General features: G+C 40.0%; 52 protein-coding genes and 3 tRNA genes (2 of these 55 running past the window's edge). 25 read left to right on the top strand and 30 right to left on the bottom strand.

Going from position 1 to position 57,671, the window contains the following annotated elements; translation table 11 throughout:
• Positions 1-72: the 3' end of a dephospho-CoA kinase gene (gene coaE, locus G7B18_RS03125; protein WP_164110838.1), read on the top strand. Its footprint begins 528 nt before the window's first position; the window shows 72 of its 600 coding nt (coding positions 529-600); its start codon lies beyond the left edge, outside the window; its stop codon occupies positions 70-72.
• The gene (locus tag G7B18_RS03120) at positions 60-1,013 is read left to right on the top strand and encodes an MBL fold metallo-hydrolase (RefSeq protein WP_164110836.1); all 954 of its coding nucleotides are present in this window, start codon (positions 60-62) and stop codon (positions 1,011-1,013) included. Before coaE ends, G7B18_RS03120 begins: the two co-directional genes overlap by 13 nt.
• 57 nt (positions 1,014-1,070) lie before the next feature.
• Here the strand turns inward: G7B18_RS03120 and G7B18_RS03115 are convergent.
• Together G7B18_RS03115 and G7B18_RS03110 are read right to left on the bottom strand one after the other, a co-directional pair.
• Positions 1,071-1,143 (bottom strand) — tRNA-Phe (locus G7B18_RS03115).
• Positions 1,144-1,187: 44 nt separating this feature from the next.
• A tRNA-Phe gene (locus G7B18_RS03110) sits at positions 1,188-1,260 on the bottom strand.
• Between the two features lie 185 nt (positions 1,261-1,445).
• Here G7B18_RS03110 and mnmA point away from each other — a divergent pair.
• On the top strand, positions 1,446-2,537 hold the full coding sequence (mnmA, locus tag G7B18_RS03105) for a tRNA 2-thiouridine(34) synthase MnmA (protein WP_164110834.1): 1,092 nt from the start codon (positions 1,446-1,448) through the stop codon (positions 2,535-2,537).
• A 12-nt stretch (positions 2,538-2,549) separates the two neighbouring features.
• On the opposite strand, the gene rimK is transcribed toward mnmA, so the two are convergent.
• The 4 genes from rimK to rnhA form a co-directional block, all read right to left on the bottom strand.
• Positions 2,550-3,485: a 30S ribosomal protein S6--L-glutamate ligase gene (rimK, locus tag G7B18_RS03100; protein WP_164110832.1), complete on the bottom strand. Its 936-nt coding sequence runs from the start codon at positions 3,483-3,485 to the stop codon at positions 2,550-2,552.
• Positions 3,486-3,534: 49 nt separating this feature from the next.
• Positions 3,535-3,966 (bottom strand): ATP-dependent zinc protease, encoded by a 432-nt coding sequence (locus G7B18_RS03095; RefSeq protein ID WP_164110830.1) that lies wholly within the window; start codon positions 3,964-3,966, stop codon positions 3,535-3,537.
• Between the two features lie 5 nt (positions 3,967-3,971).
• The gene (locus G7B18_RS03090; RefSeq protein WP_164110828.1) at positions 3,972-5,150 is read right to left on the bottom strand and encodes an AIR synthase related protein; all 1,179 of its coding nucleotides are present in this window, start codon (positions 5,148-5,150) and stop codon (positions 3,972-3,974) included.
• A gap of 92 nt (positions 5,151-5,242) precedes the next feature.
• Complete coding sequence (gene rnhA / locus G7B18_RS03085) at positions 5,243-5,734, bottom strand: ribonuclease HI (protein ID WP_164110827.1); 492 nt, start codon at positions 5,732-5,734, stop codon at positions 5,243-5,245.
• 92 nt (positions 5,735-5,826) lie between these two features.
• On the opposite strand from rnhA, the gene G7B18_RS03080 reads away from it, so the two are divergent.
• On the top strand, positions 5,827-7,653 hold the full coding sequence (locus tag G7B18_RS03080; RefSeq protein ID WP_164122053.1) for an alpha-L-fucosidase: 1,827 nt from the start codon (positions 5,827-5,829) through the stop codon (positions 7,651-7,653).
• 184 nt (positions 7,654-7,837) lie between these two features.
• Here G7B18_RS03080 and G7B18_RS03075 read toward each other — a convergent pair whose 3' ends face one another.
• The 3 genes from G7B18_RS03075 to G7B18_RS03065 form a co-directional block, all read right to left on the bottom strand.
• Complete coding sequence (locus G7B18_RS03075) at positions 7,838-8,476, bottom strand: hypothetical protein (RefSeq protein ID WP_164110823.1); 639 nt, start codon at positions 8,474-8,476, stop codon at positions 7,838-7,840.
• 64 nt (positions 8,477-8,540) lie between these two features.
• Complete coding sequence (gene lpxB, locus G7B18_RS03070; protein WP_164110821.1) at positions 8,541-9,662, bottom strand: lipid-A-disaccharide synthase; 1,122 nt, start codon at positions 9,660-9,662, stop codon at positions 8,541-8,543.
• A 230-nt stretch (positions 9,663-9,892) separates the two neighbouring features.
• A complete protein-coding gene (locus tag G7B18_RS03065; RefSeq protein ID WP_164110819.1) occupies positions 9,893-11,122 on the bottom strand; it encodes a porin in 1,230 nt (409 codons plus the stop codon).
• 180 nt (positions 11,123-11,302) lie between these two features.
• On the opposite strand from G7B18_RS03065, the gene dinB reads away from it, so the two are divergent.
• The gene (gene dinB, locus G7B18_RS03060) at positions 11,303-12,373 is read left to right on the top strand and encodes a DNA polymerase IV (protein ID WP_164110817.1); all 1,071 of its coding nucleotides are present in this window, start codon (positions 11,303-11,305) and stop codon (positions 12,371-12,373) included.
• A 204-nt stretch (positions 12,374-12,577) separates the two neighbouring features.
• On the opposite strand, the gene feoB is transcribed toward dinB, so the two are convergent.
• Both feoB and G7B18_RS03050 read right to left on the bottom strand, forming a co-directional pair.
• Positions 12,578-14,674, bottom strand: coding sequence for a ferrous iron transport protein B (gene feoB / locus G7B18_RS03055; RefSeq protein ID WP_164122052.1), 2,097 nt, complete (start codon positions 14,672-14,674; stop codon positions 12,578-12,580).
• Positions 14,674-14,913: a ferrous iron transport protein A gene (locus tag G7B18_RS03050; RefSeq protein ID WP_164110813.1), complete on the bottom strand. Its 240-nt coding sequence runs from the start codon at positions 14,911-14,913 to the stop codon at positions 14,674-14,676. Before G7B18_RS03050 ends, feoB begins: the two co-directional genes overlap by 1 nt.
• A gap of 119 nt (positions 14,914-15,032) precedes the next feature.
• Here G7B18_RS03050 and G7B18_RS03045 point away from each other — a divergent pair, with 119 nt between their 5' ends.
• Positions 15,033-15,488, top strand: coding sequence for a MarR family winged helix-turn-helix transcriptional regulator (locus G7B18_RS03045; RefSeq protein ID WP_164110811.1), 456 nt, complete (start codon positions 15,033-15,035; stop codon positions 15,486-15,488).
• A gap of 7 nt (positions 15,489-15,495) precedes the next feature.
• Here the strand turns inward: G7B18_RS03045 and G7B18_RS03040 are convergent, their stop codons facing one another.
• Together G7B18_RS03040 and G7B18_RS03035 are read right to left on the bottom strand one after the other, a co-directional pair.
• Complete coding sequence (locus G7B18_RS03040; RefSeq protein WP_164110809.1) at positions 15,496-16,398, bottom strand: ZIP family metal transporter; 903 nt, start codon at positions 16,396-16,398, stop codon at positions 15,496-15,498.
• Positions 16,395-16,991, bottom strand: a complete 597-nt coding sequence (locus G7B18_RS03035; RefSeq protein WP_164110808.1) for a phosphatase PAP2 family protein — start codon at positions 16,989-16,991, stop codon at positions 16,395-16,397. Before G7B18_RS03035 ends, G7B18_RS03040 begins: the two co-directional genes overlap by 4 nt.
• Positions 16,992-17,179: 188 nt before the next feature.
• Between G7B18_RS03035 and glmM the strand changes: the two genes are divergently transcribed.
• Positions 17,180-18,565: a phosphoglucosamine mutase gene (gene glmM, locus G7B18_RS03030; protein WP_164110805.1), complete on the top strand. Its 1,386-nt coding sequence runs from the start codon at positions 17,180-17,182 to the stop codon at positions 18,563-18,565.
• Between the two features lie 44 nt (positions 18,566-18,609).
• On the opposite strand, the gene G7B18_RS03025 is transcribed toward glmM, so the two are convergent.
• The 7 genes from G7B18_RS03025 to G7B18_RS02995 all read right to left on the bottom strand — a co-directional run bounded on the left by G7B18_RS03025 (position 18,610) and on the right by G7B18_RS02995 (position 23,883).
• Positions 18,610-18,795 (bottom strand): YqaE/Pmp3 family membrane protein, encoded by a 186-nt coding sequence (locus tag G7B18_RS03025; RefSeq protein ID WP_164110804.1) that lies wholly within the window; start codon positions 18,793-18,795, stop codon positions 18,610-18,612.
• An 18-nt stretch (positions 18,796-18,813) separates the two neighbouring features.
• Positions 18,814-19,107, bottom strand: a complete 294-nt coding sequence (locus G7B18_RS03020; protein WP_164110801.1) for a DUF4342 domain-containing protein — start codon at positions 19,105-19,107, stop codon at positions 18,814-18,816.
• A 148-nt stretch (positions 19,108-19,255) separates the two neighbouring features.
• A complete protein-coding gene (locus G7B18_RS03015; RefSeq protein ID WP_164110799.1) occupies positions 19,256-19,984 on the bottom strand; it encodes a ThiF family adenylyltransferase in 729 nt (242 codons plus the stop codon).
• Positions 19,981-20,652, bottom strand: a complete 672-nt coding sequence (locus G7B18_RS03010) for a TatD family hydrolase (protein ID WP_164110797.1) — start codon at positions 20,650-20,652, stop codon at positions 19,981-19,983. The genes G7B18_RS03015 and G7B18_RS03010 overlap by 4 nt, the downstream gene beginning before the upstream one ends.
• Positions 20,652-21,923: an AI-2E family transporter gene (locus tag G7B18_RS03005; RefSeq protein ID WP_164110796.1), complete on the bottom strand. Its 1,272-nt coding sequence runs from the start codon at positions 21,921-21,923 to the stop codon at positions 20,652-20,654. The genes G7B18_RS03010 and G7B18_RS03005 overlap by 1 nt, the downstream gene beginning before the upstream one ends.
• A gap of 26 nt (positions 21,924-21,949) precedes the next feature.
• Positions 21,950-23,116, bottom strand: a complete 1,167-nt coding sequence (locus G7B18_RS03000) for an MFS transporter (RefSeq protein WP_164110794.1) — start codon at positions 23,114-23,116, stop codon at positions 21,950-21,952.
• A gap of 8 nt (positions 23,117-23,124) precedes the next feature.
• A complete protein-coding gene (locus G7B18_RS02995; RefSeq protein ID WP_164110792.1) occupies positions 23,125-23,883 on the bottom strand; it encodes a TrmH family RNA methyltransferase in 759 nt (252 codons plus the stop codon).
• A 7-nt stretch (positions 23,884-23,890) separates the two neighbouring features.
• Here G7B18_RS02995 and G7B18_RS02990 point away from each other — a divergent pair, with 7 nt between their 5' ends.
• Positions 23,891-26,236, top strand: a complete 2,346-nt coding sequence (locus G7B18_RS02990) for a BamA/TamA family outer membrane protein (RefSeq protein WP_164122051.1) — start codon at positions 23,891-23,893, stop codon at positions 26,234-26,236.
• Here G7B18_RS02990 and G7B18_RS02985 read toward each other — a convergent pair.
• Positions 26,233-26,769 (bottom strand): hypothetical protein, encoded by a 537-nt coding sequence (locus tag G7B18_RS02985; protein ID WP_164110789.1) that lies wholly within the window; start codon positions 26,767-26,769, stop codon positions 26,233-26,235. The two genes, G7B18_RS02990 and G7B18_RS02985, sit on opposite strands and share 4 nt — an antisense overlap.
• A gap of 133 nt (positions 26,770-26,902) precedes the next feature.
• Here G7B18_RS02985 and G7B18_RS02980 point away from each other — a divergent pair, with 133 nt between their 5' ends.
• The 4 genes from G7B18_RS02980 (at position 26,903) to G7B18_RS02965 (ending at position 30,280) form a co-directional block, all read left to right on the top strand.
• The gene (locus tag G7B18_RS02980) at positions 26,903-27,160 is read left to right on the top strand and encodes a hypothetical protein (RefSeq protein WP_164110787.1); all 258 of its coding nucleotides are present in this window, start codon (positions 26,903-26,905) and stop codon (positions 27,158-27,160) included.
• Between the two features lie 235 nt (positions 27,161-27,395).
• On the top strand, positions 27,396-29,087 hold the full coding sequence (asnB, locus tag G7B18_RS02975) for an asparagine synthase B (RefSeq protein WP_164110785.1): 1,692 nt from the start codon (positions 27,396-27,398) through the stop codon (positions 29,085-29,087).
• A 141-nt stretch (positions 29,088-29,228) separates the two neighbouring features.
• Positions 29,229-29,302 (top strand) — tRNA-Asn (locus tag G7B18_RS02970).
• A 57-nt stretch (positions 29,303-29,359) separates the two neighbouring features.
• Complete coding sequence (locus tag G7B18_RS02965; protein ID WP_164110783.1) at positions 29,360-30,280, top strand: PfkB family carbohydrate kinase; 921 nt, start codon at positions 29,360-29,362, stop codon at positions 30,278-30,280.
• Between the two features lie 13 nt (positions 30,281-30,293).
• On the opposite strand, the gene G7B18_RS02960 is transcribed toward G7B18_RS02965, so the two are convergent.
• The 3 genes from G7B18_RS02960 to murB all read right to left on the bottom strand — a co-directional run bounded on the left by G7B18_RS02960 (position 30,294) and on the right by murB (position 32,359).
• The gene (locus G7B18_RS02960) at positions 30,294-30,551 is read right to left on the bottom strand and encodes a cytochrome b5 domain-containing protein (protein ID WP_164110781.1); all 258 of its coding nucleotides are present in this window, start codon (positions 30,549-30,551) and stop codon (positions 30,294-30,296) included.
• 19 nt (positions 30,552-30,570) lie between these two features.
• Complete coding sequence (locus G7B18_RS02955; RefSeq protein ID WP_164122050.1) at positions 30,571-31,080, bottom strand: RNA polymerase sigma factor; 510 nt, start codon at positions 31,078-31,080, stop codon at positions 30,571-30,573.
• 268 nt (positions 31,081-31,348) lie between these two features.
• Positions 31,349-32,359 (bottom strand): UDP-N-acetylmuramate dehydrogenase, encoded by a 1,011-nt coding sequence (murB, locus tag G7B18_RS02950; protein ID WP_164110777.1) that lies wholly within the window; start codon positions 32,357-32,359, stop codon positions 31,349-31,351.
• A gap of 118 nt (positions 32,360-32,477) precedes the next feature.
• On the opposite strand from murB, the gene G7B18_RS02945 reads away from it, so the two are divergent.
• Complete coding sequence (locus G7B18_RS02945; RefSeq protein ID WP_164110775.1) at positions 32,478-33,086, top strand: TetR/AcrR family transcriptional regulator; 609 nt, start codon at positions 32,478-32,480, stop codon at positions 33,084-33,086.
• Here the strand turns inward: G7B18_RS02945 and G7B18_RS02940 are convergent.
• The 5 genes from G7B18_RS02940 to G7B18_RS02920 form a co-directional block, all read right to left on the bottom strand.
• Positions 33,076-34,050 carry a YpdA family putative bacillithiol disulfide reductase gene (locus G7B18_RS02940; protein ID WP_164110773.1) on the bottom strand — a complete coding sequence of 325 codons (975 nt, stop codon included), beginning with the start codon at positions 34,048-34,050 and terminating at the stop codon, positions 33,076-33,078. The genes G7B18_RS02945 and G7B18_RS02940 overlap by 11 nt on opposite strands.
• On the bottom strand, positions 34,034-36,223 hold the full coding sequence (locus G7B18_RS02935) for an FUSC family protein (protein WP_164110771.1): 2,190 nt from the start codon (positions 36,221-36,223) through the stop codon (positions 34,034-34,036). Before G7B18_RS02935 ends, G7B18_RS02940 begins: the two co-directional genes overlap by 17 nt.
• A gap of 8 nt (positions 36,224-36,231) precedes the next feature.
• Complete coding sequence (locus G7B18_RS02930; RefSeq protein ID WP_205600314.1) at positions 36,232-36,873, bottom strand: helix-turn-helix domain-containing protein; 642 nt, start codon at positions 36,871-36,873, stop codon at positions 36,232-36,234.
• 49 nt (positions 36,874-36,922) lie between these two features.
• On the bottom strand, positions 36,923-37,513 hold the full coding sequence (locus G7B18_RS02925; RefSeq protein WP_164110769.1) for a YceI family protein: 591 nt from the start codon (positions 37,511-37,513) through the stop codon (positions 36,923-36,925).
• A 93-nt stretch (positions 37,514-37,606) separates the two neighbouring features.
• On the bottom strand, positions 37,607-38,719 hold the full coding sequence (locus tag G7B18_RS02920) for an MBL fold metallo-hydrolase (RefSeq protein ID WP_240452756.1): 1,113 nt from the start codon (positions 38,717-38,719) through the stop codon (positions 37,607-37,609).
• A gap of 73 nt (positions 38,720-38,792) precedes the next feature.
• On the opposite strand from G7B18_RS02920, the gene G7B18_RS02915 reads away from it, so the two are divergent.
• The 11 genes from G7B18_RS02915 to G7B18_RS02865 all read left to right on the top strand — a co-directional run bounded on the left by G7B18_RS02915 (position 38,793) and on the right by G7B18_RS02865 (position 53,002).
• Positions 38,793-39,926, top strand: a complete 1,134-nt coding sequence (locus tag G7B18_RS02915) for a lipase family protein (RefSeq protein ID WP_164110767.1) — start codon at positions 38,793-38,795, stop codon at positions 39,924-39,926.
• Positions 39,927-39,968: 42 nt separating this feature from the next.
• Positions 39,969-40,697, top strand: a complete 729-nt coding sequence (locus G7B18_RS02910) for a nitroreductase family protein (protein WP_164110764.1) — start codon at positions 39,969-39,971, stop codon at positions 40,695-40,697.
• 355 nt (positions 40,698-41,052) lie between these two features.
• Positions 41,053-41,619, top strand: a complete 567-nt coding sequence (locus G7B18_RS02905) for a hypothetical protein (RefSeq protein ID WP_164122049.1) — start codon at positions 41,053-41,055, stop codon at positions 41,617-41,619.
• 126 nt (positions 41,620-41,745) lie between these two features.
• Positions 41,746-42,921, top strand: coding sequence for a FecR family protein (locus tag G7B18_RS02900; RefSeq protein WP_164122048.1), 1,176 nt, complete (start codon positions 41,746-41,748; stop codon positions 42,919-42,921).
• A 241-nt stretch (positions 42,922-43,162) separates the two neighbouring features.
• Positions 43,163-46,639 carry a SusC/RagA family TonB-linked outer membrane protein gene (locus G7B18_RS02895; RefSeq protein ID WP_205600313.1) on the top strand — a complete coding sequence of 1,159 codons (3,477 nt, stop codon included), beginning with the start codon at positions 43,163-43,165 and terminating at the stop codon, positions 46,637-46,639.
• Between the two features lie 16 nt (positions 46,640-46,655).
• Positions 46,656-48,689 (top strand): RagB/SusD family nutrient uptake outer membrane protein, encoded by a 2,034-nt coding sequence (locus G7B18_RS02890; protein ID WP_205601696.1) that lies wholly within the window; start codon positions 46,656-46,658, stop codon positions 48,687-48,689.
• A 31-nt stretch (positions 48,690-48,720) separates the two neighbouring features.
• Positions 48,721-50,070, top strand: coding sequence for a DUF5126 domain-containing protein (locus G7B18_RS02885; RefSeq protein WP_164110756.1), 1,350 nt, complete (start codon positions 48,721-48,723; stop codon positions 50,068-50,070).
• Positions 50,071-50,100: 30 nt separating this feature from the next.
• The gene (locus G7B18_RS02880) at positions 50,101-50,784 is read left to right on the top strand and encodes a DUF4998 domain-containing protein (protein ID WP_164110754.1); all 684 of its coding nucleotides are present in this window, start codon (positions 50,101-50,103) and stop codon (positions 50,782-50,784) included.
• 83 nt (positions 50,785-50,867) lie between these two features.
• Entirely contained in the window at positions 50,868-51,890 is a 1,023-nt protein-coding gene (locus tag G7B18_RS02875) for an MBL fold metallo-hydrolase (RefSeq protein WP_164122047.1), read from the top strand.
• Positions 51,891-52,113: 223 nt separating this feature from the next.
• Positions 52,114-52,707 carry an RNA polymerase sigma factor gene (locus tag G7B18_RS02870; protein WP_164110750.1) on the top strand — a complete coding sequence of 198 codons (594 nt, stop codon included), beginning with the start codon at positions 52,114-52,116 and terminating at the stop codon, positions 52,705-52,707.
• A gap of 82 nt (positions 52,708-52,789) precedes the next feature.
• Complete coding sequence (locus tag G7B18_RS02865; RefSeq protein WP_164122046.1) at positions 52,790-53,002, top strand: hypothetical protein; 213 nt, start codon at positions 52,790-52,792, stop codon at positions 53,000-53,002.
• Positions 53,003-53,075: 73 nt separating this feature from the next.
• On the opposite strand, the gene G7B18_RS02860 is transcribed toward G7B18_RS02865, so the two are convergent.
• Positions 53,076-53,981, bottom strand: coding sequence for a serine protease (locus G7B18_RS02860; RefSeq protein WP_164110746.1), 906 nt, complete (start codon positions 53,979-53,981; stop codon positions 53,076-53,078).
• A gap of 431 nt (positions 53,982-54,412) precedes the next feature.
• Here G7B18_RS02860 and G7B18_RS02855 point away from each other — a divergent pair, with 431 nt between their 5' ends.
• On the top strand, positions 54,413-57,671 hold the 5' portion of the coding sequence (locus G7B18_RS02855; protein WP_164122045.1) for a response regulator. Its footprint extends 653 nt past the window's final position; 3,259 of the gene's 3,912 nt are visible here — the first part of the coding sequence; its start codon is at positions 54,413-54,415; its stop codon lies beyond the right edge, outside the window.

Here is a 57,671-nt window from a genome sequence, read left to right as displayed (position 1 = left end):
GGGGTAAGTCCTTTACTTCCTCAAATATTATATATACATCAACAGATTTTAGATAGACAATGGTCGAAATAATTGACGACTTTTTAATAGAAACGATACTGGGGTATTACTGCCGTATTGGTGATTTTTATATCGATCCCAAATATCCAGTGCAACAGGCAGTGATATCGCATGCACATGGGGATCATGCGGTACCAGGACATCAGGAGATATATTGTACAGCGGCGACGGCAGCATTTATGCGGTATCGATTTACGAAGCAAGCTTTGTCATCCTATAAACTCCAATCGTTTGACAAATCATTTGTTTTTAATGGCGTTGAGATTACTTTTATACCTGCTGGACATATTCTTGGCTCTGCTCAGATTTTGATGGTGTATAAAGGTGTGCGGTATCTCTACACCGGTGATTACAAGCTACAGGAGGATGCGACATGCGAGCCTATAGCTTATGTCAAAGCTGATGTATTGATTACAGAAACTACGTTTGCATATCCAGATGTTATCCATCCCGATCCCGTAAAGGAAATTCAGAGGTTAGGGCAGCAGTCGGCACATATTATGTTGGGCTGTTATGCCTTGGGAAAGGCTCAGCGTCTCACATATCTCCTTAATACTTATTGTCCACAGAAGGAAGTGTTTGTACATCATAGCATGGCCCCTCTTCATCGCATTTACGATCAGTTGGGCTTTGTGAAGCTCAAATATGAGCTGTACCACAGAAGGGCTTTAAAGGAGGGGAAAGATAAGGTGTATTTAATCCCGCCTATGACCTTCAACCATTATTCAAGAGCTAAAAATGTTATCCGTGTTTTTGCTTCGGGTTGGGAGCGTTTGCAACGGCATAATGATTTGTCTTTGTATATTTCTGATCATATTGACTGGAATGATTTGTTAGCGTATATCGGGCGGGTCGAGCCGCTTGAGATTTGGACGGTTCATGGAGAGGGCGCTCATCTACGTACTGTCTATAGTGATAAAATGAAAGTTAGAAACATTTTGAAAGAAGCCTAAGACGTTTGGATTTTCTTAAACGCAAAAAAAGACTATATTTTCAGATAGTCTTTTTTGTGGTGCCAGCTGGATTCGAACCAGCGACACAAGGATTTTCAGTCCTTTGCTCTACCAACTGAGCTATGGCACCTTTTCAAGTTTTTATTTATAATCTGTTACTTGTCAGATTTTGGGTGGTGCCAGCTGGATTCGAACCAGCGACACAAGGATTTTCAGTCCTTTGCTCTACCAACTGAGCTATGGCACCTTTTTTGCAATCCGTTTTACCGTTCTTGCGATGCAAATATAGCTTCTCTTTTTGGATTCTAAAACATTTATACAAAAAAAAACAGGATATATATACAAATGGTTGATTTAGATAGAGATAAAATTACACGAAATAAACACGGGGATAAATGATTTTAGGGTATCTTTGCATTTTATTAAAATAGTATGAGTAAAAGAGGAAGAGTATTGGTAGCGATGAGTGGCGGTGTGGATAGTTCTGTTGCGGCCGTCATGTTGCACGAGCAAGGTTACGAAGTGATTGGCATAACGATGAAAACCTGGGATTATGCTAGTTCGGGAGGTTCGTCAAAGGAAACGGGCTGTTGCAGCTTAGATAGTATTAATGATGCTCGGTCTCTTGCTGTAAATTATGGATTTCCCCATTTTATTTTAGATATACGCAATGAATTTGGTGATTATGTGATTGACAATTTTGTCGATGAATATATCGCAGGACGTACGCCCAACCCTTGTGTGCTGTGCAATACGCATATCAAATGGGAGGCACTGATTAAAAGAGCGAATAAGCTGGATTGCGAATTTATTGCTACAGGGCATTATGCGAATATCCGTCAACATGACAATGGGCGTTATGTGATCTCTAAAGGACTTGACGAGCACAAAGATCAATCCTATGTCCTTTGGGGGGTAACGCAGGAAAATTTGGCCCGTACACAGTTTCCATTGGGTGGTTTTCATAAATCTGAGATCAAGCAGATGGCTTTGGATATGGGGCAAAAAGAACTTGCTAACAAATCTGAAAGCTATGAAATATGTTTTGTTCCTAATAATGATTATAGAGAGTTTTTAAGACATAAAAAGCCTTCTCTTGACCAAGATATAGGTCCAGGCAATTTTTTGCTCTCAGACGGTACGGTCGTAGGCCAACATATAGGTTACCCTTATTTTACCATTGGTCAACGTAAAGGGTTGGGAATTGCGTTAGGCAAGCCCATGTTTGTAATTGAAATTTTGCCGGAAAGTAATTCCGTTGTCTTAGGCGAAGAGCACGAATTGGAGCGTTCACAGGCATTTGTACGTAATATTAATTTAGTGAAATACGCTTCTTTGGAAGAGCCTATGGAAGCTATTACTAAAATTAGATACAAAGATTCTGGTGCGGTATCTACCTTAACCCAAAAGGGCGAAATTATGCAGGTAGACTTTCCTCATGCGGTGAAAGGCATTGCACCAGGACAATCTGCAGTATTTTATGAAGGGAGCGATCTAATTGGCGGAGGATTTTTAATGAAGTAAGCTTTAGAATTTCTAAAGCTTACTTTCTTTTTTAACCTTTCGTTTTACAACAATTTGACGCAGTTGTTGCTTCGTTTCATATTGGATTTCGAGGTACTTGATAATTTCACCTGCGATATCTTTGTGCGTAGCTTTTTCGATACCTTCCAAACCTGGAGACGAGTTCACTTCTAGAATTAACGGTCCCCGTGTTGATGGTAACATATCCACCCCAGCCACAGTAAGCCCCATTGCGCGGGCGGCTGCTATAGCGGTCTCTCTTTCTTTTCGGGTTAATTTAACGATTTCGGCGGTCCCTCCGCGATGTAGATTCGATCGGAACTCTCCTTCTTTAGCAGTCCTTTTCATAGCGCCTACGACCTTGCCGTCAACTACAAAAGCACGGATGTCGGTACCTTTGGCCTCTTTGATATATTCTTGGATCAAGATATTATTGCCTAAGCCGTAGAAGGCTTCAATAACGGAGGAGGCTGCTTTTTTAGTCTCGGCCAATACCACGCCTATTCCCTGTGTCCCTTCTAGCAATTTGATTACCAGAGGAGCTCCGCCTACCATGTTGATAAGATCGTCTACATCTGATGTTGTCCTGGCAAATCCTGTGATTGGTAAACCTAATCCTGCTCCCGAAAGTATCTGCATACACCGTAGTTTATCACGTGAACGGGTGATCGCCTGACTTGGATTGGCCGATATTACATTCATTACTTCAAATTGACGTACGATCGCCGATCCGTAAAATGTTACGGAAGCACCGATTCGGGGTATTATAGCATCTATATCTGTTATATTCTCCCCTCTGTAATGGATGCTTGGTTTTCCTTGCTGTATTCCTACATAGCATTTGCTGTGATCCATAACAACACACTCGTGGCCTCTAGCGGAGGCAGCTTCGACTAGACGTTGTGTAGAGTATAGATTTTTATTTGTAGATAGTATTGCTATTTTCACGAATGTGTTTATTTAAAGTATAAAACAAATGGGTAGGCTAAAGGTTTGATTAAAAGCTGTTTCTCGAAAGGTTTTTCTTAGAAACGTCTACAAGGAATTTCCCGCTGATAAAGTTCCTGCCTAACAACATAGGATAGGACATGGATGACCGGTCTCTTAAAGATAACTTGATGTCATAGAGACGATCGAACATGCGGATTTTAGTTAAAAAAATGTGTCGGGTCTCTGTTTGACCGAACGAACTCTTAACCACGCGTTCGCGGTGAATAGGAAACGTTAATGTTAATATTTCTTCTTCCTCCAAATGAGGTTTAATATGGCAGGTTATGTATCGATGTCCATGTTTTTCATGAATCTTGAAGTCTTCACAGTGCAACACCGAGGTTTCAGCCCCGGTGTCGATCTTAGATTCTATATTGTACATCCCTAATTCAGGAAGGTCTACAATTTCATATCTACCTATAGTCAGTTTATCTTTCACGGATCTTACTCGTAGATAAATGTGCCGAAAGGCGAAGTTATAGTGACTTGTTTCTTCTCGCTATCTTCTACACGACCGATAATCTGAGCCGGTATTCCAAATGATTCGGAGATTTGAATAATGTCTTGGGCAATAGTTTCAGGTACATATAGCTCCATACGGTGTCCCATATTGAATACTTTGTACATCTCTTGCCAGTCGGTATTGGATTCTTTTTGAATCAATTCAAAGAGAGGAGGAATTGGAAAAAGGTTATCTTTGATGATATGGACATCATCTACAAAATGAAGTACTTTAGTCTGTGCTCCACCTGAACAGTGTACCATTCCGTCGATTAGGCTTCTGTATTTATCTAAAATGACTTTTATCACTGGGGCATAGGTGCGTGTCGGTGACAAGACTAACTTGCCTGCAGTAATTTCCTCTCCAGTTTCGACTTTGATTGAGTCGGTTAATGCTTTACCTCCTGCAAAAACCAGATCGTAAGGTACAGCTGGATCGTAACTTTCAGGATATTTCTCTGCTACGTATTTACTAAATACGTCGTGACGGGCAGATGTTAGCCCGTTTGATCCCATCCCTCCATTGTATTCCTTTTCATAGGTTGCCTGGCCATAGGAAGCTAATCCTACGATGATATTGCCACCTTTTATTTTGTGATTGGAGATGACATTTTCACGCTTCATGCGGCAGGTAACGGTACTGTCTACGATGATGGTACGTACCAGATCACCAACGTCAGCAGTTTCTCCCCCAGTAGAGTATATGCCAATCCCGAGTTCACGTAATTCGGCAAGAATTTCTTCCGTACCGTTGATGATTTCTGCAATTACTTCGCCTGGGATATTGTTTTTGTTACGACCGATAGTCGAGGACAAAATAATGTTATCGATGGCTCCCACGCATAGTAGATCGTCCAGATTCATAATAATCGCATCTTGTGCAATACCTCTCCAGACGGATATATCTCCGGTTTCTTTCCAGTAAATGTAAGCCAGTGAAGACTTCGTCCCTGCACCATCTGCGTGCATAATATTGCACCATTCTGCATCGGCACCCAAAATATCAGGAATGATTTTGCAAAAAGCTTTTGGATATAAACCTTTATCGATATTCTTTATAGCATTGTGTACGTCCTCTTTTCCAGCGGACACACCTCTTTGATTGTATTTTAAGTCTGACATCTTGTACAAAAATAAACATTGCTTATGATTATAGCGAAAGTTTTTCGGTAAGTATTCTTTTTTTTGAAGAACGGAACTCCAGTGGAGGGTTATTATTGATCTTCCATTTCAAAGACGGAGTCTATTTTCCAGTTTGTTTTATCCTTTGATGCGGCTACAGCTAATTGATCACAACGTTCATTTAACGGATGACCAGCATGACCTTTTACCCAGACAAGTTTGATTTCATGTAGTTTGTAAGATTGCATTAGACGGATCCACAGATCCTTGTTTTTTTTGCCCTGAAAACCTTTTTGCATCCAGCCATATACCCATCTTTTGTCTATTGCGTCGATCACATATTTAGAATCGGAATAAATGGTGACTTTCTGCTTTATGTTTTTAAGTGCCTCTAGACCAATTATTACGGCCATTAACTCCATTCGGTTATTGGTTGTCTTACGAAATCCTCCTGAAAACTCTTTTTCGATCAATTTACCCTGAAAAGCTGGGTTGCTACCTGTATAGATGGTTCTTAGTATAGTGCCGTAACCTCCTGGGCCGGGATTTCCGCTTGAAGCACCGTCTGTATAAAGTTCTATCATTAGCACAAAAATACATTATAAATCGTTATTCGTTAGTAAAATTTGCCATTGCTGATGATATATCTTATTTTAGTTTATTGAACTTTAAATTTATGATCAAGCGACTTTTTATTGGATTAGTGTTAGTTTTTTTATTTGCTAAATCGTATGGGCAAAATAGTCTTCCCAAGGATGAGAAGATGGCATGGTTTGATGATGCTAAATTGGGCATTTTTATCCATTGGGGGGTGTATGCCGTCAATGGTGTTTCGGAATCTTGGTCATTCTTCAATAATTATATGAGCCATGATAATTATTTGAAGCAGCTTCGAGGTTTTACCGCAAAAGAATACAAGCCTCAGGACTGGGCCAATCTGATTAAAGAGTCAGGAGCACAATATACGGTGATCACGACCAAACATCATGACGGAATCGCATTGTGGGATAGCAAAACAGATAAAGCATTGACAGTATCTAAACATGCTAACGTGAAGAAAGATGTGTTGACGCCGTTTATAACTGCTGCTAAAAAGGCCGGATTGAAAACGGGGCTTTATTACTCTCTGCCCGATTGGAGTCACCCCTATTATGATGTGGTTACGCGTTCCCGTAAACGTTATGTCCTAAAAGATGAGCCTAAGCGTTGGGCACAGTTTGTTGACTACTATCAAGGGCAGTTGGCCGAGTTGTCAACGCAGTATCATCCTGATCTATTGTGGTTTGATGGTGACTGGGAGCATAGTGCTGAAGAGTGGAAAGCTGAGCAGACATTAAGTTTATTACGCCGGTACAATCCAAATATCATTGTTAACTCCAGATTAAATCATCATGGAGACTATGCTACCCCCGAACAAGGAGTACCGGTGAAGCGACCAGCGGATCGATATTGGGAACTGTGTTATACGATGAATGATTCTTGGGGATACCAACATTTTGATACCAATTATAAAACACCAAATATGATTGTACGGACATTTATCGATTGTATTGCAATGGGAGGTAATCTATTATTGGATATCGGACCTAAAGCGGATGGTACCATTCCAGAAGAACAAGTGAAGATCCTAAAAGAATTGGGACGTTGGACGAGTAAATATAAGGAAGCGATTTATGGCACTAGGGCAGGAGTATCACCTGCTTTCATAGCTGAAAAAAATAGTCTCTCTAAAGACGGCAAGACTGTGTATATATATTTAGATGAGATGAAAAATTATCTTCAGATAAATGGTTTGCAATCGAAGCCTGTTCACGTCCGTTTTATCGGTAGTTCTGAAAAAGTAGACTATAAATATGATGGTTATACTTTAAGCTTGAATATGACAACAAATGATTTTGATCCTACAGCTTCAGTAATTGCGATAGAGTTTGGTGATCGTCCCCATTTTGAGTTTGATCATGCTGAGGTTATACCCGTTCTTGCCGATGTACTAAGTGCTAAAAATAGCCCGAGTGCTATACGTGATATTGTAGCTTTTACTTCGGCAGGAGCTAATTTGTTTTCGGGACACATGAATGATGACGGCAGTGTGTTGTCAAAAGATCTAAAATTTGCAGATCAAAAAACTAAGGATTGGGTGTTGAAACATGCCGAGGTCCTGCACGATGCCCATAAAGGGATAGCCGAAGGACATTATATCGGAAATACGGCTTTATCCCGAGATCGGCAGACACTGTATCTATTTATTGAAGGTCAACCTACTGGGCCTATCGCTATCAAAGGGTTGAAAAATACTATTGCCCGAGTACGTATAGTAGGTGAGGGTTCGATGATAAGTCACAAGGTTTATAACAAATTATATTGGAGTGCTATCCCTGGGATTGTTTATATAGACGTTCCAAAAGATAGGTTAGACAGCTATCATACGGTTGTTGCTGTACTATTGGATAAGCCTATAGAATTGTATGCAGAAGAGGTAAAAGCCATAGAAAGCAATCTTTAGTCTATATTACTTTTATGTTCTGGTAGCTGGTCGATCTCCAATAGACATGAACCGAACCCGATCTTATGGGTAGTGGGAAAAATCTTGAAGGAAATTAATGCAACGGAAAGTTAAAATGAATCAATAATAGGCCCCCTTTCAGAAAAAAGGTCTGTATCAGAAATAATGATACAGACCTTTTTATTTATTTGCTACGGATCGTTACTTTTCCCTCTTTACCGGGGGATCCAGAATAAATCTGTCCTTGTGGTAGTCCGCGAAGGCCAGATGGAGAGGTTGCTATTCTAGAATAGATATTCGTTATTTCAGAGCTTGGTGTTACGTGGAGTCCCCCTGGTGTGATATCAACAAAGAGATAATTTTTTTGTTTTTTATTCTCCGTTTGTGGTGTGGTACCAGTAGGATCATAGACCAGGTTTACAATACCAGCATCCCCATTCGGATCCGTACGCATACCGTTGTTTGCATCCTGCCCCCTAGCTATGACGTACAATGAACCTAATTTCTTGAAATTAATATCAATGTCAAAATTAGATGCATTGTTCTGTCCAGCTTGTCCAGAAATGAATGCCCTATCTCCAATTTCTGCGTGTTTTACGACTAGTTTCACTTCTTTTTTTCCGTAGAATTGTAATGACGACCTATCTTTCATAATCAAGGTGTCAATGTGGACTACAGCAGATGAATCCCGATCGTTAAACACCTTTTTTTCTTTTTTATTCAATTCCAATTTGCTGATATGTATATCAGCTGTTTGTCCGATAGTTAGGGAATAGATCGCTATCAGAAAAGTCATTAATCCTAGTTTTTTGTTAATTTTCATTTTCTTTTGCTTTTTAATGTTATACCATCAAACTCCCGATCACCTACCTTATATATAGGAGCTTTTATTCTTTGACTTCGTTTAGGTAGTAAAGGATTAATTTGGCTGTTTTTTCTGAAGCCCCAGGTGCACCAAGTTTGCCGGCCAAGATTTCATAGTTTTCCATAATACTGTCCCTATGTTCCTTTTCAGAGAGGATTTTTCCAATTTCATCACGAATTTGTTGTGGATTACATTCTTGTTGTATAAGTTCGATGACCGAAAGGTAGTTGTTGATCAGATTTACCAACGAAATAAATTTTACCTTTATTAATTTTCGTGCTAACCATACGGAAATCGGATTGGCTTTGTACACAACAACCTGTGGTACTTTTAATATACCTGTCTCCAGCGTAGCAGTACCACTTGTCACGACCGCAGCATCTGCATGTTTTAGCAAGTCATATGTTTGATCAAAGATGATAGGTATTTCCAGATCTCCCACATATTTTTGATAGTAGGATGCTTCAAAGTTGGGAGCACCAGCAATAATAAGTTGATGCTTTGGAAATGCAAAGTAAAGATCAATCATATCCGGCAATATCTGCTCTATTTCCATTTTTCGACTGCCCGGAAGTAGAGCGATGATCGGAGCTTCTGATAAATGGTTTTTTTTCAAAAAACCAGGATTGAATGAATAGTTAGATATAGCGTCGAGTAGTGGATTGCCCACGTAGTCCACCTTCATGCCGAATCTTTTGTAGAAATCTACTTCAAAAGGCAGGATACAAAACATGTGATCGACTATCTTTTTAATCTTATGTACGCGACCTTGGTTCCACGCCCATATTTTTGGTGAAATATAATAAGAGGTTTTTATCTCATGTGCTTTTGCGAAGGAGGCAATTTTTAAGTTAAAACCGGGGAAATCAATAAGGATGACTGTGTCCGGATTAAAATCAAGAATATCCTTTTTTACCTTTTTAAGATTCTTGCTTATTGTCCCTAAGTTTTTTATTACTTCTACGAAACCCATAAAAGCCATTTCAGACGTGTGAACTAATGCTGTCTGATCGGCTTCTTGTTGCATACGGTCTCCACCTACAACTTTGAATACGGCATCGGGATCTTCAATTTTTAATGCTTTTATCAGATTCGCGCCATGTAGATCTCCTGATGTTTCTCCTGCAATAATATAGTATTTCATTAAATTCTCTCTAAATCAAAATATATGTGCTTGTCGCTCCTTTATTAATAAGTAACAATAAGCCTTGTAAATCTTTTTATTTAACTGTTAAAGATAAGTATTCACCTCTAGTTTTGTGAAATAGGAATATTTCTTTTTTTGAAGGATGTAAGAAGATCGTTGATCCCATATTTTTGAGTAAAAAAAATGCCAGACTTTGTCTGGCGATCTTCTGATAACGTATCAATGTATTAAATTCCAAGTTCCACCTGAAACATGGCCCCTAATATGTTTTTACTATGCGAGTTCTTATAGTTTCCCTCTTTTACGGTATAGTTAGCATTTAACTGGAATTTGAGACGATGTGCTTTCATATACTTTGTCAAGCCAATTTCGATTACTTCGGTTTGAGTCTCAAATTTAGATATTTGCTGATGCGGTTTTAAGTAGGTATACCGACCTGCGATCTCATAACCGTGATTTAATAAATAGGAAGTTTGTTGGTTTAATCCCCACCCCTTATAAGCATAGGTTTCTTCAGGTTTATCACCCGTTGTGTTGTTTATTGGATTGTCTACATCTCTGCGCATATACTCTGCTTGATATGCAAATCCTTGATATTTAAAGATTGCATCAGCGAAAGCTGTTTTTAAAGTGAAAGGGTTCTGTACATATTTACCTGTCTGCCCTCCCTCACGTGTAGTTCTGTCGTTGTAGCTGTAACCACCGCCAATAGAAAGCTTTGGCGTCACTTCTCTTTCAATATCACCTTCCGAGTAGTCACCACCGTTCACAAACTCTCCTAAAGGTAAAAACTCCACACGACCAGTGTATGCCAGTCCATCATCGGTAGAGTTTGCGGGACGCCCCTCTCCAGTAGATATCGCAGCCTTTGCATTAATTGGCATGGAACCAAGCTTTTTACTTAAGTTGAAGCTTATCCCAAAATCCCGGTCTACCGTAAAATTACTGTTGACCAAGGAGCGGTCGGCAAACTGTAATTGTCCCGAAGAGTTTACACGTTGTCTGTTTCCTGGCAATTTGTTCTGTCCAAAAGAAATGTAAAAATCATCTGAAAAGTTATAGAACATCACCGCATCACGTACAATATTTGGTATTCCCGTATCATCAAAATCCTGATCTGAACGGGTAAAGGCGAGCTGAACAGAATAGGATATCTTTGGGGTGTATATATAGCCATCCATACGCATACGCAATCTACGTATTCTAGCGTCAAATTTTTCATTATCTTCTCCATCCAAGACATTACTGTATCCCAATCTGTTCTGCATCCTAAATCTAAAGTTGGTGTAGAACAAGGAATCTTTAGATGTATATTGGATACCTTTAAAATTTAAAATGGTAGCCCGGTCATCTCTTTCCTGAGCTTTCAAGTTGCTGATGCCCAGAAGTATGAGTAGAGGAGCTGTTATTAAGGCTTTTTGACGAAAAAAAAACGTTTTAAAATTGTGGTACTGCATTGTTATTCTTTAAATTTAAAATCTAATTTTGGTGTATGGTATTAAGTCTTTGTGGCTTAACATTAATTTTACGCAAATATAGGGTTAATGAGGTGATTGCAAAATACTAAAGCCTAAGGTAATCATTTCATAATATTTATTTAACATTATTTTAATATTAACAAGGTATAAAGGGAGAGAATGAGAAAAATCATCCATGTTGATATGGATTCGTTTTATGCTTCTGTTGAGCAGCGTGATTTTCCAGAGCTCCGTGGAAAGCCAATAGCAGTAGGCGGATCTCCTGATGGACGAGGGGTGGTGGCAACTTCAAGTTATGAAGCCCGGCGCTTCGGTGTCAAATCTGCTATGCCCTCCCGACAGGCACTACAACTGTGTCCAGATATTATATTTGTATATCCTAGATTTGACGTATACAAAGAGGTATCTGTACATATCCGCGAGATTTTTAGACGTTATACCGACTTGATTGAACCCCTTTCCCTGGACGAAGCTTATTTAGATGTGACAGCGGATAAGAAAGGGATAGGATCTGCCATAGAAATCGCGAAAGAGATTAAAGAAGCCATTAAGAGCGAACTTAATCTGACGGCCTCAGCAGGAGTCTCTGTAAATAAGTTTATTGCAAAGATCGCATCCGACTACAATAAACCAGACGGGTTGACATTTATAGGCCCCTCTAAAATTGTTAAGTTTTTGGAGTCTTTACCGATTGAGCGCTTCTTTGGAGTAGGAAAGGTGACAGCTGAAAAAATGAAAAGGAAGGGGATTCATCTAGGAAGTGATTTGAAATGTTTTTCCGAAGCACAGTTGATCCGTGACTTTGGAAAGTCAGGAAGTTTTTTTTACCATATGGTACGTGGTAATGATGATCGGCCGGTACGTTCTAATCGAGTAGCAAAATCTATTGGCGTAGAGGATACCTTTACACGGGATATTTTAGAGCTTGATGACATGAAAATCGAGCTGGATCATCTTTGCTATAAATTGAGTAAGCGACTCGATATTAAGTCGGTTTCAGGTAGAACCCTGACGCTAAAAGTAAAGTTTGCAGACTTCTCCTTATTAACAAGAAGCTATACAGGCTCTCATTTTTTATCAAGTTATCAGCAATTGAAAGATGAGGCTGAGACGCTTTTGGATAAAGTGAACTTTGAAGATCGGAAAGTCAGGCTTTTAGGGATTACCGTATCCAATTTTTTTGAACACGAATTTGATGCGCCCAGAAACGGACAGTTGAGTTTGTTTTAATATATTACTTTAGGGATTCAACAAACCCTAAAGTAATATCCATTTTTTAATTTTCGGCTTTTTCTGAGAAACTACAACCACAACCTTTGCCACAGCCTCCACTTTTTCTTTTAGAAGGCATGAATTTCTTTACCATAAATAGTATTGCAACGATAAAAACAATTGCGATAATAGCATATTGAATGTACATCATAGCTTGAATAATTATTTTAATAGTTGATACGCGATCAACGCTGCAATATAAGCAAGCCCGGTCATGAAACCGGCTTGAATCAAAGTCCATTTCCACGAACCGGTCTCTCTTTTTACAACGCCAATAGTGGCCATACATTGCATAGCAAATGCATAAAATAACAGGAGTGACACTCCTGAAGCTAAATTATAAGTAGGTTGACCTGTATTGCGATTGATTTCCGATTTCATCCTAGTGAATAATGTCTGTTTTTGATCGTTATCTTCAATATCCAGATCTTCTCCTAAGGAATATACTACAGCTACAGTACCAACGAACACCTCTCTGGCTGCAAAGGATGCTAGTAAGCCTATTCCAATCTTCCAATCGTAGCCCAACGGCTCAATTACAGGCTCAATGCCGCGACCTAAATAGCCCAAATAAGAATATTCCGTCTTATAAGCAGTCACCTCGTCAGCTATTTGTTCTTGCGAAAAGTGAGGGTTCTCTTGTGTAATGTATTTCTCTGGTTCAGAGAATTTGTCATTTGGGCCAAAATTGCCCAACACCCAAAGTATAACAGAAATTGCTAAAATTATTTTACCCGCTCCAAATAAGAAACCAGAAGATTTTTCCCATACTGTGTTCAGTACATTTTTCCAATCGGGCATTTTGTATGTAGGCAATTCAAAGATCAAATACGATTTCCGAACCGATTTTATTACTTTATTCAGGATTAATGACGAAAACAAAGCTGCTACGATGCCGATTATGTACATTGCAAATAAAACAATCCCCTGTATATTGAAACCTAGAAAAACGCTGTCTGGAATGACCAAGCCTATAATGACCACATAAATAGGAAGTCGAGCAGAACAGGTCATGAATGGAGTTACCAACATAGTTAATAGCCGTTCTTTGGGGTTCTCAATATTACGGGCCGACATGACGGCAGGGATAGCACAGGCTACACCAGACATCAATGGTATTACAGACTTTCCGTTTAGGCCAAATGGTTTGAGCCATCGGTCCATTAAGAAGACTACACGACTCATATAGCCGGTCTCTTCCATCAATGAGATGAATAGAAATAGAATGATAATTTGAGGAAGGAATATTACAATACCTCCGATACCCGCTATTACGCCATTGACCAGAAGATTCGCTAGGGGACCTTCGGGCATCACCGCAGAGGTAGCTTCACCTAAGCTTGCAAACAATTCATCAACACCATCCATCAATGGTCCAGACCAGTTATATATGGCTTGAAATATTAAAAATAGTATGCCGAAGAATATCAAGTATCCATATATAGGATGGATAAGAATATTATCAATTCTCTCCGTTAAACTTAGTTTTTTATTTTCTTTTTTAAATAATATTTGCTGAAGGTCATTGTTTATTTTTTCCTGACGCAACATGGCTTCTGCCTTTTGAAGTTGCTGTATGCTGACACCATATTTGCTCCGTATAGCGGAGAGCTGATTGTTCTCTTCTGCAGATAAGATCTTGATGTTATCTTGAGCCAAATATTGCCATGTGCGGTATTCTGTGGAGAGCGGAAATAGCTTCTTGGCCTCGTTCAAGGGGTCTTGATATTCCTCAGGAAGCATCAAGCTATTAAAATATGGCGCTGGCTGTGCGTCCAGATTTCGTGTTAATTCATCTATTCCTTCTCCTGTACGGGCGTTAGTTCTGAAAACTTTAGTCTTGAGATAGTTTTCAAGAGAAGGTATATCAATTTCTACGCCTTTGGCCTCAATCTCATCCATCATATTGAGAACAAATACTGCCGAAAGACCAGCTTCACGTACCTGTTGATATAACACTATACCGCGATTGATTGTACTGGGTTCAGAAACTACTACGACCAAATCAGGAACTGTATTTTTATTCGCCAATGTATTGAAGACCACTTCTTCATCTAAAGAATTCGGAAACAAAGTGTAAGTCCCAGGCAGATCAATGATCTTATAGTTTTTATCGCCTACTTTTATAGCTCCTTCCCTTTTCTCGACAGTGATACCTGGGTAGTTCCCTACCTTTTGGTTTAATTTGGTAATACGATTAAATAGAGAGGTTTTCCCAACGTTTGGGTTTCCTAATAATGCTATTGTTCTGTTCTTCATTATATTTTGTTGGCCAGAATTAATGAGGCTTCTGACTTTCTGATTGCTACTAAGGTGTTATCTTGAATAATATTGACACAGATTGGACCGTGCAGTGGAGCTACGTGCTTAATTTGTATAGTAGTACCGGGGGTAAAACCCAATTCATAAAACTTGGCGGGAAGATCATCTTTATCAAAAGAATGAATGACTGCTTTTTCTCCTTTTTTTAGTTTATCAAGTGAGATTTTATTTTGCATTATTTTTGTAACTTTAGATAGTTTCTAATACCTCGAAATTCTCCAAATATAGCTAAAAGGAATGAGTTTAGGGATGTTGGTTATGTCACAGAATTGTTTTAATTAGATTCATTATAAATATGGGTATTGAGGATCGAATCAAAACCAGTCGGTTTCAGGATGATTGGCACAAGGCTACTATTAATATTCTTTATACCAATAATTGGTTGAGTAACTTGTTGGAATCTAGAGCTAGTAAGAAAAAAATAACGCTTCAACAGTTTAATGTTTTACGAATATTACGAGGGCAATTTCCCAATCCCGCTTCTAACGCGATGATTAAGGAACGAATGATAAACAGTACACCTGATATCTCCAGATTGGTAGAGCGCATTGTGACCAAGGGATTAGTTACACGGACGAAAAATAAATCTGACAAACGTGCTGTAGATCTACTTATCACGGAAAAAGGCCTCCAACTCTTAGACGAATTGGAGGCTGATATGAACCTTTCCGCTATGCTGTCAGAGAATCTTTCCGAGCAGGAAGCTGTGGTTTTAAATGGCTTGCTCGATAAATTACGGGGCGAAGCCTAAAAAAGTGTTAGTGTGTGTGACCTTCGTGGTCTTCATGCTTGTGCTCATTATCTGTATTGCCCTTTTCGGTGCTATGGCTTTCATTGCTATGATCATGATGGACTTTTCCTTTGTCGTCGTGACTGTGCTCACCATGGTCGTGATGTTCGTGATGTTCGTGTCCATGACCCTCATGGCTATGATCATGGGGTAATAAGAATGTGGTTAATGATATGGCTAGTCCTAAAAAGACTGCGGCCATTTTCTTTTTGTTAAATTTATGGTGATCAGCAGATCCAGACTCAAATAATATAGTAGTGGAGATATGTAAAAATATACCAATTACTACGGCCATGATTTTATCAAAATGCTGTGATATATTACCTACTTCGCCTTTACTCAATACGGAACTGGTCATGAACCCTAGTGGTGTCATTGCTGCAAAAATAAATAGCATGATTATAATAGCTCTTTTGCTCAAGGAAGAACTTAATAAAAGACTGCCTAAAGCAAATGCTGCTGGGATATGATGTATCGCAATACCAAATACCAGTTTGGACTGTTGACCTGAAATCAATGGCATCCCTTCTAAAAATGCATGTAGACATAGGCTGATCATGATTCCTAACGGAAACCCTGCATTTTCATTGTGGTGGATATGGCCATGTTCTATACCCTGTGAAAACTGTTCCAACAAGAGTTGAAAAATGAAGCCTCCTAATATATACAGTCCAATGACTTCTGGACTGGTCGTATTAGCGTGGTAAACATGTGGGATTAAATGTAGCACTGTAATAGCAAACAGATAGGCCCCACTAAAAGAGAGAATCAATTTGAGGTAGTTCGTGTTGTCTCTTTTGACAAAAAAAACGGCCAATCCGCTGATGAATGCGGATAGAAATAAAATAGCTACGATTAAAGTAAAGCTCATATAGTATTATGTGTTGAAATATTTTCTGTAAAGAAAGAGGGGACGAACCGTTTAAATAGGTTTCCATTTAAGATGCCGATCAAGCTACCGAGTAGAGCCCCACAGAGTACATCAAATGGGTAATGTACGCCTACATAAATTTGCGAAAAAGAAATTAATGCAGCCCATAAGACGCACAGCCATAGGGTGTGTTTCCACTTACGACGAAATAACACAATCCAGAAAAAAGCCATGGCAAAGTGATTTGTTGCGTGCGAGCTTGTGAAACTAAATCCAGAACCACATCTCACCCGGAGATTAATATCATGCTTGAATTCAATATCGTTGCATGGACGGATGCGCTTTACATTTTTCTTGATCAGATGGGATGATATACCATCGGACATACCGAAATTAATCAATGTGCATAAAACAACCAATATGCCTAGTTTGCCATAATGTTTGATGAAAAAGATAATGACAAATAGATACAAGGGAGCCCACGTGAATGGATTGCGTAAAATAGGTAATAGCCAGTCAAATACAGGGTTGCTTAACCCTTGGTTTATCAGTAAGAAAATTTCTTTATCTAGATCAATTATTTGTTGCCACATAAGATTCGTTGTTTTGTGTATGAAAAGCTAAAAGTACATTAATTGAAACTAAATGGGAAATGGAATTTTAATATTAAAATACACAAAGTTGCAACAAATATATGTTTTTTAAATTTTATATCCAATCAAGATGTTGTATTTATTTTGGAATAACCTATTTTTACGGTTCACTATAATTGATCAAGTTTATGACTTTAATAAAATCTATTTCAGGTATTCGTGGTACTATTGGTGGTCGTGCAGGAGAAGGATTGACGCCAATCGATATCGTTAAGTTTACTGCGGCATTTGGTAAGATATTGATGAGACAGTCCGATAGCAAGAAGATTGTGGTGGGGCGGGACGCACGCGAATCCGGGGAAATGGTTAGTAGCTTGGTAATCGGTACACTTCAAAGTATTGGTGCCGAAGTTGTGGATTTGGGCCTTTCTACCACACCTACAGTAGAGATCGCTGTACCTTTAGAAGGGGCAGCAGGGGGGATCATACTGACAGCTTCGCATAATCCTGGACAATGGAATGCTTTGAAGCTATTGAATGATAAGGGAGAGTTTATATCCGATATTGAAGGGAAAGAAGTTCTAGAATTGGGCGAAAGTCTTGATTTTGATTTTGCAGAGGTGCAGGATCTAGGAAAGGTCACCGTGGACGGCAGTTACCTGCAAAAGCATATCGACGCAGTTTTGGCTTTGGAATATGTTGATGTAGCTGCTATCCGTGCAGCTGGATTCAAGATTGCTGTAGATGCTGTGAATAGTACGGGCGGTATTTTTATCCCTGCTTTATTGGAAGCCTTGGGTGTGGAGACAATATTTAAGATACATTGTGAGCCTAACGGTAAGTTTCCTCATAATCCCGAACCACTTAAAGAACACTTAATAGATTTATCGGAAGCCGTATTGGCTAAGGGGGCCGATTTGGGTATTGCTGTGGATCCTGATGTCGATCGCTTAGTCTTTATGATGGAAGATGGAGAGCTTTTTGGAGAGGAATATACGTTAGTGGCCGTTGCAGATTATATTTTGTCTCAATCTAAGGGTGGTAATACGGTATCCAATTTGTCGTCTACTCGCGCGTTACGCGATATCACTGTTAAGCATGGTGGTATATATTTTGCAGCTGCGGTAGGAGAAGTGAATGTGGTGACAAAGATGAAAGAAGTGGATGCAGTGATCGGAGGAGAAGGTAATGGAGGGGTTATCTATCCAGCGTCGCATTATGGTCGTGATGCATTAGTCGGTGTTGCTATCTTCTTGTCTCATTTAGCAAAGATGGGAAATAAGGCTTCTACTTACAGAGCTGAATTACCGCAATATTTTATGTCTAAAAATAAGATCACATTGACCCCTGGTTTAGATATCGATGGATTACTGGCAAAGATGCAGACGAAATATGCGCATGAGAATCATTCCACCGTAGACGGGTTGAAAATCGATTTTGAAAATGAATGGGTACATCTACGGAAGTCTAATACAGAGCCGATTATCCGTATTTATTCGGAAGGTCCAACACCAGATGCCGCCGATGCTATTGCGCAGAAGATAATCAGAGAGATAGAAGAGATTATCTCGTAATGAATAAATGAAAAAGCCTTCCACACATTGCGAAGGCTTTTTCTTTATCTCCTATTTAGATTCTCTATGCGCTGCTTGGTTTTTGCATCCAGCCTAGAAGCTACTGCCCATATAGCGGCAGGTAGCCAACCTATCAAAGTTATTTGTAAAATTAAACATAAAATCCCCGAAAATATCTTGCCTCGTAAGAAGAAGGAAAGCCACGGGAATAATACGGCGATCAATATCATTATATTTATTAATTAAAACTAAACGACCGGATTGTCTTCTTTTTCTGTTTCTGGATTATTTTCTTTAGGCTCTGTATCTTTCCGCTCCACGATAATTTTACACTCCGCGACAATAGCGGCCAGTGCACCTACTGCTGCAAAAATAGGAGCTAAGATTAATCCTACGATTCCTATGGTAACAGGAAAGCTAATTATTTCTTTTTCATGTTTATCTGCGATAGTGATTTTTGTTACATTGCCATCCGCAATTAACTCTTTAATTTTTCGTAATAAATTCTCGCCAGAGATATTGTAAGTTTCTTTGAATGCCATGATTTTCTTTTTTTAAAGTTTATGCTTCTTGTTTGTATGCATCAAAGATAGAACGTAATACATAGACTAAGCACACAAATTAGGTAAACCTAGTCGAATCCTCGGTGAAAAATATATTTTTGTCGGTATATCGTATGAAGAATTGTGATTACGCTTCTTTCCCGATTAGTTCCCGAATTGCTACTGAAGCTATAGCTCCTCCAAATGCGGCTGGGAGATAAGACATCGTACCGTATGCCGATTTTTTAAAGTTACTCCCATCTGTGTAGATCAAGGAAGCTTTGTTCGGTAATTCCGTGGAAAAAGCAACTTTTACGCCTTCCCGGATATCATGTTTGCGTAGTTTTTTACGAATATGCAACGCCAGCTTACAGTTGTAGGATTTACTGATATCTGCTATTTGTATTTTCGTTGGATCTACTTTTCCTCCGGCACCCATAGAACTTACAAAGGGAATCTTTGCAGCGTAGGCACGTCGGATTAAAAATAGCTTGGGCGTTATGCTGTCTATCGCCTCGACTATATAGTCGGGCTTTGTTTCCAGCAAGGTTTCTAATCGCTCGGGGATAATAAATTCTTCCAAAACCGTAAGGTCCAATTCTGGATTTATGTCGATTAGGCGTTGTTTCATGATTTGCGCCTTAGGTACGCCGTGATTGCTGGATAGTGCAGGTAGCTGTCGGTTCCGGTTCGTGGGATCCACCGTATCTCCGTCAATGATCGTCATTTTTCCTACCCCGGCACGACAGATAAATTCCGCCGCATATGAGCCCACGCCACCTAGTCCAAGGACCATGACATGTGATGTGCTAAGTTTTTTTACGGCGTCACGGCCTATCAATGCTTCTGTTCTAGATAGCCAAGATAAATCTTTCATTCTTCAATCCTGTAATTAAATACATGCTCCATATTTTCTGCCATTTGTTGTTTTAAGACAGCAAGCGGGATTTTTCGAGCGGCACAAAAGTAAGAAAAAATATCTACTATATTAGTCGTTTTATTGTCTGTTTCGAGAAACATCCTGTGGAGTGGGATAGAGGTGATTAAAGCACTTTGCCTACCCAATAGTATCTCAGCTCCTAAGCTCAGATAATAGCCTTTTTTTAAGAGTTCCTGAGCTAGTTCGTTTTTTTTATTAAAGCCATGAAAGATGACAGGAGTCTGTACGCGCTGTAACGTTAGTTGCTGTACGATTTCTTGATAAGCTCGTACGCTATGGATGATAATAGGTTTGTTTGTCGTATTGGCTAGTTCTACCTGTTGCCGGAAGACTTCAATCTGTAAGTCCCAATCCGTAGTACATTGTTTATCTAATCCACATTCGCCGATGCCAAGGACCTCTTTTTTTGCTGCTATACACTCCAGTTGTTTCAATTGGAGATATGGAGATTGATCGATGTACCAGGGGTGTATGCCAGCTGTGTATAGGTAGTTGCTTGCCATTTCATCTTGTCCTACAATATGATTTCGAACCTGCAAAATACCCGGAATACTCCGGGTATCATGTGTATGTATATCAATGAAGGGAGGAGCCAAGTATTCCATCAGGCCGTAGAATTTGAATCTTCATCGTTTTTAGCTTCGGTATAAGGCATCTCCTCACTTTCGTGTATTTCCTTGTAAGCCATCTGGGAGCTGTTTTTCGGAGATTTAGCCTCCGTAGTGATGTTAATGTCTACTTCTATTTTGTCCTTAATTTTTGGGGTACGAACTATTCCCCATTTCATAAGAAGTTCTTGGGTGGAATTTCGTTTGAGATGTTGTTTTTCAGGTTCGCCGATTAGGAACCCAAAGGCCTCCATGTTAGGGATGGCGTCAAAAAGAACCTTCAACGTAGCAATAAAGGGGAGTGCCAATATTAAGCCGGCTAACCCAAATAACATACCACCTAAGAGGATACCAATGATCGCCATTAAGGGGTTTATACTGACTTTACTGCCTACAATGTTTGGAGTGATGATATTCCCCTCTAAAAATTGGACTATCTGGAACCAGGCTACGACTCCGAGTGCATACCAGGCCGACTCCTTTGTCGCCAACGCAAAAAGAGCTGGAAGGATAGAGCCGATAGCTATCCCGATATAGGGCAATAGCATAAGCAGGGAGGCTAAAGTTCCAAAGAACCAAGCGTACTCAATATCCATCGCCATTAAACCTACTGTGTTAAGAACTGCGATGATTCCCATTACGGTAACGAGTCCTGTTAGATAGCTTTGTACCACTGTATATATCTTGTTCAGTACCTCATTTACTTTTCGTTGTGGTGTGGATTTGAAAGCCTTAAAGAAAAATTCCCGGAAAAAATCTCGATAGTATAGCATAAAAAAACTATACAATGGTACAAGAATGGCGCTGGCTAACATATTTCCTATTGAGCCAAACGTCGTCGTTATTACACCCCCAATGTTTTCTAAGGATTTGTTCCCTTGTTCTTTTAGTTTTTCGATTACCTGATTTTTCCCAATTCCAAATTGATCGTGTAGCCAGGATTGACCATTTTCTAGTACGGATAGCACCTTGTCGGTAATCGCTGTGGCGTCCTTTCCAATGATAATACTTTGATGAACTATAAACCATAGTACCGTTGCTATGATAGCAATCGCTACGATAACAGCTAGCATAGCCGCAAAAGCCCGGCCTAATCTTAGGCGCTCAAAAAATTTAGCTAAAGGGAATAACGATATTGAGATCAGGGTAGCAAATAAAATGGGGAGTAATACCCCTTGTGCAACATACAATAGAGCTAGTATCAGTACTAAAGCAAATAAGCTGGCGGATAGGTTTATTGCGTACGGTTTTTTCGAAGGACTTTCCATATTAGTTATAACAAGCAATAGTTAGTTTATGTTTTTGTTCTATTCCAATATATGACATAAAAAAAAGCAGTAAATATAACCGCCGCATTTCCATACATAATATATGGGATGCGGTAGATAAAATCCTGGTATATATAACCAGCCAAAAGTGCGCCTCCGCCGATACCTATCTCTAGGGCAATATACATCGTGGCCATGGCTTTACCTCTATATTGAGGAAGAGAGAGGTCTATTGTCCATGCGTTCAGTGCAGGAGAAAGAATCCCTGTTCCAATTCCGTATACACATGCTCCGATAATAAGCCCCGAAATGCTATCGCCATTCCCTAATAACATTAGCGAGATAAGGATAATCACTAGACCTACCAGCATGACTTTAATTCTCCCAAATCGATCTGAGACCTTACCCGACATAAACCGTATTCCAATAGATGCTAAGGTGTACGCCGTAAAAAAAAGTCCCTTATTTGTAATCCCTAAGTGTTCGCTCCAGTCTGGGATCAACGTGAGGATCACCCCATAAGCAGAGTAGGAGAGCAAGGTTACTATTCCTGCAGGTATCGCTCTTTTTTCTAAGATATCAAAGCGAGAGATCCGCAGCATCTGCCGCTTGAATTGCTGTTTTGGTTGAAGCGTTTCTTTCATGTTCATCACAATCACAATTGATAAAAAAGCAAATAATGATGAAGAGAAGAACATCGTATTGAGACCCAAGTTTTGGGCCACCAGACTTCCTACAGCAGGCCCCACTGCACCGCCTATACTAAAGCAGAGTCCGTGCATTCCCAATGCTTCTCCCCATCTGTCCTGGGGTATAATATCAGCAATATAGGCAGAGGTAGCGGTCGGTTTGAAGCCGGTGGAAAACCCATGTACTAGCCTAAGCATAAAGAAACCGGATAGTGTTGTCAATATAGGGTACAAAAAACCACAGATGACGCATACGATGGATCCTATAGCCATTACAGGTACACGCCCCCATTGATCCGTTAATTTACCACTAAAAGGACGTGATATGCCCGCGGTAAGTGTGAATAAGGCAATAATAAGTCCCTTGTGTTCAGCTCCACCAAGGCTTGATAGATAATTGGGGAGTTCGGGGATGATCATGTTAAAGCTGGCTGAGAATAAAAGCGAACTTAAACACAGCAATGCAAATTGTAGCGTATATATCGAAGTTTTTGTTTCTTGCATTATATATGTTATCTCCCTTTTTTCATACGGTGTCTAGCGATTTCAGAGCAGAATATGGTAGTAGCTACAGCAACGTTCAGCGATTCTGCTAGCCCTATTCTAGGGATTGTTACAGCCTTTTTTATGGAGGAGATTAGATCGGTATGTATGCCATTACCTTCATTTCCCATGATGATTAATCCTTCTGTCCCAAAGTCGGTTTCGTAAATCGATTCTCCTTCTAGTAAGGCCCCAAATGTAGCAATTTCTTTTTTCAGGATCAGGTCTTTAATGTTGGTGTAGTATAGATGTATCCTAGATAGAGAGCCCATGGTCGCTTGTACGACCTTTGGGTTGTAGGCGTCTACAGTTTCTGTAGAACATATAATGTGTTGTATACCAAACCACTCAGCGGTTCGGATGATCGTACCTAAATTACCTGGATCTTGTATGCCGTCTAACACTAAGCTGTGTGTTCCTTTTATGTCGTTCAGATCTAATGTTCGAGACTCCGGGATCTCTACGAGAGCAAGGGCGCCCTGTGGGTTTTTCAGGGCTGATATTTTACTGAAATCACTTTCAGAAAGTGTAATAGGTTTTATACTTTGCGGTATTTTAACCAATTTTGCGGAGGCCTGATCGGTGGCAAATATTTTTTGTACCTTGTATGACGAATGAACAAACTCCATTATGGATTTGGTTCCCTCTACGATAAAGAGACCATGTTTGGTGCGAAACTTTTTGTGCTGGAGAGAAGTTATCAGACTGATTTGCGCTTTTGACAACATTGGATTAATGACTATAAAAAGAAGACTTTTATTTTTTGCAAGTATAACACTTTTACTTTTAAGTTTTGCTTCCTGTCGTTCGGCAAAATATTTAGAAGAAGATCAGGCTTTGGTGACAGATGTGGATATGAGTGGTGTACCGCAAGATCTCAAAGAATCTGCAAACAGCTATGTGTCCAATGAGATTAGGCCCAATTCGGTGCTTAACTTAACTATATATAATTTATTCAATACCAAGAAAGGCCGTTATAAAACCCAAAAAATACGACAGGTAGGAGAGGCTCCGCACTTATTGGATTCTTCGTTGGTAGAGCTTTCTGCGACTCAGATTCAACGCTTTCTGCATACCAAAGGTTTTTTTAGAGCGCAGGTGGTGCCGCATATTCAAACGCAAAAGAAGAAAGCTAAGATTGATTTTGTTGCGGATATGGGAGATCCATTCCATGTACGAAAAATAGTTTACGATTTTGATGATCCTATTCTTTCAGCTATTTATCAGGAAAGTGTTGTTCCATCGAGCAAACTTAAGGAGGGGATGCGGTATGATGCAGCAAAATTAGGAGAAGAGCGGGAGAAGCTTTTTCGTGCCGTGAAAAATAAAGGTTATTATGATTTTCTTCGTCAATATATGCGTATCGGTGTGGATACGACTATGCCTGGTAATGATGCTGATCTTGTTATAAAATTAGCCGGACCAGAGGGGGAGGAGCACCAGCGTTACTATATTCGACAGGTATCGCTTCAGATTGTGCCCAATAGCGGCAAGAAGGAGGAATTTCCGGGTTCTAAAGATCCGCTCACCGGGATTGTTTTTCAGGACCATACGGATCGATATCGACTGAAGCCGATCGCACGCTACATGTATTTCAGACCCGGACAGATTTACAACTTGGACAATGAAAATCTGTCCTACGATAGACTTTACGAGATGAATGGTTTTCGTAGTGTGAAGATCAACTATGAAAAAGTCGATACTAATCAGTTGGATGTTTCTTATGAGCTTATCCCTAGGCCATTGATGGCCAATCAGGTGGAAGGTGAGTATACATTTAGTTCTGGGATGAGTGGTTTTAATGTAGGCAATACATTTTCGCATCGTAATGTGTTTGGAGGGGCCGAACTTTTGGAGGTCAAGTTGCGGTATGGCGTATTGTTTGATCCACGGTTACCAGGGAATTTAGCTCAAAAGATATTCAATAATGATTTTCAGGTCGGTGTCAATCTGGTTGTTCCGCGTCTACTTCTTCCTTTTGGAGTACGAAGTACGGGACGATATGGTCTTCCCCGTACGATGTTTTCTTCCAGCTTGCAGCTTTTTAATCAGGATGGGACTTATTCTAATCGCTATTTTATAAATACCTTGAATTATTCGTGGTGGCAGTCGAGCAATCTACAACATAGCTATACGCCATTAGTGTTAGAATACAGAGATGGTCGATTTGATCCGGATTTCAAGACGCGTTTATTGCGGGAGGGCTACCAATTGTACGTCGAATCTAATGATCGTCAATATTTTGGTTTAGGGTCGCAGTATGCGATTACCTGGAATGCACCAAAACTTCAAAAATTGGAAAATTTTTCTTTTATGCGTGGAGCTGTTGATGTCAGTGGCAATACCTTAGGAGCGTTGAGCTCATTATTCAATTTTAAGGAAAATAGTGCCGGCATGAAGACGCTGTTTGGAGTTACTTATCTACAGTTTATAAAAGGAGAAGTAGATTATAGATGGTATCGCTACTTGGGGGGTAATAGGCAGTTTGTATTTCGCTTTAACGGGGGACTTATTGTTCCGTATGGTAATAATTCAGAGTTGTTGATTTTTGAAAAGAGTTTTTTTTCGGGAGGAATGAATGGTATTCGGGCATGGCAGGCGAGAACTTTAGGGCCGGGGAACTATAACCGTAGTAGTATCAAATCTGAAGAACTGCGTTTGAATTTGCGTAATCTTGATCAGCTTGGAGAGGTGAAATTGGAAACCAACTTTGAATACAGGTTTCGTCTATTGGATAATTTTTTGGGAACTAAAATGAACGGTGCGACATTCGTTGATATGGGCAATATTTGGCGTTTACGTCCAAATCCGCTTAATCAGGAAGGAGAATTTAAAATCGATAAATTCTTGTCTCAGGTAGCTGTAGGGACTGGGTTTGGGTTACGTTTTGATATGGATTATTTTACGATGCGATTGGATGCGGGACTTAAGGTTAAGGATCCCCAGTTTAAAGGGGGAGATCAATGGGTGATCAAGCACTTGTTTGATGCCAAGGACTTTAAAGATAACTACCGTCAGACAAATAGTCCAGATCGTTATGGTTTTTTTCAGTATAATTTTGGTGTTGGTCTACCTTTCTAGAAAAAGCTTTTTAAAACTTCGAACGCACTTTCCATAATCTGACTTATGGACAACCCTTTACTGAAAGAAAAATATCCATACACAAGGGCTAGCACGACAAAAGTCGTGAGTAATCTTTTGAAAGCATAAGCAATCAAAAGTGCTACAGCCGGGATGATTAGAAGGAGTAGACCATTAATTTTTATGGGTGTGATATTGTTCTCCTTTTTGTACAAAAAGTAGAGTTTTCCGGAGCTACCATTTTGATTTTTATGCTTAAAGTAGGCAAAGGTAGAGCCGTCTATTGGATGAGAGGGGACACCCACTCCCTGATGGAAGGGGAGATTTTGTTCAAAACCATTTATGCTGAATTTGAAAGTGCCATTAATAGCTTCGTTGGCGATGTCGTTAGAGTCCACCGCTACAATGGCTACTTTGCCATTAGCAGTCAGGTTTTCTTTGACAATAAAGTTGTCTATATATTGAGGTGTAGTCTGTGCATATGCATGCACAGAGCTGTATATTAGCGTAAAAAAAAATAGTAATGTTCTCATGTGTTATTCTTCCTTGCAATATTACTAAATAATTCCGCTAAAGAATTGTGTGTTTGTTTTTAAACGTGAAAATATTTTTAAAATGTAGATATACTTTGTACCTTTGGCCAAAGAAAAAATAGCATACAATATTATGGAAAATACAGCAGCACAGAGACAGCCTAAAAAAACTGATAACAATGCAAATCAAACGCATTATTACGTTACATTGACTATCGCCATTATTATTGGTTTGTTTGGCGTTTTTGTAAGGTTCGTTCCTGATGTAATTTCGGCATTAGATCAGTATACATTTATGTTTTCTCTAATTGCTAATGTTTCCGTGATCATCGCTTCTATAATCGCTTTCAAAGTGGTGTTTGGAATTTTGGGATTCGGCAACAAGAGATAATCCGATAAGAAAGTAGTAATATCCTATATTTAGAAAAAGCAATGTCTTACAAGACATTGCTTTTTTTTGTATTGTTTATTTTGAATAGTATGATCTTTTTATTGTTATTTTGTTATTCAAAACTTGTATTTGATGATAAATTTTTAATAAAACTAAAAATATGTTGAATTTTTGATTTAAATTGTTTTATTTTGTTGTCTAATTAGTATTAGTGATAACTTAATAGAGTTAAAATATGTGTGGTATTGTAGGAGCATTTGATTTGGTAGAGTCTGAGCAACAAGTTAGACCTCGGGTATTAGAAATGGCTAGACGTATTCGTCATCGTGGTCCCGATTGGTCGGGTATATTCAGTAGCAATAGAGCGATCTTGGCGCATGAGCGTTTGGCGATTGTAGATCCTTTATCGGGAAGTCAACCCTTATACAGCCCGGATGGGCAGGTGGTACTGGCTGTCAATGGCGAGATCTATAATCACCATGAGTTGCGCCAAGCTCTACCAGACTATAATTTTAGTACCCAGTCGGATTCCGAGGTCATACTTGCTTTATATCTTGAAAAAGGAGTGTCCTTTATTGAAGAATTAAATGGAATATTCGGTTTCGTGCTTTATGATTCGCGCGATGATTCTTATCTGATTGCTCGGGATCATATGGGGATTATTCCTTTATATTACGGGCGTGATGATTTAGGGCAGCTTTATGTAGCCTCAGAGCTAAAGGCTTTGGAAGGATACTGTACAACTATTGATCAGTTTCCTCCAGGATTTTGGATGTCTAGTGCCGAACAAGGAGGCGAGCCGCAGTGTTGGTATACCCGAGATTGGGAAGAGTTTGGTGCGGTGCATACTAATGAAACTGATCTGTCTGTACTACGTCAGGGATTAGAAGATGCTGTGTATAGGCAGCTGATGTCGGATGTTCCTTATGGTGTTTTGTTGTCAGGTGGGCTTGACTCTTCGGTTATTGCTGCTATCACCAAGAAATTTGCTGCTAGGCGAATCGAATCTAATGACGCGGAGGAGGCCTGGTATCCACAGTTACATTCTTTTGCTGTAGGACTTAAGGGTGCTCCTGATCTTCTGGCTGCTCAGCGTGCAGCGGATCATATAGGTACGATTCATCATGAAGTCAATTTTACTATTCAAGAAGGTCTAGATGCGATTCGCGACGTGGTTTATCATTTGGAAACTTATGACGTCACTACTATCCGGGCGTCGACACCGATGTATCTATTGGCTCGGGTCATTAAATCCATGGGGATTAAGATGGTGCTCTCTGGGGAAGGCTCGGATGAACTATTTGGAGGGTATCTTTATTTTCATAAAGCACCGAATGCGCAGGAGTTTCACGAAGAAACAGTGCGGAAGCTAAAAAAGCTTTATCTGTATGACTGCTTACGCGCCAATAAATCATTGGCAGCTTGGGGAGTAGAAGGTAGAGTCCCTTTTCTGGACAAAGAGTTTATGGACATCGCCATGCGTATCAATCCGAAAGACAAGATGATCGGTAAAGGTAAAATGGAGAAATGGGTAGTTCGTAAGGCTTTTGAAGATTATCTCCCAGAAAGTATAGCGTGGCGTCAGAAAGAACAGTTTTCAGATGGTGTGGGGTATAGTTGGATTGATACCCTCAAAGCACAGGCAGAAGAATTGATAAGCGATGCAATGTTCGAATTAGCAGAAGTACAGTTCCCTATTAATACACCAAAGAGTAAAGAAGAATATTATTATAGGACGTTGTTTGAGTTGCATTTTCCGTCTTCTGCGTCGGCGAGCACAGTGCCTTCTGTTAAATCTGTCGCCTGTAGCACGCCAGAAGCATTACTTTGGGATGCCTCTTTTCAACATTTAAATGATCCATCAGGGCGAGCTGTTGCAAATGTGCACCACGATGGTTACGTAGAAGAGTCTGTTAAATCTGTTTAAAATCAGATGGTTGTATTTATTGTCTTTCGGGATATAGTGAGTGGGGTAAAAAGCTGTTAGAAAAAAGAAAAAATATTTTGGAACCTTGAATTGTAAAACGTATCTTTGTATCACTTTAGAAGGAAGTACTTCTAGATATGATCCTGAATAGCTCAGTTGGTTAGAGCATCTGACTGTTAATCAGAGGGTCGCTGGTTCGAGCCCAGCTTCAGGAGCATAAAAAACCGGCCATTACAGCCGGTTTTTTTGTTTTCATCTATTTAATACGGGTAATGAGTTTAGTTATTGTAGGGACTGTAGCGTTCGATGCTATTGAAACTCCTTTCGGGAAAACGGATAAAATTGTGGGTGGAGCGGCTACGTTTGCAGGTCTAGCAGCGTCATTTTTATGCAACGATGTTAAATTGATTAGTGTGGTCGGTGAGGATTTTGGGGATAATATCGATCTGCTTAAGGATAAAAAAATTGATACTTCGGGGATAGAGGTTATAGCAGGAGGGAAGTCTTTCTTTTGGTCCGGTAGGTATCATAACGATATGAATAGCCGCGATACCTTAGTCACCGAGCTCAATGTGTTAGCTGATTTTGATCCGAAAGTTCCTGAGTCGTATCAGGACTGCACTTACTTACTGTTGGGTAATCTGACCCCTCAAATACAGATCAATGCTTTAGAACGTTTGAACACGAAACCGAAACTTGTGGTCCTGGATACTATGAATTTTTGGATGAATGTTGCTTTAGACGATTTAATGCGTGTGTTAAAGAAGGTCGATGTTTTGACGATCAACGACGCGGAGGCTAGGCAATTGTCAGGCGAATACTCTTTGGTGAAGGCTGCTAAGAAGATTTTGGCTATGGGCCCGTCGTATCTGATCATAAAAAAGGGAGAGCACGGAGCGTTATTATTTGGCGAAAATCAGGTTTTTTCTGCGCCAGCGTTACCATTAGCTGATGTTTTTGATCCTACAGGAGCAGGGGACGCTTTTGCTGGTGGTTTTATTGGCTACTTAGCTCGAGTTAATACCGTTAGTTTTTCGAACATGAAAAACGCGATTATTTATGGTTCAGCCTTAGCTTCTTTCTGTGTAGAGAAATTTGGAACAGCCCGTCTTGAGGATTTGACACAAGCAGAAATAACCGATAGAATACAGGAATTCATTGCTTTAGCAAAATTTGAGATAAGCGAATACTAATCCGCTTATCTCCTTATATGTTTTTGAATAATTTGCCTACTTTCTGGAATTTTTCAAAGACACTTTCGCTATGTGGTGCATCATTAAGCTCCTCCGTGAGATCCTGTCCCGCCCAATGTTCATAGTGCATGCCTTTCTTCCATAATCTACTACTAGTGACATCGTATATCATGCCTTGGTAGGCTATCCATATGTCGGGCTTATCCTGTCCATTTCTCAAAGCTAGTTGCGTCTTTGTATAGATAGGGAGGTTGTCATCCGCTATTTTCATAGACGCAAAACTACAGATCTTAATTGAATTTGTAGGCACATAATGATTTTTTCATCACCTTCCGAGCTACATGTATTCGAGTCTTGACAGTTCCAATGGGGATCTGTAAGTACTCGGCTATTTCATTGTACTTGTATCCTTCAAAATACATGGTGAAAGGTGTGTAATATTCATCGCTCAGTGTAGCCAGTGCTTTGTTGATATCTTCCATGATAAACTTGTTTTCGCCGGTATTGAGGTGAGCCGAAACGAGTAAGTTGGAAGGAGAGATGTCTTCTTCTTGTGTGATAAAGGTATTTGTTTTGGTGAGTCTGCGGTAGTTGTTTATAAAGGTGTTTTTCATGATGGTGTAGAGCCATCCTTTTAAATTGGTGCCATCTCTAAAGTTTTTGAAATAGGTGATGGCTTTTACGACGGTATCCTGTACTAAGTCATTGGCATCCTCTTGATCTTTTGTAAAGTTTCGTGCATACGACTTTAACGAAATCGAATGCTGAATAACTAAATTGTTAAATTCCATTCTGTTCATAGCGTTGGTTTTATTTGTTCTACATTACTTTGCTTTTAAATAAACTACGGCCCTCTCTAGGTACAGAAAATATACCGATCTCTAATTAGTTTATACCTCACTTGTTTTTCAAGTAATAATGAACAAAGACTGTGCTAGTTTTTATCGATAAAGATTAAATTTTTGTTATGAGTAGATAAATTTAATAGCAAAACCAGTCTGGCGACAGGTTTAACAAAGATTAACGTTTTTAGTCTCCAGGAAGTTTTTAAGAAATGTGGAAAACTTTCTATAAAATATTTACTTCTCTTTCGAGTTTTATGCCAAATTTTTGATAGACAGTATTAATAATCTGTGAAGAGACTTCAAGTATTTCAATTCCTGTAGCTCGCCCTTTGTTGGTAATGACCAAGGCTTGATTCTTCCAGATGGCTACTTCACCGATCTCTTTTCCTTTCCATCCTGTTTGTTCAATAAGCCATCCTGCAGCTATTTTGGACTCCTCGTTATCAAGGGAATAGTATACGATATCTGGATGATTCTTTTTCAATTCGGCCAGTTGAGTATTGGAGATGATCGGGTTTTTAAAAAAACTTCCTGCATTTCCCACGGTAGATGGATCAGGTAGTTTTTCAACACGAATATGGGAGACAACTTCCGCAACATCCTTTATGTTAGGATTTGAGATCCCTCTTTTCGCTAGTTCAGATTCTATTGCGCCATAACTGGTGTTTATGTTGGCATGAAGGTGCAGTTTGTACGTGACCGATAGTATAATGTATCGGCCTTTATGTTTGCTTTTGAATATACTATCTCGGTACGTAAAAGAACACTCTTTATTGGAAAATGTTCTAAACTCTCCAGTGCGTGTATCAAAAGCTCTGCAACTGTAGAATATATGCATGAGCTCTGCGCCGTAAGCTCCTATATTCTGAATTGGGGATGCTCCTACTGTACCTGGAATGAGCGCCATGTTTTCCAAGCCAGCAAAGCCATGGTCGATGCAGTACCAAACCAGTGTGTTCCATATTTCTCCCCCTGCTGCTGTGACAAATATGTGTGACCCTTCTATGAAATGCTGAATGCCTTTGTTCGATATTTTGATAATGGTTCCTTCAAAATCTTGGGTAAACAAGACATTACTACCTCCTCCCAGGACAAAGAACTTTCGTTGAAAATATCCTTTACGATATAAGTCTACAAGGACCTTCTCATCCTGTACCTCTACGAGTTGTCTGGCTAAAGCTGGTACACCAAAAGTGTTTAGATTTTTTAAAGAGATGTTGCTTAATACGTCCACTTAGTATCGATTTGACCTTTGCTTTTAAAAATTCAAATTAAAGTATTACCTTTAAATTGTTTTGTTGCGTAAAGATAGCAATAAAGCGAATTATTAAACAATCTTATTTTATTTCAATATGCCGAAAAATGCTGATGAAAAGCGATTAAAGATTTTAGAGACCGCCAAACGAAGATTTGCCCATTATGGTATGGGGAAGACCACAATGGCAGAAATAGCTAAGGATCTATCCTTTTCAAAGGCCCTTCTATATTACTATTTTCCGGATAAAAATAGTCTGTACGCTGCTGTTCTTGAGCATGTAGTAGAAGAACTGGAAGAGGATATTGCAGCATCTATCAAAAATATAAACTCTGTTTCTGAAGCCATTGTTATCGTACTGGAGAAACGGATGGAATTTGTCAAAAAATATTATTACATCCTCGAATATACGGTTTTGATGCGTAAAGATCTTTCTTCAGAACTGGATCAGCTGCTTGTCGATTCTTTCGAAAACCAAAGAGAAGTCATTCAGAATGTATTCCGTAAAGGGGTAGAGCGTGGAGAGTTGATGGATGTCGATCTGGCGGAGATCTCTAAAATATTCTTGTTTTCCTCTATGGGGATGCGTTTGGTAGTTGTCAAGGATTTGAAAAGCAGTTTTATCCCTAATAAAGAAGAGTTTGATGCCATCCTTGTCATGCAGAAAAAGATGGCAGCTATTTTTATAAGGGGGCTTAAAGCGTAGCTTTTGAAATAATCGCCTTAATTATCTGATCGGCATGTATTCTCGAGTTTTCGATAAACCAGAGATGGGTATTCAATCCGCCACAAACCACCCCTGCAAGATAGATTCCGTTGATATTGGTTTCCATCGTGTCTAGATTGTGATTTGGGATCATGGGTGATTCTGTGGAGATCTCTATATTCAATGATCTTAAAAAGTCAAAATTTGGACGGTACCCGGTAAGGGCTATTACAAAATCATTGTCGATAATTTCCTCTCCATTTTTGGTGGCTATATGCACACTGTCGGGTTCAATTTTAGTTAGTACACTATTGTAGTAGGCCTTGATCTCTCCTGCTGCTATACGATTTTCAATGTCTGGCTTGACCCAATATTTTACCCTTGGACTGATTTCATTGCCACGTATCACCAGAGTTACGTTTGCTCCTTTTCTATACACTTCCAGAGCGGCATCGATAGCAGAGTTGCTGGCACCCACAACAATAATATTTTGATCGGCATAGTAGTGCGGATCATTATAATAATGGCTTACTTTGGACAGTTCTTCACCAGGGATGTTCAAGTACATTGGAATATCATAGAAGCCTGTAGCTACAATAATATGTTTCGTTATATAGAATCCTTTTTCAGACTCTACTTTGAATAAATCTCCCTCTTTGCTATAGCCTATCACCTCCTCAAAAAGCCGGGTATTTAATTGGAAGTGGGTATTTGCCCTTCTATAATATTCGAGTGCCTCTGCCCGCTTTGGCTTAGGATTTATAGAAACAAACGGGATATTGCCTATTTCAAGCTTTTCTGCTGTCGAAAAGAATGTCATATTTACGGGGTAATGGTAAAGCGAGTTGACCAGACACCCTTTTTCAAGTATTATATAATCGAGGTGGTTTGTTTTAGCTGCGATACCACAGGCAATACCTATAGGGCCAGCCCCGATTATCAGGACATCATAGACGCTCTCCATTTATCTTTAGTTTAGTTTTTTCGATAATTTCGCTTTTCCCCGTAAAGTCGGTCGTTATTTTTTGTATATCAGCCGATATTTTGATCAAAAATTGCAGTTGTTCCGTGATTAACCGACCATCATCACTTTCCGTTTCATCCGTATCCAGTTTTTCTACGCCCTGCACGGGTTCGAATGCTGTATCATCCTGTTCGCTGACATAATTAATAGTCTTCTCCAGATGTCCCAAGGCTTTATACAGCTGTCTCAAGTGTGCATTATTAAAATGATGGTCTTCAGCATCATGAAGTTGCGTCAAGAGGGTTGCTGTGTAGGAGGAAAATACGTGGTTGAGGATGACAAATCGGTTGACCTCTTTGGTTAGATTCTGCCTCCATTTGGGTTCAGTGAGTAAGCGCTGGAAGGTTGAACCCATATTAGCGGAAGCGATATACACTTCTTTACGCGCCAATTTATAGGAGGTTACATCTTCCGTGTTCCCAGATAATACCTTTATAGCCTGTGCTAGATAATGGTAGTTGGCAATGAGCAAGCTCCTTATATTAGCCCTTATCTGAAAACTCTCCCAGTTTGGAAAAACGATATAACTCGACAAAAAAGCAAGCGATCCACCTATAAAGGTGTCTAATATACGTTCTTTAGCCATCTCGATAGTGTTGACACCGGTAAAGCTGAGCATGATCAGTACGTAAGGTGTCATAAAAATAACCGCCATAATGTAATTGACACGGAACAAACTGTAGGCGATCAAGAAGAAGAAGATCAGTATCACAAAACGAGCTGTCAGGTCAGGAACTGTGGCGAGGATAATACCGCCTATAATTCCGCCGATGACTGTACCGATGAGACGTTGTACATTTCTTTCCTTGGTGAGCCCGAAACCTGGCTTCAATATCACCAATATTGTAAGTAATATCCAATAGGTTCCAAATCCAGGGTAATTCAGTAAGTTGAGGGTCAGGTAGGTCCCTGCAAGCATAATGGACATCCTTAATGCATGCCTGAAAATACTGGAGTTTATACTGAGGTTGTCTCTGAATTTTTCCCAATTAAGGGCTTCGTTACGGAGAAATTTACGGCTATGCTGTATTTCTTCTTTCTCTACATTGACAGACTTAAATTGTCCATAGTTGTATATATCCCGGATATGTTTGGTAATCGTCCTGATGTTTATCAGGACTTTCTTTAACGGAATTACACTTTGTTCAGAGGTTTTATCGTATCTATCTACCGCTATACGTAATTTATCGATTTCGGCTTCCAGGTCATGTATCGGCTTGGGAATTTTGTTGGCATTGATTTTATAGGCAATATTGTCTAATTCATGTGTCGCTTTAACGATTACATCTTTTATTTTTTCCAAGATCCCGGAGGGGCCATAGTTTATCCTTACCTTATCATAGTCATAATGGGTGGTCATACTCTGCTCGAAGAGGTCGTTAATATCATTAAATATTAGTGACAAAAAGCGGCCTTCTTTTGTGGTATCTTTGATAGATCGTTTACTACGGAAGAGGATGTCCCGTACGTTTTCCTGATGGGCATTAACGGCGATCTGACTTTCGATTAGCTTGATATAGTTGTCATCTACGTCGATACTGGTATCATAAAAATTAGCTTTTAGGCGTAAATATTCTGCCACCTGCAAGATCGTTTCAGAGAGCTCCTGCTGCGCCAATCGATATGGACGCACCTGCATGATTGAAAAGCTGATGATCATGTACCATACAGCGCCGATCAAAAAATACAAAAGATAGGTGAATTCTTGTTTGAGCGTGTACACATCATCAATGTTGATCAACATGACCAACAGGCACATCGTACCTATCGTAGCGGCTCTCGCATTAAATACGGCAAGCATAGAAAATAAGAACGCAAATATTGCGATGGTGATCGTCATCAATGGTAAAGAGCTGTTGAAGAGAGCCGTGATAAAGATCGTTATTATTCCGAGCAAGGTACAGTAGACCATCCCAAATCTACGGTGTCTTGGCGCACCGGGCGTGTCTGATAATCCGACTATCAGTGCACCTAAAGAAATAAGCGTGCCCGTCTTGAATTCGCCAAAGAACGCACATATCACGACAGGTATTATGGTGCCAATAGTAATCCTTAAGCCTTCCGCAAAGTATTGGCTATAAAAAAAACTGGTTATCTCTTCTGTTTTTCTCATGTTGCTTGCTACAGCTGATCCAAGTATTTTCTGTCTATGTTTTTCTGATTTCTGAATGTAGTGGCCGATACGCCAGCTATCTCTTTAAACTGTTTGCTCAAGTGCGCTACACTACTATAGTTAAGTACGTAGGCGATTTCTTTTAACGATAGCTCATTGTACGATAGTAGTTCTTTCGCCTTCTCAATTTTTAACTGAATATGGTATTTCTCGATGGTGGTACCCTCTTGTTGAGAGAATATCGAACTGATTGTATGGTAGTTTATGCCCAGCTTTTCACTGAGATAGACCGATAGTTTAATCGCTTCTGCATCTTCAGCGTTTACGAGTTCAATTAGCAAGGTCTTCACTTCCTTGGTTAGATTGTCTTTCGGATCATCGATCAGCTCAAAACCAATTTTTTCCAGTTCCGCTCCGATCTGTTTTACCTTATCCACCGCTATAGGGTCTGCCAATTGTATCGTGCCCAGTTGTACACTCGAAAAAGGTACCTCCAATCGATTGAGGATGTCCTCTACTGCCGATACACACCGTTTGCAGACCATATTCTTGACCGCTAATTCCATTTGCGCTAATTCTTTTTGTTTCGTTTGTTTTTCGTGTATAAACTTAACGATAATTGCCTTTAAATGCAATATTGTAAGATGCATTTAAAGGCAATTATAATGTAGCACCTGTTGTGCTTTGAGTAAGGTTTGACTAATTTTTCACAACTTCTACATGAACGATAATTTCTACGGTTGGAGCCACGGCGTCTACACCAGTAGGTAGTTTATCGTTGTATTTTATATTGTAGTCAAATCGGTTGATAGCTGTTGTTGCCGTAAATCCTGCACGGGTTTTTCCCCAAGGATCTGTAATGATGCCCCCATTTTGTGTTACCTTAAAAACAACCGATTTGGTGACATCACGGATGGTTAGGTCTCCAGTCAGTATAAAACTGTTGTTTTTGGCTTTTTTTAAGGTAGCGTTGGTCAGTTTCATGCTAGGGTATTTTTCTGCATTGAAAAAATCATCACTTTTTAGATGATTATCACGCATTTCCACACGGGTGTCAATGCTGTTGACATCGATAGTAAAATTTACCTTTGCTTTGTTAAAATCTGTTGCGTTAGCAGTCTCTACAGAGCCTTCCAGTTTGGTGAATGCGCCATCTACAATCGCGATACCTAAGTGCTTGACCTCAAATCTAGCGTTTGTGTGTGCAGGATCTATCGTCCAGCCTACCTGAGCAAAGCCCATGTTCGTAAAAAGGACAAATGCAATAAATACGTTTAATAGAGTTTTCATGTCTTATTTCTTTTTCTGTTTATGTACTACAAAGTTCGTAGAAGTTTTTTTGATAGAACTTAATGTAGATTAATAAAATAAAAAATATGTTTGCTAGTCTAGTGCCTGCCACCAAGCGGAGGATGGGGCAAACTGATCTAAATATACAACCTGGCCTATTTTTGGCGTGATGATATCGATGTTTTGCTCTTTGGCGGCCTTGCTGACGCGTATCAGTGGTTCATCCCAGGCATGGTTGGCGAGGGGAAACTTTGCCGAATGCACCGGAATCAAATATTTTGATTGTAGATCTTTTGTCGCATCGACCACTTCTTCAGGCATCATATGGATATATTTCCACATTGCGTTGTACTGACCATTTTCGAGTATCGCAAAATCAAAAGGGCCATGAATTGAGCCTATTTCTTTGAAGTGTTTGCCATATCCGCTATCGCCACCGATAAATATTTTTTTTGAGCCAGTAAGGACGAATGAAGACCATAGCGTTGTATTTCGTTTGAAAGTACGTCCCGAAAAGTGTCGTGCCGTTGTTGAATTAACCTGAAAACCATCGACCTGTGTGCTATCTCCCCAGTATAGTTCGGTGATCTGGCCGGCAGGGTAGCCCCATTGTTCTAGATGAGCCCCGACACCAAGTCCAGTTACGATATGTTTGACTTTCCCTTTGAGCTTCATGAAGGTGTTATAGTCTAGGTGGTCCCAGTGGTCATGCGTGATGAATAAGAGGTCGATATCCGGCATATCCTCCACCTGATAATCGTATTCGCTGTCAAAAGCACGTACAGAAACCCTTACCGGTGTGGCATACTTGCTAAATACCGGGTCTACCAATATCCTTTTGCCATCCAATTGTATGTAGTACGAGGAGTGTCCAAACCACACATAGAGATTGCTGTCGATCGGAAGTTTATAGAGATCGTGTTTTTCGACCGGTATTAATGCCTTAGGTATATTTCTTACCTTTTTTGCGAAGAAAAACTCAGAAAGCATCTTCGAGTAACTGGTGCCTTCGGCTAATGCTGGCGTATGTTCCAGGTTGTCAAAAGCTCCTTCTTTGTAGTTGGGCTTGCTTTGCATAAGAGCTAGGCGCGCGCCGCTGGCTTTTGCACCAAATCTGTCGTGTTGCATGTAGAGCAGCGTCACCAAGACGAGCACTATCAGGAGGGCTAATATAACCTGCATACTTCGTTTTAAAAACTTTATCATATAGTGTATCTCTAAGTTATGCGAAATATTCTAATCTAAAAGTCATAAATTGCCCCTTATTATCAGACGTCACATGATCAAGATCACATCATTAGCTTTTATAAAAACCATTTTGGTTTGCTTTTTCGCCTTATTACTATATAGGAGCGGGGTAGCACAGGTGTTGCGGCCGGGATTTGATAAAGCCGAATTTGCGGAGATATTGTCTATCAATGCGCGGTTTTCTGAAAGTCCCCAGATAGCAAAATTTGTCCCTGTCCCAACGCGTTCGCACCTCGTTTATAAAAGTGAAGAGATCGGACTGGTCAACCATTGGCAGCTATGGTTGATGGATAAAAAAGTGGCTGTGATCTGTACCAGAGGCTCTACCCGTGAAGGGGAGAGCTGGTTGGCCAATTTATTTGCGGCCCAGATTCCTGCTAAAGGTGTATTGAAGATCGAGAAGGATTTTGAATTTAGCTATACGTTGGCTGAGCATCCGGAGGCCGCTGTACATGCAGGTTATGTTTTCAGCTCGGCTTTCCTGTTGCGCGATATATTGCCTAAGATTGACTCCTGTTATCAAGCTGGTATCCGGGATTATGTTCTTTCTGGTCATAGCCAAGGCGGTGGCATCACCTACATTATGAGTGCATACCTGCTACAGTTGCAAAAGACGGGTAGGTTGCCCGCGGATATGCGCATCAAGGTCTATACCAGCGCTAGTCCCAAACCTGGGAACCTTTATTTTGCTTATGATTACGAACATGCCTTTGGCGATGGCTGGTCGCAACATGTGGTCAATACCGAAGATTGGGTACCCCAGTCTCCTTTCACGGTGCAGACGATAGCCGATCTGCCCGATGTCAATCCCGTTCCAGCCCTGCAGGCAACACTAAAAAAGCAAAGCTTCTTCAAACGGTTGTTTTTCAATTCGCTGTATAAAAAAATTACCCGGCCATCTCAGAAAGCAGTAGATCGCTATCAGAAATATTTAGGACAGTTTACAGGCAAGCAGATTAAAAAATATTATCCCGATTTTGTTATTCCCGAATTTGCCCATAGCAATGAATACGTCCGTACTGGTAGACAGGTTGTCCTATATCCGGATAGTGGCTATTTTGAGAGGTTTGATTATAGTAAGGACAAAACACAGATTATGCTGCATCATTCTACTGTAGCGTATTATAACCTGTTGAAATCTGTGCCAGGAGTAAACGTTAAATAACTCCGAGAACCGATTGTGGGTTTGTATTAACTAAATATAAGGATGAATCTAGAAGAAGTATTGAATTATCGCCGTTCTGTTAGGGTCTACGATCCCGAGAAAGCGATGGATAGCGAGCGTGTCAAGCACTGTGTCCAGATGGCTACATTGGCTCCCAACAGTTCTAATATGCAGCTTTGGGAGTTTTATCACGTGTGCAGTCCCGAGCTGTTGCAGCAGCTTACCCATGCTAGTCTAGGACAGTCTGCTGTAGGTACAGCTTCCGAACTAGTGGTATTTGTGACACGGCAGGATTTGCACCGTCGGCGGGCAAAAGCTGTATTAGCATTTGAAAAGGGGAATATTGAGCGGAATAGTCCTTTGGATAGGCAGGAAAGCCGTATCCGTGACCGGGAGCTGTATTATGGCTGGTTGATGCCAATCCTTTACACGCGTTTTTTTGGAATTATCGGGCTGTTTCGAAAGATACTGGTCAGTACTGTCGGACTTTTTCGGCCTATGGTGCGACAGACCTCCGAGTGTGATGTGCGCACAGTGGTACACAAGACCTGTGCATTGGCTGCGCAGACTTTTATGATAGCCATGGCCAATGAAGGTTACGATACCTGTCCCTTAGAAGGTTTTGACCATCGGCGGGTAAAGAAGATACTGAAATTGCCCCATGGTGCAGAAGTAAATATGATTATCTCTTGCGGTATCCGTAAAGGAAATGAGGGAATCTGGGGTGAACGCTTTCGCGTTCCGTTTAATGAGGTATACCATAAAGTATGAAACTCAACGTAGGGGATAAAAGAAGTAAAGAAATAGTCTGACTTGGAACTCGCGAACCATAGAATTGATTTTTTTATACTTTTAATCTTATAATCTGTTGTAGCGAGCAAGGCAAAACAAATTAAGGCGTTAAAATGTCCACATTGGGGGAGTGTAAAGAAACAAACTATAAAAGAATAACATTACCTCTGTAATCATTGTGGGGCCGAATATTTTTTGGATAATGACGATATCAATGTCAATATAAATCATCAATATGGAGATATTATATCTGTGCGGATAAGAGTAATAAAGTATATAAAATAGATCCTGCCAAGAATGAAGTAGTCGATATGACCGCGGCCTTTTTGCTGATGTGCCTGAGTTTTCTTCCGGTATCTCCACCTTAAAATTTACCCAGGACATAGAAGGTGATGGTTTTAATATCATGACCAATGATGGCAAAGAATATTACTATTATCCGCTTGTCCGCAAGATCTATAAAGATCATTCCGAAAGACGTGAGGCTGGTACCGGGCTATCCAGTTTATTACCGGGTGCAGGCTTATCGGTATACTATGCCTTGTCCGAAAAAAGTAGAGATTACCCCGAAGAGAAAATTCAACTGATCAAATATTGGTATAAGAACAATCCTGGTTATCCGATAATGCTTCCCTGCAGTTATCAGGTGTCGTGGGAGAAAGTATATCAGTATCCGAAAAAGTCAGGAATCTACTACGGTTCATTCCCATTTAAGAAGCAGTTGTTCAAAGAAACAGGGATTACCAAATTTATTGATCTTACACCCGTTCGCCTTTATTTTGAGGCTAAGGTAACTTATCAAGATAGTACTAACCTGTATATTGCAGGCCTTCCGAATACCAATCCAGCAAAGGCCATCCGTATATTCAAAAGATCGATACTGATAGATGTAAAGTATTGATAGTTATATTGATAAATAAGTTTTTGAGAGGAATTGGATGTTTTAGGTAGCTGTTTTGATTTTATTTCACTTTTTTACTAAGATTTTTCATTTTGCTTCGTATTGGTAGTATTAAGGGGAAAGAATATGTACAATACTTCAGAAATTGCCAAGTTAATCAAGAAGAAAATAGAAGGTACCATTACGGGCGAAGAGTTGATCAAGCTTAATGAATTGGTCCAAAATAATCCGTCTATTAGCCGTTTGTTGGTGATTTTGGAGGATGATCATACGCTGTTGGAAGATACAGCGATGTATTTGGGACTTTCCATAGACAAAGAAAAGGAAGATAGACAGCGCCGATTGCTAGAAAATACCCTTTCCAAAATTCATAGCAGACCTAAAGTAACGTTGTTTCGTAGATTTCTTCCTTATGTAGCCGCAATTGTTGTCGTGTCGTTAAGTGCTTTACTGTACTATAAGGGAATGTTTAATAATCCGCAAATAGCTATAGTTGAGGATTTGGCACCAGGGAGTAATAGGGCTTCTATCACACTCTCGGATGGACGTATTATCGAGTTGAGTCAAGACCAGCATGGCGTAGTATTGGGAGATCAATTACAGTATGAGGACGGTACGTTGATTCAAGCAATGGATAACGCGGAGGTCGTGTACGCGACAATCGCTACTCCAAAAGGAGGGCAGTATCAGATAACACTGTCTGATGGTACGAAGGTGTGGTTGAATGCCGATTCAAAGTTAATATACCCTTCACGCTTTAAGGGAGATAGCAGGCTCGTAGAGCTGGAGGGAGAGGCATATTTTGATGTCTCTACGGTTACTGAAAAGGGAAAGAAAACTCCCTTTATGGTCAAAACCGCTCAACAGCAAGTAGAAGTGCTCGGCACACAATTTAACCTGAAGGCGTATGCCGATGATCAAGGAGATACCCGTACTACCTTGGTAGAAGGTGCGGTGTCCCTACACGTAGCCGATAAAATTTTGTCATTGATCCCGGGAGAGCAGGGCGTGAGCAGTAAGAAGGGCTTGAGCAAAAGAAAAGTTGATGTAGGCCCTTACATCGCTTGGAAGGACAATCAGTTTGTTTTTGAGGAAATAGAACTACACGAGGCGCTTAAAATACTGAGCCGCTGGTATGATTTTGATTTCAGTGTCGATAACGCAGTAAAACCTATACATCTATACGCAAGTATCAACCGTGGTAAAAGTCTAAGAGAGGTTCTTAATATTCTAGAAAGTAGCGGTATTAAATTTAGACTCGAACGTACCGGAGAAAGAAATAAATTATTAATCTTCAACTAAAAACCAATAACACTACTATGGAATAAAACGAAAGGAAAAAGAAAGGTGGACCAAAAAAGCGGACAGTGCGCTAACACTGCCCGTAATGTTATAGCTGTCTATCGTAATTATTATCTCTAGGCAAAGAGAAGATTTCTCATTTTAATAAATTACAATATGATCTAAACAGTACAAATGTATGATTTTTAAAACAAAACCTGAAGGGCTACATAGGCCTTCTGTTAACCGTGTGCTCTTAATTATGAAATTGATAGTTGTACTTATTTTGCTAAATATTACAGCAGTATGGGCCGATGGGTTTGCACAGAATATCACCCTGAAGGCGAAGGGGATGTCATTGGTGCAGGCCATGAAAAGTATCCAACAGCAGACTGGATATGAGTTTTTTATAAAAAGTAGAGACCTCGCGCAGATAAAGGTTAATCCCGATATCGAAGGTCTTCAAATCGAAAGGGCGATGCAGAGACTGTTGCAGGACAAGCCTGCAGCGTGGGTCTTGGAGGGGAATACCATCGTGATAAAACCACAGGCACCTAAAGCCTCCTTAAGTAAAACCGTCCCCAACCCGACACAAGGTATAGTTAGAGAATTGCCCGTTATACAAGAGCAGCGTATTACAGGTAAAGTGACTGATGCTATAGATGACTCCCCAATATCGGGAGCGAGCGTATTGATAAAAGGCAAAACAATAGGCACCAATACGGCTGTCGATGGGGTATACGAATTGATGGTTAATGAAGGGGATTCATTGATATTTTCGATGGTCGGCTATATCCAACAGCGGGTGAAGGTTGGTGCTTCCAAGTTGATCAACATCCGATTGGCTAAGGATAATAAAGAATTGGAGGAGACCGTTGTCGTGGCCTTTGGTAGACAGGCCAAAGAGAGCGTGGTATCTTCCATAACCACCGTCAATGTCAAAGATCTAAGATCTCCATCCAGCAACCTGACAACCGCTCTGGCTGGTCGCATGGCAGGTTTAGTGGCTTATCAGTCTACAGGCGCTCCAGGTGAGGAGGATGCGCAATTTTTTGTGCGCAGTGTGACTTCTTTTGGAAGCGGATTGACATCACCACTTATTCTTATTGATAATGTGGAGATGACGGCAAAAGATCTGTCCCGCTTAAATCCCGATGATATTGCAAGTTTTTCAATTTTGAAGGATGCCTCAGCTACAGCTCTTTACGGGGCGCGTGGAGCTAATGGAGTAGTGTTGGTGACCACTAAAGAAGGGGAGAAAGGAAGTGTTAAAGTCTCGTTTAGACATGAAACATCCATGTCTACACCCACTACTAAGGTAGATGTGGCTGATCCTGTCACTTATATGGAGTATGCTAATATAGCTAGTATGACCCGTCACGGCGAACTAACTTATTCGCAGAGCAAAATAGATTTTACCAAAGACCCAAATAGAAATCCAAATGTATATCCCGCTGTAGATTGGAAGGACATGCTGACTAAAAATCATTCCTTGAACCACCGCACTAACATCAACCTTACTGGTGGCGGAAATGCGGCAACCTATTACCTAGCAGGCTCCTTCTCGCAAGATAATGGAATATTAAAAGTGGATAATAAAAACCCTTTCAACTCTAATATCAACCTTAAAAAATACTCCGTTCGTTCTAATGTAAATTTAAATCTCAACAAATCATTAGAGGCTAAGGTACGCGTGAGTGCGAATTTTGATGATTATACGGGGCCTATCGGTGAATCTGGAAGTGGGGGCGCAAATACCTATGGTAAATCATTGATGGCCAATCCGGTGCTGTTTCCTGCTTATTATGAACCAGATTACAATACCCAATATCTTAATAGGATTTTATTTGGGAATTATTCGGGGGATGATTATGGTAATGGTGGGCCTGATTATATCAATCCTTATGCGGATGTGATGCGTGGCTACGAGGATGTGCGTAATAATACGTTATTGACGCAATTGGAATTGCATCAGGATCTTGCCTCGGTTACCACTGGTCTAAAAGCCCGTTTTATTGGTAGTCTGACACGCTACTCTGGATTCAATATTCAACGGAGCTATAAGCCATTCTATTACCAATACATCAGAGGAACTTATGACCCTACAAATCCTTATCCATATCAATTGGCTAACCTCAATATTGAAGGTGGTTCCGATAATATTGACTATACCGCAGGTAATAAGTTTGTAGAAGCAACAGGATATGCTGAAGGAGCGCTACTTTATAATCGTAGATTCAGCAAGCATGATCTAGGTGGTTTATTGGTAGGGTCGATAAAGGACAGGATGGATGGAAGCCCAAAAAATTTAGATTCGTCACTTCCATCCCGAAATGTGGCTCTAGCGGGACGTTTTACCTATGGCTATTCCAACAAATATTTTGCAGAACTTAATTTTGGATTAAATGGATCCGAGCGTTTCGATCCTAAATACCGTTGGGGATTTTTTCCATCTATCGGTCTAGGTTGGCAGGTGTCAGACGAGCCTTTCTTTGAGGGACTGAAGCCCGTGTTTTCTAAACTAAAATTGCGTGGTACCTATGGTTTGGTGGGGAATGATGTGATTGTTGAGGATACAGATCGCTTCTTTTTTACCTCCAATATTAACCTTAATGGGCCTAATGCTGGCTATTTCGGGAATAATCCCAATTCTACCTTCACCCGACCGACTATAGATATACTTCGCTATGCCAATCCTTTGATCACCTGGGAAGTTTCTTATAAAACAAATTTAGCAGTAGAGCTGGGCTTTCTGAATGACGAACTCTTGCTGATCGCTGAAGTGTACCATGAAAACCGAACTAATATCGTACAGGTGCGTAAAGATATACCTTCTATTGTAGGTCTGGCTTCAGAGATTAAAACTAATTATGGTGCTGCGGTAGGAAAAGGGCTTGATCTGACTTTGAATTATAATAAGTCATTTTTCAACGGTATGTGGTATATCTTGCGAGGGAACTTTACCTACGGCTCATCTAAAATTACCGAATACGATGAATTGAATTATTCGGGTTTCGCACCATGGAGATCTGTCATAGGCCGTAAAGTCGGTCAATCGCAAGGTTATGTAGCAGAGCGCTTATTTATTGACGAAAACGAGGTGTTGAATTCACCCGTGCAGATGGTTGCTGGCTCAGGTACGAAGTATCAAGCAGGAGATATCAAATATAGAGATATCAATGGCGATGGGATGATCAACGAATATGATATTGTCCCTATTGGTTATCCAGGAACTCCAGAGATACAGTACGGTATAGGTGGTTCATTTGGATTTAAGAATTTTGATATTTCTGCCTTTTTTCAAGGTTCATCACGCTATTCTTTTTTTATGGATGCCAATGCTATGGCTCCTTTTGTTAACGTCACATCGGGAGGAAGAAGAGGGAATAGAGCGATGTTGAACTTTATAAAGGAGAGTTTATGGACTGAAACGGATCGAGATGAATACGCAAACTGGCCACGATTGTCTCCCGATGTTGGTAACACGGGGATAGGTAACAGTAATAATTTTGTACGTAGCAACTACTGGATGCGTTCAGCAAGTTTTATACGCCTAAAATCAGTAGAAATGGGATATAAGTTTAAAGACTTTAGGGGGGTAAGCCCACGCGTATATGCGAGTGGGACCAATTTATTTACCATATCGGATTTCAAATTGTGGGACCCTGAAATGCGTGGTAACGGGCTCGCTTATCCATTGCAAAAGGTGTTCAATCTAGGTGTTCAAGTTAATTTTTAACAGAAATTGAGATAAAATGAAACAGTTTATGCTGATGAAAAAAATAATGTATGGAACGGTAGCTGTCCTTTTGATGTTACTCGTTTCCTGCGATAAGTACTTAGATATCCTGCCCGATGACAAGCCTGTCCTGGAAGATGCTTTCAAGGATCGCTACAATGCAGAGAAGTACCTATTTACCTGTTACGCCAGTCTTCCGAATTTTGCTAACCCTGATAATACTTTGGGGCTTACTGGGGGTGGGGATGTGGTGTATGACGAAAAAAATATGCCGGGAGGTAATACGGCTCATATGCCCAATACCATCTTGATGCTGTTCAATGGAAATAATGCAGTAAGTCCTTATATGAATTTTTGGGATGGCAATAAAGGGGCTAGTGAAAATATCTGGCAGGGAATACGGCACTGTAATGTGTTTTTAGAGCATATCAATCTAGAGGATGGTGGTCCACGTGATATGGACGAAATGGAGCGCGCCAAGTGGATTGCCGAAGTAAAGACGATAAAAGCATACCTTAACTTTTATCTATTTCAACTGTACGGGCCTATTCCGATTGTGGATAAAGCTTTTCCAATTTCTTCCAAAGGAGAAGAATTGGCTTTATATCGTGAGCCTGTAGATAAGGTAGCAGACTATATCGTGGGGCTTTTGGACGAAGCTATGGAGAGTCTACCCACGCCGAGTGAGCAAGATCCATCCACCGAATTTGGTCGATTCACAAAAACCATAGCAAGATCAATTAAAGCGAAGACGCTAGTGCTTCTTGCAAGTCCCTTATTCAATAACAATAATTATTATGCTGGATTTAAAGATAATCGAGGAGTAGAATTATTCCCTATTGGAGATAGTAGGCAAAGATGGGAACGAGCACTACAGGCTACGGATGAGGCGGTACGGTCGGCAGAAGATGATGGAAATATTATTTTAGTGACTACGGATGCCGGAGCTGGAGCTATTCCAGACGTTAATTCTAACAACATTAGTTCTCAGACTAAAGCGATGCTCAGCCTACGGCAGGCAGTTACTTTACCCTGGAACGCAGAGATTATCTGGGGGACAAATGAAAATACGAGGTTATTGCAAAAGTTTGCCAGCATGTTGAGTAACTCAGAGTGGGAGAATATAGCTGGTTCTGGCGCTCCTGATATCGGTCAGCGCCATGCTCCGACATTGAATATGGTCGAACAATTTTACTCTTCACATGGAGTGCCTATCGAAGAGGACGAAGAATGGGATACAAAGGGTTGGTACCAGAATAGGTATGTGACCCAGGTACCAGACGCCACCCATACCAAATATTTTATTAAATCAGGGCAAGAGACTGCAATATTGCATTTCAACCGTTCCCTACGGTTTTATGCCTCAGTGGGATTTGACGGTGGCATTTGGGAAGGACGCGGTAAAAGTTTAGCGGATCCCTCTTTCCCTAATTTTATGCGCCACATGGGGAGCGGGTTTAAATACGCGGAAACTTATGGGTTTTATTCCTACACGGGATATTTGGCTAAAAAGCTGACCCATTTAAAGACAACTTATAGAGACACCCGGGTTGAATTGGTTTATGAACCGTATTCATTCCCTATTATTCGTTTGGCCGACATGTATCTCTTATTGGCAGAGTGTCTGAATGAAGTCAATGGACCAAGTAAGACAGATTCAAAGGGGAATAATGCATACTATTACTTAGATGTGATCCGCGCACGATCGGGTATGGAAGGTGTTGTAGAGAGTTGGGCTAAATATGCCTCGGCGATGTATAAGTCCAAGCCAAATGATCAGATCGGTTTAAGAAAGATCATTCAGCAAGAACGTGTCAATGAGCTTGCTTTTGAAGGGCAATATTACTATGATGTACGGAGATGGATGACAGCAGAAGAAATCTATAATCGTCCGATATTGGGCTGGACTAAAGAAGGGGAAAAGAAAAAAGATTTCTATACCGTAAAAGTGCTACTACAACCTCGATTTTCGATGAAAGATTATCTAATGCCAATCGCAACGAATACATTGCTTCAAAATAGAAATCTGATACAAAATCCGGGCTGGTAAAATCATTCGATAGAATTTAAAAAGTATAATCATGCAAAGACATATAACATATCTATTCATTGTACTAGTAAGTAGTCTGATACTACTATCATGTATGGATTCGTATCTGGGACTGGAAAAGCTGGATATAAGTTCGGATAAGCCAGGTACATTGACTGTAGAAGAAGTTGTACCCAAGTCTGGGGGCTTGGAAATTCACTTTACGCTACCCAAGGGAAGCCCCAATAATGTTCAGGTCGTGGCGACCTATAAAAATAAAGCCGGTAAAATTGTAGAGTTTAAGGTGTCGCGGTATAGCAATGAGATCTTGGTAGAAGGGCTTACAGGTACGGATGAAGTGACAATAGAACTGGTAAGTGTGGATGAAAGTGGAAATAGGTCGGATGTTGTTACAGTGAAAGATAGACCTTTAATCTCTCCCGTAGAAATTGCTAGAGCTAGTTTGTCTGCGATTCCGGCTTTCGGTGGTGTAAAATTACTTTGGGAAAATAAAGGTTCTAATCCATTTGCTATCCATGTATTGACTGAACAGGAACTGCAAAAAGGCGTGATCGCACTGATGGAAGATCCCTCTAAAACGGTATACAGTTCCAGCGCCTCAAATACGGCGGTGTATTTGAGGCAATACGATAGCTTCGAACAAAAATTTGGTTTTGTAATATCTGATAAATGGGGGAATAGAACCGATACATTGGTACAGATGATTATACCTTATAAGGAAGAAGTCATAGATTACAAAATGGTAAAAGCAGTCAGTTATTTTAATCCATCTTATGGTACTACCGGCAAGGATTATAACCTGTCTGGGATTGACCCTAATACGGGTATCCCGAATGACGGAGTGGCGCACTCGGCTACTTTTCAGCCCCAGACCATTTTTAACGGGGTTACTGCCGCAAATGACTATTTAGCTTATAAGTATTTTGTTCAACCCGTAGGGCAGTCCCAAAAGACTTATGTGCAAGACTTATATGCTACATTCGACCTGAATCAGGACTTACGACTTAGCCGTGTACAAATATACCCCCGTCCTTCCAGTAGTTATCTTTATGCTAGGTCGAGTGTAAAACGGTTTAAGATATGGGGGACAAATGATGCAAATACAGAGCGTTGGTCAAAATTTCCACAGGGATGGACATTAATTGGTGAATATGTTGGTAAGATGCCTGAGTTTATGGCTGCCATTACGCAAGAAGAGACGGATTACTTCTATAATAAGCAGGAGTATGCAATAGTAGACGATAATATCAATTCTGAAGCTAAGCCTGCTGAATCTTTCCGCTATATGAGAATTCAGATGATGGAGTCGTATACAGCAACAGAAACTTTTTATACCATCAATGAATTTAAATTATTTGGTGAAGTGCTCAAGAAGTATTAATAGGTGTCTTATTAAAATAGTTATTTGAAGATGAAAAAGATAGTATATTTAATGGTCGCCACTTTGTCCTTATTTTCGGTCGGCTGTGATAATGCAGATGATTTATTGAATCAATATATTAAAGATGGTCCTATTGTATATGCAGGCCGTATTACCGATCTGAATATTAAATCTGGATATAAACGTTTGGGGGTGAGTGTATTTCCTGCTGAGGATGTCAATAGAGCTTATTGTATGTTGCGGTGGAATACTGGGTCAGGGAATAGAGACTCTATTAAAGTAAACTACACTGCGGATAATTATGATAGTACATTGCAGAGTTACTTTGCTATCATCGATATGCCCTCCATTGAGGGAAATGTATTAATCGAAGCTTGGAATGTGGATGCTTTTGGAAATAAATCGTTATTGACCAGTAAAGGCGGATTTGTGTATGGTGAAAACTATATTAAAACCCTGCTACCAGCATTGGCGAAATTCTCTACAGGAAATAAGACCGTAGAATTTGATAATAAAATAGGAGTAGTCGATAACCTAGTGAGTTATCAACAAACGGGGGGACAGTTTACAGACGAAGTTAAAGTGGAGAAGAGTCTTTCATTAGTTAATCCACTAAAAGGAGGGAAAGTACGTAGTAAATCCCGCTATTTAATTAACTCTAATGATCTAGATACATTAGTTACAGCAAATTATTTAGAAACAGTAATCCCTTAGTTTAAAATGAAAATAAATTTGATAGAGCGATGTCTAGCTAGCGATAGTCGGACATCGTTTCTCTCGATTTAGAATATAGTAATATGAGAAAGATACTTTTACCTATTTTGATGTTGGCAACAACATTTTTTGCTACAGCGCAAAAGCGCTCTTTTGAAAAAGACCAGAAAGGCTACGTTAATATTGGGGTAGAGACGATCAAGAAGTTGAATAAAACGAGTCCTCTGGTATTGAGTGAGGAACGTGTATCCTTGTTGAAAACGATTGAGACTTATTCTGACCCTTATTCTGACGTTCCATTTAAAGAGTATCTGAAGAAGTCTGAGGAAGAAGCAGAAGAATTGGAGCATAAAGAACCTATTCTATATGCTTATAGACTAGCTTTTGAGAAGGTACTGAAAGAGGTGAAAAGTACAAAGGTCAAAAAGGGGACGGCGTCGATCTGGATGTTGTACAATATGGGCTTTGTAATCAAGACCCCTTCGGGATGCTTTGGCATAGACGTAGACCATCGCTTGGCGGAACAATTGGCCCCTTATCTAGACTTTTTATATATCACGCATAATCACGGCGATCATGCTAATGTGAAGTTGATGGCAGCTATGAAACAGTTGGGGAAGCCCGTGATCACCAACTTCGATGTCGGCAATAACCCCTATTTCTCAACCACTGCTACGAGTTATAAGATTGGTAACTTTATGTTACGAACGGATATATCAGACCATCTGCGAAGTCCCGATTTGCCAAATTTTGTAGCTGTAGTTCGTATTGACTGTGGGGAGGATACCGGGAACTTCTCGATGCTCCATTGTGGAGATTCTGGATTCGATCCACAACGATTCAAAGAAGTACAAGGGCCGGTAGACCTCGTGGTATTGCGGTGGGGAGCAGCCAGAGAGAATGATATCTTAGGCACGGGAGAAGGGCAGATTCAAACCAATTATGCACTCTTATCGCACTTGATTGAAATGAGACATAAGCCTTATCCGAAAGGCCAGGCCTCTATTACACAAACCCTAAAGCATCTTCCTAATGTAACCTGTGAAAATACTATTTTGCCTTTTTGGGGAGAAAGGTTAGTCTGGCAAAAAGGAATGTTGAAATAAACGCTGTTGCCAGACCGGATATAACATGCTCCTTGTGTTAGGAGCATGTTATATAATGGTTATGTAATTGGTTGGCACGGTCATTTCCGACTGGTTTTACTTATTTTTGCACCGAACTATTAATTCGCTGCTGTAGGTTCTTTTTTGAAGTTTATTTGATGCGGCGTTTAATTTAAATTGCTTAACTTAGTTATGCTATCAAAATTATTTAAACCTCTAGAGCGTGAAAGACGACCTAAAATATGTTGAAATTTTATGCCTTGGGCATGAATTAGGCTTACGGTATTTTATTGCTCGACTTGGAGACCCTTTACATTTTTTTGCCTACAAGATCACGAAGAATAAGGAAGTTTCTGAAGAGATCGTCTCGGAATCTTTTTGTAAACTCTGGCAGCGAAGAGAGAAGATGACAAGTTATGAATGCATAAAGTCCTTCTTGTTTTTAGTAACTCGTAATGCCTGCTACGATCATATGGGCTCCGCATATCAGAAGAAGGTATCTCTATCACACACAGACTGGACCAGTATCCAAGGAAAGGGTGGTGATATGTTGGGACAGATTATCTATGTAGAATTGATCATGCAGATTGCTGAAGAACTAGAGAAATTGCCCAAACAGCAGGCCGATGTTTTTCGGATGTCCTACCTAGAAGGAATGGATACGAAAGAAATTTGTGACTTATTGGGCACCACAGCCAGCACCGTATATTTCGCAAGATCGAAAGCTTTATCTACACTTCGTATGATATTCAAGGAAAAAGATATCAATCTATATATGACATTTCTGTTGATAAGTTGTTTTGGTGAAGGTTTTTAATCTATTTGATACCTTGGAATAAGAGTAGATGGTATAGACCTTGTTTTTGAAATTTCTCATAGTCAGCCTAATTTCGTTACCAATGCGGAGTAGTGTTCATGTCGGAATTGGCATCATATGGCAATGTGCACTTACGCTCATAGCCATGTATATAGTCGTAAAAGAGGGGGGGGCTTTGTTAACAAGTATATTGGTCTTGGTTATAATGTCGTTAATCTTAAAGAAGAACTGGTATGAAAACCTTTGTCGCTACGAAAAGGAATACAATGCCTTCATACAGAAGAACAATCTGTGATATTGATCAAAGGAAAAGGGCTATTCCAATACGAAATAGCCCTTTCCCTTCGTTGGTTCAGATTAGATTTTGATTAAATGCTATTGATAAGTTCTTTCAATAATACCACCGGCTTGGTGTTTTTAACGACCATTTGAAGGTTCTTCTGCTCTTTCATGTCATAATATATTGATCTAGTTGCAGATACCGTACTGATCAGGTTACCACATTGATCTACAATGGGAGCGCCACTAGATCCTGCAGCATAGTCCGCAGTAATATCGGTTTGAGGTAGTTTGTCCGTTTTTGATATTGGATTCAAATAGTTACGTGCTACCTTACCAGTACTGAAATAGTTAATCATCGGAGCAGGATTGCTCATTACAAATACATTGTCTCCAACTTGGGCAGTGTTGCCTAAAGGAATTGGGGTCAGTTTTTTTCCTTTGGTGTCGATCTTTACAATCGCTAAGTCAGCGTCTTTGAAAGCGGATACAATCTCATTAACAAGGAACACATCCCCATCATTTGTTTGAATAGACATGGCTAGGTTTTTACCGCTACCGCTTTTGTTTTCGATATATCCCCGTATAACGTGGTGATTGGTCACGATTAAGCCATCTTCGCTGATGATGTATCCAGAAGCTGTGCTAAGATGTGTACGATGACATTTACCACAGTCAAAGGCACTTGCAAAAGCGACAAAAGAAGGTTTTATTAGGGTGGCGATTTCAGATGCTTCCAGTAATTTTTTACGAGGTTTTGCTAAGTTCGCTTCTATTTTTTTTCCTTCTACAGCGGCCAAATCGATGGCAGCTTGTTCAGAAGTTATAAAATTACTGCTTTTTAGAAGTTCTGCAGTTTTTAGCTCGAAGTTATTGTTAAACCGTTCTTGGTCACTAAAACCTTCCCATTTTTTTTGGGTCTGTGCGTATGACGCTATAGGCCCTAGATACAAGCCTATTGCAAATAGACCTAAAACTAACTTGCTTTTTTTCATGATTCTGTTTTTTTATATGTGTGATTTATTTTGGTTACTTTATTCAGTAAAGTTAGGGCTTTATGTGGATGCCTGTATCGCGTAACAATAATTTTAGAAAAGTATACCACGGAGATAGGTGAAATTGAATAACAGTTTGGTAAAATTATTTATAAAAGACCGAAAGTAGGTGATAAACTGGGAATCCTATTGGGGCGGTATCGTTATTGTCGTATTGCCCTCTTTTTATTTTTTTTATTAAAGCTACTTATTTCACTCGTGCTCAGCCTGATGAAAATGTGTTTTGTGAGGTATTCATGTGGTTCTTTTTCTATATAGGATATTAGGGTAAAAGTCATACGAATCTTTATTGATCTACAAATTCCAATTTCAATTGTTTTTATTAACTTCACCGTGTAAACAAACTACATCTACGCTAATTATATTATTACATGAAAAACTACCCAGTTCCGTCGGAAGAATTGGAACGTATCCATCGGTTACAGTCGTATGGGCTTTTAGGACTTGGTAAGGAACCCGAATTAGATGTGTTTGCGCAGGCAGCGTGTCTTATCGCGGACTGCCCTTCGGCGCTTATCGCCATGATGGAAGAAGAAGCCCAGCAGATCCAGAGTTGTGTCGGTATGGAACTCGATTCTGTAGAGAGACGTAATACGGTATGTCAATATACGATCATGAGTAAAGATGTGCTCGTCATAGAAGATACTTTTGAAGACCTTCGATCATCTACGAACCCGCTAATAAGAGAAGGAAATATCCGCTTTTATGCGGGAGTACCATTATTGGATGATGAAGGTTACGTTTTGGGAACCATATGCGTCATAGACTTCGCCCCGAAATCATTGTCAGAAAAACAGATTGAATCGCTAGAGAAGCTAGGGCAGGCCGTATCTAAAATTCTACTAAGTAAAAAGCGCAAAGTGCAGGCCGGTTACTTTGAAGAAATATTTCGGGTGACAAATAATATGATCTGTGTGCTTAATGATAAAAATGAGGTCAAAGAAGTCAATCCAATGCTGGCTCGAGCCTTGGGGATCCAAGTCAATGATTGTATAGGTCTACCTTTTGATAAATTACTGAACACGGATCGTCAACCTCTTTATCAGGAGATAAAGCGGGCTATATTAGAACAGGAAGGCGAACGTTTTACTTCGGTCACGCTAGGGGCAGGGGGAACGAAGATAGTCATAGAGTGGTATTTTAAGTATGATAAGGTAAATAGCGAGATTCTGGCATTCGGCAGGAATGTGACCCATGAAATAGAAGAGAAAGCCAAACTAGAAAATTCGGAACGTCGTTTTCGTAGTTTTTTCGAAAATGCTATCGGATTGATGAGCATGCACGATATGGACGGGAACATTATGGCTGTTAATGAAAGAGGCCGTAAACTATTGAAGTACAAGCTGGATGAGGTAATAGGTCTGAATTTAAAAAAGCTAGTCCCAGAAAACTTACAGGGAGCTTTTGAAGAATATCTAAAAAGGATAACAACCAACAAAGAGGACTCAGGTATGATGGTGCTCCGTACGAAGGAGGGAGAAAAAACGTACTGGTTGTACAGCAATACAGTAGAGGTTAGTCGAGAAGGGGAGCCTTATGTGGTGAGTACGGCGCTCAATATGACCGAACGTATTCAATTGGAACGTGATTTATTACGTACCAAACAAATTTTAGAACAGACCAATATGGTAGCTCAAGTAGGCGGTTGGGAAGTTGATTTTGAAGAGAAGAAGGTGTATTGGTCAGATTCTACCAAACTGATACATGGCGTAGATAAAGGTTATACCCCTGACCTGGAAAATGCTGTCGGTTTTTTTGATGAAGAAAGTCGCCCCTTATTACGTGCTGCATTTGAACGTGCTGTACAGAATGGAGTACCCTATGACATGGAGTTGCGGCTCCAGAAAAATGATGGACAACGAATTTGGGTTAGGGTCAAGGGGATTCCTGAATTAGAGAATGGCATATGTAAAAGAGTATTTGGTATCATCCAGGATATCGACCATAGTAAGACGTTGTATTTAGAACTGGAACGCAAGGAAGCTATGTTGCAGGCCTTTGTGAACTATGTTCCAGCTTCTGTAGCTATGTTTGACAGGGATTTTAATTATGTGGCGGTCAGTAACCAGTGGTTGGAGGATTTTCACCGTAGAAATAATAATCCATTGCAGGAGAATCTATTTAACCTATTTGCTGATATTCCGGAAAGACGAAGTAAGATATATCAAGATGCCTTAGAAGGTAAATCATATAAAAATACAAATGAAGTAATAGAAGCTGTTGGGATAGCAGAGCCTTTACATTATAACTGGGAGGTTCGACCTTGGCACCTAGCCGATGGCAATATAGGTGGGATTACCATTTTTATCCAAAATATAACCGAATCTGTCAAGATTAATGAAGAGTTGAAAATGGCAAAGGAGCGTGCAGATTTGGCCAGTCAGGCCAAATCTGAGTTCTTGGCAAACATGAGTCACGAGATACGTACACCATTGAACGGGGTTATAGGATTCTCCGACTTGTTAATGAAAACGCCGCTAAATGATATTCAGTTACAATATTTAAATTATATCAACGAATCCGGTAATAATCTACTTAATATTATCAATGATATTCTAGACTTTTCAAAGATCGAGTCTGGTAAGTTGGAGTTATTTATAGATCGATTCAATGTGTATGAGCTTGCCAGTCAAGTAATAAATGTTATCATTTATCAGGCGCAACGCAAAGATATCGAGCTACTTTTGAATATTGAACAGGGGCTGCCTGAATATATCTGGGTAGATGAGGCTCGTGTCAAACAGGTGTTGATTAACCTGTTAGGGAATGCTGTGAAGTTTACAAATTATGGCGAAATCGAACTGAAAATTGAAAAATTAAAGCTCAAAGATGACAGGCTTACTTTAAGGTTCTCCGTTCGAGATACAGGGATTGGTATTCCGATCGAGAAGCAACAACGCATTTTTGATGCCTTTACGCAGGAGGATAGCTCGGTTAGTAAGCGATATGGGGGTACAGGTCTAGGACTTACGATTTCTAATAATCTGTTGAAATACATGGGTAGTAAACTTTGCTTGGATAGTGAATTGGGTAAAGGATCGGAGTTCTTTTTTGATATAGAAGTACCTTACGAGTATGCCAGTGAAGAAGATATGGAAGATTTTGCTATTAACAGGATACTCATAGTAGATGACAATGCGAACAATCGAGGTATACTGCAGCACATGCTTGCGTATAAAAAGATAGATTCCATAACAGCAGAGAATGGGATGGAAGCTTTGCAACTGCTGATGCGGGGCGAACGTTTTGATGTTATTCTGATGGATTATCACATGCCCATTTTGTCTGGCGTAGAGACTATTGATAAGATAAAAGAACTTTTTCAAAAGCAGGGAGAGGCTGTGCCTTTGGTCGTCCTACACACATCTTCGGAAGAACATGAGGTGATATCTTCATTCAGACAAGAAGATCGATCTTTTTGTTTGTTGAAACCTATTAAGTCCAATGAACTTTATGAGATGCTGCGCAGGGCTATGCAACAAAATAAGACGGATAACAAGCAGATGGCAAAAGTGAGTCCTAAAGCAATAACAGAAATTTATGAACAATCTGCCAATATATTACTAGCCGATGATAATTCTGTAAATATGGCCTTGAATTTGCGAATTATGGCTTCATTGATGCCTAATG

It is taken from the genome of Sphingobacterium sp. xlx-130 (assembly GCF_011007405.1).
GTDB lineage: Bacteria > Bacteroidota > Bacteroidia > Sphingobacteriales > Sphingobacteriaceae > Sphingobacterium > Sphingobacterium luzhongxinii.
Note: the sequence above shows the minus strand (reverse complement) of the source record. Positions and strands in the feature narration are given on the sequence as shown.

Excerpts from the sequence above, each read along its gene's own strand:
- G7B18_RS03080 (WP_164122053.1), top strand. The coding sequence starts at position 5,827 with ATGATCAAGCGACTTTTTATTGGATTAGTGTTAGTTTTTTTATTTGCT.
- G7B18_RS03090 (WP_164110828.1), bottom strand. The coding sequence starts at position 5,150 with ATGTCAGACTTAAAATACAATCAAAGAGGTGTGTCCGCTGGAAAAGAG.
- mnmA (WP_164110834.1), top strand. The coding sequence starts at position 1,446 with ATGAGTAAAAGAGGAAGAGTATTGGTAGCGATGAGTGGCGGTGTGGAT.
- G7B18_RS02965 (WP_164110783.1), top strand. The coding sequence starts at position 29,360 with ATGAGTTTAGTTATTGTAGGGACTGTAGCGTTCGATGCTATTGAAACT.
- G7B18_RS02980 (WP_164110787.1), top strand. The coding sequence starts at position 26,903 with ATGGAAAATACAGCAGCACAGAGACAGCCTAAAAAAACTGATAACAAT.
- G7B18_RS03010 (WP_164110797.1), bottom strand. The coding sequence starts at position 20,652 with ATGGAATACTTGGCTCCTCCCTTCATTGATATACATACACATGATACC.
- G7B18_RS02885 (WP_164110756.1), top strand. The coding sequence starts at position 48,721 with ATGCAAAGACATATAACATATCTATTCATTGTACTAGTAAGTAGTCTG.
- feoB (WP_164122052.1), bottom strand. The coding sequence starts at position 14,674 with ATGAAGAACAGAACAATAGCATTATTAGGAAACCCAAACGTTGGGAAA.
- G7B18_RS02895 (WP_205600313.1), top strand. The coding sequence starts at position 43,163 with ATGAAATTGATAGTTGTACTTATTTTGCTAAATATTACAGCAGTATGG.
- G7B18_RS02960 (WP_164110781.1), bottom strand. The coding sequence starts at position 30,551 with ATGAAAATAGCGGATGACAACCTCCCTATCTATACAAAGACGCAACTA.
- G7B18_RS02860 (WP_164110746.1), bottom strand. The coding sequence starts at position 53,981 with ATGAAAAAAAGCAAGTTAGTTTTAGGTCTATTTGCAATAGGCTTGTAT.
- G7B18_RS02915 (WP_164110767.1), top strand. The coding sequence starts at position 38,793 with ATGATCAAGATCACATCATTAGCTTTTATAAAAACCATTTTGGTTTGC.
- G7B18_RS03040 (WP_164110809.1), bottom strand. The coding sequence starts at position 16,398 with ATGAGCTTTACTTTAATCGTAGCTATTTTATTTCTATCCGCATTCATC.
- G7B18_RS02880 (WP_164110754.1), top strand. The coding sequence starts at position 50,101 with ATGAAAAAGATAGTATATTTAATGGTCGCCACTTTGTCCTTATTTTCG.
- dinB (WP_164110817.1), top strand. The coding sequence starts at position 11,303 with ATGAGAAAAATCATCCATGTTGATATGGATTCGTTTTATGCTTCTGTT.
- asnB (WP_164110785.1), top strand. The coding sequence starts at position 27,396 with ATGTGTGGTATTGTAGGAGCATTTGATTTGGTAGAGTCTGAGCAACAA.
- G7B18_RS03065 (WP_164110819.1), bottom strand. The coding sequence starts at position 11,122 with ATGCAGTACCACAATTTTAAAACGTTTTTTTTTCGTCAAAAAGCCTTA.
- G7B18_RS02955 (WP_164122050.1), bottom strand. The coding sequence starts at position 31,080 with ATGAACAGAATGGAATTTAACAATTTAGTTATTCAGCATTCGATTTCG.
- G7B18_RS02995 (WP_164110792.1), bottom strand. The coding sequence starts at position 23,883 with ATGTTGTCAAAAGCGCAAATCAGTCTGATAACTTCTCTCCAGCACAAA.
- rnhA (WP_164110827.1), bottom strand. The coding sequence starts at position 5,734 with ATGATAGAACTTTATACAGACGGTGCTTCAAGCGGAAATCCCGGCCCA.
- glmM (WP_164110805.1), top strand. The coding sequence starts at position 17,180 with ATGACTTTAATAAAATCTATTTCAGGTATTCGTGGTACTATTGGTGGT.
- G7B18_RS03045 (WP_164110811.1), top strand. The coding sequence starts at position 15,033 with ATGGGTATTGAGGATCGAATCAAAACCAGTCGGTTTCAGGATGATTGG.
- G7B18_RS02925 (WP_164110769.1), bottom strand. The coding sequence starts at position 37,513 with ATGAAAACTCTATTAAACGTATTTATTGCATTTGTCCTTTTTACGAAC.
- G7B18_RS03015 (WP_164110799.1), bottom strand. The coding sequence starts at position 19,984 with ATGAAAGATTTATCTTGGCTATCTAGAACAGAAGCATTGATAGGCCGT.
- G7B18_RS02935 (WP_164110771.1), bottom strand. The coding sequence starts at position 36,223 with ATGAGAAAAACAGAAGAGATAACCAGTTTTTTTTATAGCCAATACTTT.
- G7B18_RS02920 (WP_240452756.1), bottom strand. The coding sequence starts at position 38,719 with ATGATAAAGTTTTTAAAACGAAGTATGCAGGTTATATTAGCCCTCCTG.
- G7B18_RS03050 (WP_164110813.1), bottom strand. The coding sequence starts at position 14,913 with ATGCAAAATAAAATCTCACTTGATAAACTAAAAAAAGGAGAAAAAGCA.
- G7B18_RS02985 (WP_164110789.1), bottom strand. The coding sequence starts at position 26,769 with ATGAGAACATTACTATTTTTTTTTACGCTAATATACAGCTCTGTGCAT.
- G7B18_RS02890 (WP_205601696.1), top strand. The coding sequence starts at position 46,656 with ATGAAACAGTTTATGCTGATGAAAAAAATAATGTATGGAACGGTAGCT.
- G7B18_RS03000 (WP_164110794.1), bottom strand. The coding sequence starts at position 23,116 with ATGCAAGAAACAAAAACTTCGATATATACGCTACAATTTGCATTGCTG.
- G7B18_RS02990 (WP_164122051.1), top strand. The coding sequence starts at position 23,891 with ATGACTATAAAAAGAAGACTTTTATTTTTTGCAAGTATAACACTTTTA.
- G7B18_RS03020 (WP_164110801.1), bottom strand. The coding sequence starts at position 19,107 with ATGGCATTCAAAGAAACTTACAATATCTCTGGCGAGAATTTATTACGA.
- G7B18_RS02930 (WP_205600314.1), bottom strand. The coding sequence starts at position 36,873 with ATGCATCTTACAATATTGCATTTAAAGGCAATTATCGTTAAGTTTATA.
- G7B18_RS02900 (WP_164122048.1), top strand. The coding sequence starts at position 41,746 with ATGTACAATACTTCAGAAATTGCCAAGTTAATCAAGAAGAAAATAGAA.
- G7B18_RS02945 (WP_164110775.1), top strand. The coding sequence starts at position 32,478 with ATGCCGAAAAATGCTGATGAAAAGCGATTAAAGATTTTAGAGACCGCC.
- G7B18_RS03075 (WP_164110823.1), bottom strand. The coding sequence starts at position 8,476 with ATGAAAATTAACAAAAAACTAGGATTAATGACTTTTCTGATAGCGATC.
- G7B18_RS03035 (WP_164110808.1), bottom strand. The coding sequence starts at position 16,991 with ATGTGGCAACAAATAATTGATCTAGATAAAGAAATTTTCTTACTGATA.
- G7B18_RS02940 (WP_164110773.1), bottom strand. The coding sequence starts at position 34,050 with ATGGAGAGCGTCTATGATGTCCTGATAATCGGGGCTGGCCCTATAGGT.
- G7B18_RS02865 (WP_164122046.1), top strand. The coding sequence starts at position 52,790 with ATGCGGAGTAGTGTTCATGTCGGAATTGGCATCATATGGCAATGTGCA.
- G7B18_RS03005 (WP_164110796.1), bottom strand. The coding sequence starts at position 21,923 with ATGGAAAGTCCTTCGAAAAAACCGTACGCAATAAACCTATCCGCCAGC.
- G7B18_RS03120 (WP_164110836.1), top strand. The coding sequence starts at position 60 with ATGGTCGAAATAATTGACGACTTTTTAATAGAAACGATACTGGGGTAT.
- lpxB (WP_164110821.1), bottom strand. The coding sequence starts at position 9,662 with ATGAAATACTATATTATTGCAGGAGAAACATCAGGAGATCTACATGGC.
- G7B18_RS03025 (WP_164110804.1), bottom strand. The coding sequence starts at position 18,795 with ATGATATTGATCGCCGTATTATTCCCGTGGCTTTCCTTCTTCTTACGA.
- G7B18_RS02910 (WP_164110764.1), top strand. The coding sequence starts at position 39,969 with ATGAATCTAGAAGAAGTATTGAATTATCGCCGTTCTGTTAGGGTCTAC.
- G7B18_RS02875 (WP_164122047.1), top strand. The coding sequence starts at position 50,868 with ATGAGAAAGATACTTTTACCTATTTTGATGTTGGCAACAACATTTTTT.